The organism is Streptomyces sp. NPDC050743 (assembly GCF_044456925.1).
Classification (GTDB): domain Bacteria; phylum Actinomycetota; class Actinomycetes; order Streptomycetales; family Streptomycetaceae; genus Streptomyces.
In genome coordinates, this window is the sequence record NZ_JBITGJ010000021.1 from 1 (window position 1) to 57,671 (window position 57,671).

A 57,671-nucleotide genomic window follows, 5' to 3' on the forward strand; every position below is an offset into this window, starting at 1 on the left:
TACTCATGTTGCTCTTGCTACTCACTACCTGTGACTGCTTCCTCCGGGACCATCCGTCCCAGTATCAAGCTGTCCGGCCGGCAGGGGGAACCTCAGTGGGCTGCAACGCCTGGGCCTTGACGTCGTTGCGAGAGACGGAGCACCAGCGGTCGGGGTCGGTGGGGTCGTGCGACACGATCGACGTCACTGCGGTGGCCCGTGCCGATTGCGGGTGCTTGCCTGAGCCGATGCCGGCTGCGGCGCGGGCCTTGGAAGCCGGGGCGAGGGCGGGAGACAACTGGGCTTCGGCCGTGGGTGGCGTGGGGGTGACCTGCTGGCTGAGCCTGGTGCCGGTGCTTGCGGCGGTGGAGGTCACCGTCAGGGGCGTGGCGGTTTTCAGCATGCCTGGAGCCGGCGTCGTGTGCTGTGAAGCGGGCTCGGTCTGTGTGAAGCCCTTGCCGGCATTCTTGATCCGGTCGATGCCCGCACGTAGCCCCGGTGCGAGAACAGGGTCGACGGCGAGCCGGCCCAGGCTGGAGACGTCTGTGTTCACCGGGGCGTTGAGCCGGGTGATGCCGCTGCCTGAGGTGTGAGTGTCACCCGTGGGATGCCCGACGAGGAACACGCTGGAGGAGCCGCCTCGTGCCAGGTCGAGGTCACCGAGCTTGCCACTGGCGATGACGGAGGTCTTGCCCTTCGCGCTCCACACCCGGGCGCGGGCGCGCTTGGCGCCGTTGTGTTCGACGAAGGCGACGTCACCGCTGTTGACGGGGTGGATGTCGAACGGGACGCCACCGGCCGTGAGCAGGTCCTTGACCCTGCCCTTGTGGTCGAGGTGAATCAGATGGCGGCTGAGCGCGCCGATCACACCGTCCTTGACGGGTACGGCGCTGGTGACTTCCCCCTTGGTGGCCGACGCGCTCAGCGTTTTGCCGGCGGTGTCGACGGTCATGACACGGGTCCGAGTGGCGGCCGGGTCGTTCATGTCACGGAAGGCGGTGAACGCGGCCGTGTGGGTCTGCGGGTTGCAGGAGGGGTCGAAGTAGGCGAGTGTCCCGGTGAACGGCAGCTTCGTCACGTCACCGGTGCTGGTGTTGATGATCGCCGTGAACGCACCGCCCTGCATCAGGTCCGGTTTGTTCGTGAACGACCGGGGCGCGTACACAGCAGCCACATGGTCGCGGTCCATCACGCACGTGTTGCCGATCCACGAATCCGCCGGCATGCCCGGCTCGGACAAGGCCGCGGCAGTCTTCCACTGGTACGCGTCGGCTTCGTCCGCGACAAGAATCTTGAACGATGTGGCGTCAGCCACGCCAGTGACCACCCGGTCCGTGGATGTCTTCCACCCGTCACCCAGTCTCTTGTCCGGATCGGCCACCCGTCCTGCAGGCGACGGAGCGGGGCTTGTGGCAGGGCTGTGACCGCCTGGAGAGGCAGGGACTGCCGTGGCCGGGACGGCTTGCAGCAGGCCGCCCGTCAGCGCCGTACACGCCGCAAGGACGGCCAAAGATATGGATGATCGTCTTCTGGATCTCAAAGAAGTTCCCCGAATTTCTCGTGTGATGGGATGTCCCGTGCCCTGGTCTGCGGGCACGTTTTGACTGGACCATGGGCGCGCAAGGGCGAATCACAGGGCGGTAGCTTGAGGTCCGCGGGCCGGTCACAGAAACCGCCTTGCCCCGGGCGGGGCAAGGCGGTCGACTCAGGAGGCCGACAACGGGCCCTCTTGCTGGTTGCCGGCCTTGGCGAGAACGGTGCCCGGGTTGTGGATCACTCTGAGGTGCTGACGTTGGCGACGCGTACCTCGGAGGGTGTGCCATCGGCCGAGGGACGTGGCTTCTCGAACGGTGTGCTGATCGTTCCCTGCACGGACACGCCGGGCCCGATACGCCTGGTCACGGTCTGGGTGGTCCCGTTCTCGAAGTCGAACACCACCGTGTAAGTGACCGCGTGCCCCTCGTCGTTGTGGATTGCGTAGTCGGCGCTGAACACCTGCTTGCCGTGCTCGTACCGGACGCCGGAGTCCGTGATCTTCACCGACTCCGGCGAGCCGGTGTCCGGTTGGGTGCCGGCATTCATGCGGTGCGCGAGCCAGGCTGCTGCCCCGAAGACGACGGCGGCAGCCACGATCCAGCCAACGACAGTTCTCCTGGCCACCACCATGTCTCCTCTGATATCTGACGGCAGGACGGCTCAGCGTGCCGTGCTGACGCTTGCCAGGACGGCACGTGCTTTCTTGAGCAGCCGGGCATCGCGGGTCTTCGCAGCGTCCAGCTGCTGTTTGTGCGACGTGATCTGCTTGTTCTGGTAGGCGGTTTCCGCCGTGTACCAGGTGGACACCAGCCCGGTGGTGCTCTTGCAGGCGACGTCGTCGGTGGCCATCGATACTTCTGCCTTCTCAGGCTGAATCCCGGTCCTGCCGGGCTGGGCGAACCGGCCCTCGGCGTCGTCCAGGCTCTTCACCTGGTGTCCGTGGTCTGCCATGCAGGAGGACCAGGACGCGACGGCGCGTTGTACCACGGGCTGGGAGCGGGTGGCCTTGAGGGACTGCCCGGCGAGGTCTCCGGCAGTGTCGGTGGGAAACAGCACGCCCACCTTCTGGTTGGCCTCGGGGATGCAGGTCTCGTTCATCGCCTCGTCCCAGCCTTCGGCCGAGGACTCCTGGTCTTCGCGCGCGAGTTCAGCATCCTGGTCCGCCTGGCTCGGCCCGCCGGTGTCCTGGGCCACCGCGAACCCGTGGGCTGCGGCCTTCGCGGGGTCGGTGATGCCGTAGCGGCGTTCCATGTTCATCTCGTTGTAGGAGGCCGCCGGCTGCGTGCCCATCAGTTTGGGCGTGTAGGAGAACCCGAGTCGTTTCATGCACGCGGACTTGACGACGTCCTTGGCGTTCTCGATGTCCACCATGTCGGGATAGCCGAGCATGTACTTCTCCAGCGGAAGCCGCATGCCTTTGGCCAGTCCGGAGGCCACGTCCTGCTTGGGCCAGCTGGCGCGGACCTTCGCATCCGGCAGGTGCATCGCCACCGTCTTGATCTTCTGCTGGCTTCCAGCACTCTTGTCGGTGGCCGAGTTGGCGCCGCAGGCCGCCGTGAGGGCGAGGACCGCGCCGGTGACGGCGAGCACGAGGGGTCGGGTCTGTCGCATCAGGCATACCTCTTGTGAGAACCGTTGTGGTTCTTGATACCGGAGCCCAGGTTTCGGGCGTAGCCGTCGGCCTTGGGATACCACTGGGTCTCCCCGCTGTAGCCGTCCTCGGAATACACCGAGTACGCGGCATAGGGGTCCTGGTTCCACGCGGACGCGGCATTGCTTTCCACGCCCTGCCCGTCGCCGTCCCCCTTGTAGTGACCGCACGGGTAAGGCATCCCGCCGTACGCGTCGGAGGGAAAGTCCTCGAAGACGAACCGGACGACGATCGCGCCCCCGTTCACTGTGTAACCGAACTCACTGGAGCGATCACGGCGGGTCGCGAAGCAGGCGCTGTCCGACTGAGTCGTGGTCTCCGACCGCGAGTTGAAGTGGATCCGGAAACAGTGGTTCGGATGGCTCCTGTCACTGGACGTGCAGTCGTTGTGCACGTATGAGGTCCCGGCGTAGGCGGGCACTGCGGTGAGAAGGCCGGCAGCCAGGGCTGCGGCGGTGGCAGCCGTAGCGGCGGCGGATTTGGTGAAACGCAAAGAGCTTCCCCCTGCTGGAGCGAACGCATCGGGGAGGCGGATCAGTACATAGACGCGCCCCCGACGCGCAGCGACAAGCCGACGGGCGGATGTTTGGTCTGGTCCATTCGCCCACGGCCCGGCCACTCTCGCGCAGCATGTTCATGCCGGTCAAGGGACGAGAACAGGAGCTATGTCGGCCCGGTGTGAAAGCAACTCCGGCAGCGACAGCCATCCGGAATGCGTTGATCAAGTGCGCAACCCAGGAGGTATCTGTGTGACTCCTGTGAAGCGGAGGGGGGTTCGAGGGGACCGCTGGTGCTGCCAGGGGTGGCCGGATTCAGCCCTTCCTCCCCAATATCCGAGCGAAGCGAGAGACAGGAGTCAGGCTGTGGGCGTCGAGGCCGAGTACGACCCGGCACCCGCCTGCCAAGCACAGGTGTGCATGGGGGACGGAAGGTGGGGGGCGAGGTACGGGATCCACAACCTCCAGACGCGGAAGCGCTGCTCGTTCGCCCCCGGATCGGCGAGCAGGACGGCCAGGAGGCTCGCGAGTACGGTGAGATTGCGCCAGTGGCGGGGCTGCCTCTCCGGGCTTGATTCATCCGTTCTTTCCCGCTGCCTTACCCGGCATGGCCTCTGCCGGCTCGACCGCAGCCTCACCCGATGCTCTCCACCCGCGCGGCGCATGTTCCCTCCCTGGCTCACTCATGCCAAAGACGCGCGACCACCCAGATTGGCTACACGGCTCATCTGCTGCGTCTCCGTCCGCACCCGGCTGCCAGTACGCCCGCCGGCCGATCGGACCGCAGGCGCAGTTCCATGGCGGACCAGGGCCCATCGTCGGCGGTCATCGGCTCTGCCTCCGTCCCCTTCCACAAGAAGCTCGCCTTGGCCTACAAGCCGGGATCGAATCGCCTCAGAGCCGCTCGGATGCCACGGATCTTAGAAATGCCTGATGACCTGTCGGGTAAGCCAGCTTCTACTCAGCATCAGGGTCGTACGGTTCCTCGCGCGTGCGCCTGGTCGGCGGCTTCACGACAGCTCACTGGCGCAGAAATGCGCAGGTGAGAAGGCTAGTCACAGTAACGCGCGATTTTCCTCAAGGTCTTCGAGTCGAAGACATGCCGGTGTACAGTGAAGACCGCCCTTGACCTGCACAAAGCAGGCAGGGAGCCGTCTTCCAGGAGTCCAAAGTGCTGCGTACTCTGTTCAAGTCCAAGATCCACCGCGCCACCGTCACCCAGGCCGACCTGCACTACGTGGGATCGGTGACCATCGACGCCGATCTGCTCGACGCCGCGGACCTGCTGCCGGGCGAGCTCGTGCACATCGTCGACATCACCAACGGCGCCCGGCTGGAGACGTACGTCATCGAGGGCGAGCGCGGGTCCGGGGTGATCGGGATCAACGGGGCGGCCGCCCATCTCGTGCATCCCGGAGACCTGGTGATCATCATCAGCTACGCCCAGGTCACCGATGCCGAGGCGCGGGAGCTGAAGCCGCGGGTCGTGCATGTCGACGCGGGCAACCGGATCGTCTCGCTCGGCGCCGACCCGTCCGAGCCGGTGCCCGGCTCGGACCAGCGGCGCAGCCCGCAGGCAGTCAGGGCCTGACCGCGGCTCCGGGCGGGCCGCCGCTCGTCCTGTCGGGTGAGTGGCCGCTCGGGGGTCGGGTAGGTGGGGGAGTAGTCCAGAGGCGACGTTCAGCGACTGCCCGGAGGACGCCATGACGAATCCGCTTTTCGGCCCGGTCCCCCCGGGGCCGACACCGGGTCCGGGTCCCACCACACCGGACCCCTACCCGAGCCCCGTCCCCCCGCCCGAGCCGGGCCCCCAGCCGACACCCCCGCCGGGCCCCGAGCCCACACCTCCCCCACCGGGCCCGCAGCCCACACCACCCCCACCAGGACCGGACCCGACTCCGCCTCCGGCGCCGCCGGCCCCCGGCCCCCCGGAACCCTCACCGTCCCCCATCCCGCCGGGCCCGGAGCCGGTACCGAACCCCGAGCCCGGTCCGCCACTGACGTGAAGAACCCTGCGCGCAGCGCCGGTTCTTCAGGGGCGGGGCCGCATCGATGTGCGGCTCCGCCGCGCGGGCGCGTCCAGCCACGACGCACCCGCACCCGGCGGCCGCGAGTTCCCCGAAGCCTCTTAGGCGGACACCTCCGACCGATCCCCACCCCACAACGTGTGGAACGAACCCTCCCGGTCCACCCGCCGGTACGTGTGCGCCCCGAAGAAGTCCCGCTGCCCCTGGGTCAAAGCCGCCGGCAGGCGCCGCGCCCGCAGCGCGTCGTAGTACGCCAGCGCCGCCGCGAACCCCGGCGTCGGAACACCCTGCCGCGTCGCGGCGATCAGCACCTCACGCCAGTCGTCCTGGGCGTCGGCGATCTCGCGCGCGAACGTCTCGTCCGACAGCAGGCTCGGCAGATCGGCGCGGGCGTCGTACGCGGCGCGGATCCGGTCCAGGAACGCGGCCCGGATGATGCAGCCGCCCCGCCAGATCGAGGCCACCGCTCCCAGGTCGATGTCCCAGCCGTACTCCTCGCTGCCCGCGGCGATCTCGTGGAAGCCCTGCGTGTACGACACGATCTTGGACGCGTACAGCGCCTGCTCCACCCGGTCCGCGAAGGCGGCCGCCTCCTCCTTGCCCAGCGGCACCGCCTGCGGGCCGGCCAGCCCCTGCGAGGCCTCGCGGAGCTTCGCGTGACCCGACAGCGAGCGCGCGAAGACGGCCTCGGCGATGCCGGAAACCGGCACGCCCAGGTCCAGCGCGATCTGGACGGTCCAGCGGCCGGTGCCCTTCTGCTCGGCCTGGTCCACCACCACGTCCACGAACGGCTTGCCCGTCGCCCCGTCCACGTGCGACAGCACCTCCGCCGTGATCTCGATCAGGTACGAGTCGAGACGGCCGGTGTTCCACGTGCGGAAGATCTCCGCGATCTCGGCGGGGGAGTACCCGGCGACATCGCGCAGCAGCTGGTACGCCTCGCCGATCAGCTGCATGTCGGCGTACTCGATGCCGTTGTGGACCATCTTCACGAAGTGCCCGGCGCCGTCGGGGCCGCAGTGCGTCACGCAGGGCGCGCCGTCCTTCGCCTTCGCGGAGATCTTCTCCAGCATCGGGCCCAGCGACGCGTACGACTCCACCGAGCCGCCCGGCATGATGCTCGGCCCGTGCAGCGCGCCCTCCTCACCGCCGGAGATGCCCGTGCCGACGAAGTGGATGCCGCGCTCGCGCAGCTCCCGCTCCCGGCGCCGGGTGTCCGCGAAGTGCGCGTTGCCGCCGTCGATGATCATGTCGCCGGGTTCGAGGAGCGGCGCGAACTCCTGGATCACGGCGTCCGTCGGCTCGCCCGCCTTCACCATGATCATCAGGCGGCGCGGGCGCTCCAGCGCCGCCACGAACTCCTCGGCGGTCTCGGCCCCGATGAAGTCACCCTCGTCCCCGAACTCCTCCACCAGCGCCTTCATTCGCGACGACGTGCGGTTGTGCACCGCGACCGTGTAGCCGTTGCGGGCGAAGTTCCGGGCGAGGTTGCGGCCCATGACCGCGAGGCCCGTGACACCGATCTGCGCTGAAGTGCTCATGCCGCCTGCTCCCTAGCTGCCTCGTGACTACGGCTCCGTCAGTACGGGTCCTCGCCCATCCTTACGTGCCGCCAGGGCGAGCGCACATCCGACCCGCCATGCCTTTGTACGCGCGCACGGCGCCCTCGACCTCAGTCTCCGGCGATCCGGGTCAAGCAGGAGCCGTTCCCGGCCACTTGGGCGGTGCGCGAGGCCGGTTTTCCGTCTTGTCATGGCCTGTTCGCGGCGCTTACTTTTGCCCCCTCCTGACGCATGCCGAGGGGAATTCGGACATGGCCGTACGCGGCCGGCATCGCCGGTACCAGCCGAACAGGATCAACCGCGCCTCACTCACCGTCACGGCGGGCGGCGCCGGCCTCGCGATCCCGCTGGTCGCCGCCGGCACGGCCGACGCGGTCGACGCCTCCACCTGGAACAAGGTCGCCGCCTGCGAGTCCAGCGGAAACTGGAGCATCAACACGGGCAACGGCTACTACGGCGGGCTGCAGTTCACCCGGTCCACCTGGGAGGCGTACGGCGGCACCCGGTACGCCCCGCGCGCCGACCTCGCGACCCGGGACGAGCAGATCGCCGTCGCCGAGAAGGTCCTCGACGGACAAGGCCCGGGCGCCTGGCCGGTGTGCTCGGTGCGGGCCGGGCTGACACGGGGTGACGCCGACCCCGGAGCGCACACGGACAGCGCCGCGACCCGGCCCGTGCACGCCGCGCAGAAGAGCTCCGTACGGGACGTACGGCCGCAGACCACCCCGCAGTCGCGCGCGGGCCGGGCCGAGATGTACACGGTGGTGCACGGCGACACCCTCTCCGGGATCGCCGATGAGCACCACGTCCGCGGCGGCTGGCACGCGCTCTACGCCGGCAACCGCCGGACGATCGGAGCCGATCCCGACCTGATCCTGCCGGGCCAGCGGCTCAGCCTGCGCGGCACGGCCGCCACCGGCACCAAGCCCGCGAAGGAGAAGGAGGGTTCGCAGCACAGGGCCGCACCGCATCGGACCAAGAGCCCCAAGAGCACCGGCCGTACGCTCGTCCCTCCGGTCGACGCGCCCATCGGCACCGGCTACCGCGTGGCGGGCTCGCACTGGTCGAAGGGCTACCACACCGGCATCGACTTCCTCGTGCCGACCGGCACCTCCGTCAAGGCCGCAGAGGCCGGGCAGGTGGTGGCCGCGGGCTGGGGCGGCTCGTACGGCTACCAGGTGGTGATCCGGCACGCCGACGGCCACTACACCCAGTACGGCCACCTGTCGGCCATCGCGGTGCGGATCGGGCAGAACGTGACCACGGGCCAGCGCATCGGCCGTTCCGGGGCCACCGGGAACGTCACCGGCCCGCACCTGCACTTCGAGGTGCGGACCGGACCCGGCTTCGGTTCGGACATCGACCCGCTCGCCTATCTGCGGGCCGGCGGCGTCAGGATCTGACGCACGTACCCCGCCCGTCCAGGACCGGCAGCGGTACCCCGACGCCCGCGGGCAGCGTGAGGTACGACGCGGGGAGCGAGCGCAGGTCCGGCGGTTCGCCGCCGGCGCCGGCCCCGCAGGCGCCCGGATCCGGAAGGACGCCGCCGCCCGGACCCGGAACCAGGCCCCCGCCCGGGCCCGGCACGAGCACGTTCCGCAGCACCGGCGCGGCGGACCTGCCGTCGGTCTCGGGAAGCCCGGCCCGCCCCGGCTCGGCCCCGGTGCCCCAGCGCTGCTGGGGCACGCCGCGGAACGCTTCCACGGCCGGGACCGGTTCGGGGCCGCCGTCCGGCAGGGCCGGCGTGCCGGCGCGCCCGATCCGCCCGGTCGTCAGCATGATCAGGCCGCCCGCCGCCACCACCCCGCAGCTCATGGCGAGAGCGGCGCCGGTGGCACCGTAGCGGAACGTCTCGCCGAACATCAGGATGCCGACGGCGGCCGCCAGCACCGGATTGACCACGGTGAGCGTGGCCAGCGGCGCGGCGAGCCCGCCGCCCCGGTAGGAGGCCTGGGACAGCAGGACGCCGGCGACCGCGAACAGGGCGATCACCGCGAGGGAGGACAGGTCGTCCAGGTCGATGCCGTGCGTCCAGTCGACGGCGACGGTCTTGGTGAACACCGACGACATGCCGAACGCCGTGCCGGAGGCGGTGGCGAGCAGCACACTGCGCACCGCCGGGTGCCGGTGCGCGGCCCGGCCCGCGCACATCAGCGCCACGACCGCGCCGCCGGTGACCAGTGCCACCGCCACCCGCTGGGCCGGGTCGAGGGAGTGGCCGTCGGAGGAACCGACCAGGGCCAGCAGACCGGCCAGACCGGCGGTGGTCATGACCGCGCCGCGCCAGGCGGTCGCCCCGGCCCCGCGGCCGACGCACAGCGCCGCCAGAGGCAGGGCGAAGACGATGGTCAGCGCGCCGAGCGGCTGGACCAGGCTGAGCGGCCCGTAGGCCAGCGCCACGACGTGCAGGACACCGCCGAGGCCGTTGAGGGCCAGCGACCCCCACCAGCCGGGCCGGCGCAGCGGCAGGTACGCGCTGCCGGGCGAGGACACCGCCACCTGCTCCTGCACGATCGCGCCGGCCGCGTAGGCGAGGGCGGACGCGAACGACAGGAGCACGGACAGCGCGAGGGCGCTCATCTGCGTCTCCTCTGGGGGCGGCGGGGGCTCTGGGCCCGGCGCGACGTACGGTCGGCTTGCATGGCCAACACTCTGCCCGGCCGTGCTCTTCCCGTCGTCGTCCCTGAGCACGCAATGGCTCCTACTGCCGATGGAGTACACCAGCCGCGCGATCATCCTCGCGGCGGGTGACGGGAGGCGGAGACCCCGTACGGGACCGGTGAACTCACCTGGTAGGTGTACTCGTCGTGGACCTCGACCCCGCTCTCGCCGCCCTCCGCCCGCTCGGCGGCTTCTTCGTCCTGCGTACGGTCCCGGGCCCGGCCGGCGCCACCGGCGGACCGGGTCCCGGGCCGCTGCCGACCCTCGCCGAGACCTACGAACGGGTGACGTCGGACGCGTTGGCGGTGCGGGTGGCCGTGGTCGCGGACCGGCTCCGCACCCGCGAGCCACGCGTGGCCGCCTCCATCGCCCAACAGGGCCTGGCCGCCCGGCTCTGGTCGGTCGCCCTCGGCTGTGCCGTCCGGTACGGCCGGCTGCCCGACCTCGATCCGCGACTGCTGCGCTGGGACCCGCTGGCCGCCGCCCCCGACGACCTGTACCTGACCGAACTGCGCCCGCTGCCCGGCGACGCCGCCGGCCTGGCCGCCGCCGTGCTGCACGGACACCTCGAACCCCTGGCGGAGGCCCTGAGCGCCGGCCACGGCAGCGCGCCCGGACTGCTGTGGGGCAACGCGGGCTCCGCGCTCGCCGGGGCGGCCCGCGAACTGGACCGCTGGGCCCACGCGCACGGCCGTACCGAGCCGGCCGACCGGGCCCGCGCCCTGACGGACGAACTCCTCGCCCACCCCCTGCTCCGCACCACCGGCACCCGCACCGGCACCGCCTTCCGCCGCCGCAGCTGCTGCCTGTACTACCGCGTGCCCGGCGGCGGAGTCTGCGGCGACTGCTGCTTCACCCGGCCGCCGCGCTCTTCCCCAGGAGCCGCTTCTGGGTGACCATGAAGGGAACCTGCCGCCGATGCCAGGGGGTTGTCCGGTGCGAGTGGGACTGCTGACCCGGGAGTACCCCCCGGACGTGTACGGCGGCGCCGGTGTCCATGTCGAGTTCCTCGCCCGGGAGTTGACCTCCCTGGTGGACCTGGAGGTGCACTGCTGGGGCGAGGGCCGCTCAGTCGGCGTCGTACGCCACCGCCCCTGGTCCGCGCTCGACGGCGCCAACGACGCGCTGCGCACCTTCTCCGTGGACCTGTCCATCGCCGCCGCCCTCGAAGGCCGCGAACTCGTCCACTCCCACACCTGGTACGCAAACCTCGCCGGCCACTTCGCCAAGCTCCTGCACGGCGTCCCACACGTGGTCACCGCCCACTCGCTGGAGCCGCTGCGGCCCTGGAAGGCCGAGCAACTGGGCGGCGGATACGCGCTCTCGGGCTGGGCCGAACGCACCGCGATCGAGGCCGCCGACGCCGTGATCGCCGTGTCCGGCGCCATGCGCGAGGACATCCTCGCCTGCTACCCGGCGCTCGATCCGGCCACCGTGCACATCGTGCACAACGGCATCGACACCCACCTCTACCGGCCCGACCACGGCACCGACGCCCTCAGCCGGCACGGCATCGACCCCGCCCGCCCGTACGTCCTGTTCGTCGGCCGGATCACCCGCCAGAAGGGCGTGCCCCATCTGCTGCGCGCCGTACGGGACATCGACCCGGGCGTCCAGGTCGTGCTGTGCGCGGGCGCCCCCGACACCCCGGAGATCGACCGGGAGTTCCGGGAGCTGTTCGAGGAGCTGAGCCGGGTCCGCGCGGGCGTGTTCTGGATCCCGCAGATGCTGCCGCGCCCCGAGGTGATCCAACTCCTCACCCGCGCGGCCGTGTTCGTCTGCCCCTCGGTGTACGAACCCCTCGGCATCGTCAACCTGGAGGCGATGGCCTGCGGCACCCCGGTCGTGGCCTCCCGGGTCGGCGGGATCCCCGAGGTCGTGGACGACGGCCGCACGGGCCTCCTGGTCGACGTGGACGACGAGTTCGAGGCGGGCCTCACCCGGGCGCTGGACACCGTGCTCGGCGATCCGGAGGCGGCCCGGCGGCTGGGGGAGGCCGGACGGGAGCGCGCGGTGGGGGAGTTCGGCTGGGACGCGGTGGCCCGGCGCACGGCCGCGCTGTACGAGAAGATCCTCAAGCAGGCTTAGCCACGCCTGCTCGGGGCAGCCATGGTTCAACCAGGGTGAGGGGAGCGGCCATGCGTCGTGGAGGGCCTTCCGTACTCGGCATCGTACTGGCGGGCGGCGAGGGAAAGCGTCTGATGCCGCTGACCGCCGACCGCGCCAAACCAGCCGTCACCTTCGGCGGCACCTACCGCCTCGTCGACTTCGTCCTGTCCAACCTCGTCAACGCCGACGTACTGCGGATCTGCGTGCTGACCCAGTACAAGTCGCACTCGCTGGACCGGCACATCACCACCACCTGGCGGATGTCCAGCCTGCTGGGCAACTACGTCACACCCGTCCCGGCCCAGCAGCGCCTCGGCCCGCGCTGGTACCTGGGCAGCGCCGACGCGATCCTGCAGTCGCTGAACCTGATCCACGACGAACAGCCCGAGTACGTGGCCGTGTTCGGCGCAGACCACGTGTACCGCATGGATCCGCGGCAGATGCTCGCCCAGCACATCGAGGGCGGCGCCGGGGTGACGGTGGCCGGCATCCGGGTGCCGCGCGCGGAGTCCTCGTCCTTCGGGGTGATCACGCCGGGGCGGGACGGCCAGGTCGTCGAGCGCTTCCTGGAGAAGCCCGCCGATCCGCCGGGCCTGCGGGACGACCCGGAGACCGTCTTCGCCTCGATGGGCAACTACATCTTCACCACCAAGGCGCTGATCGAGGCGCTGCACCGGGACGCGGAGGACGAGCAGTCGGTGCACGACATGGGCGGCTCGATCCTGCCCCAGCTCACCGCGCGCGGCGAGGCCCAGCTGTACGACTTCGCCGAGAACCACGTGCCCGGCGAGACCACCCGCGACCAGGGCTACTGGCGGGACGTGGGCACCCTGGACGCCTACTACGAGGCGCACATGGACCTCATCGCCGAGCGGCCCGCGTTCAACCTCTACAACCGCCAGTGGCCCATCTACACGCACTCGGGCCAGCTCTCCCCGGCCCGCTTCAACGCGGGCGGCATCGCGGGGGAGTCCATCATCAGCGCGGGCTGCCTGATCCGCGGTCAGGTCACCCGGTCCGTCCTCTCCCCGGGCGTACGGGTCGACCCGGGCGCGGTGGTCCAGGGCTCGGTGCTGCACGACAACGTGCGCATCGGCCGGGGCGCGGTGGTGCGCGGCGCCGTCCTGGACAAGAACGTCGAGGTCCCGCCCGGCGCGACCATCGGCGTCAACCCGGAGCGGGACGCGGAGCTGTACACCGTGTCCAAGGGCGGGGTGATCGCCCTGGGCAAGGGGCAGCGGGTGCCCTAAGAGCCATCACGTAGTGCGGGCCGGGGCCTGCTGACCCGCGAGGGGTGCTTCGTTTACTGGATGTCGATCTTGAGGTTGTGGAGTGCGGCGACGCCAGCGACGGCGTGGTTGACCGCCTCACCCCGACGCCTGCATTGGCGGAGGATCTGGTGGTCTTTGAGCCGGGCGATGGTGTGTTCTGCGACGGCCCGGCGTTTGCGGAACCAGCGGTAGGTGCGGTCTTTGATGAGGCGACCGTCGAGGCCTCGGCGTGGCGTGCGAATGCGGTCGCAGCCTCGGTAGCCGCCGTCACCGGACAGGCGGGGATGGTCGGGGAGTGTTTTCGCGAGGGTTTTGCGGAAGACGACGATGTCGTTGCGGTTGCCCGGCCGGGCTTCCGCGGCGGCGACGACCCGCCTGTCGCGGGCACGGCAGACGATCCGTACGTTCACGCTGCGCCGGTAGTTCTTGCTCTTCGCTGTCCGCCTTTGGTCATGGACGGGGATCAGGGTGCCGTCGACGACCCACAGCTCCCGCCGGTCAGCAGGTGGTGGTCCGAGGAGCTCGGCGAGCGGTGCGGCGAGCCGAGTCATGACCCGGTGGGCGGCTGCGTGGGAGACGTCGAAGAGGGAGCCGAGCTGCTGCATGGTGAGGTTGGTCCGATAGGCCAGAGCCATCAACGGGACGTGGTCGGCGAACGGCAGTGACCAGGGCCGGCCCCTGCGGGTGTCGGGTGCGAGTTCCCACAGCTGCCTGACGAGGTGCTGCATTTGCGGCCCGGTCAAACCGGTCCAGGCGCGTAGGTCGTCGGAGGTGCGGTGGGCGAGACGCAGGCGTATGAAGGCCATCGTAGAGACGGAAGTCCTGTCGTGGCGCGGGGCGTTGTCAGTGGGGTCTTGTAGCTTTGGCGTTGGTTGCCGCGCTGGTCGAAATGCGGACAGGTGACAGCGTCCGACATGAGGCAAAGAAGAAGGTGGAGCATCGGTGACCACGGAACTGCGTGACACCGCGGCCTCCTCCTCCGATGCTGCTCCTGCTCGCCGATACCGGGGAAAGAACAAGGGGAAGCGCTGGACGCGAGGCGCTGACATCGAGCTTGCGGTGATCCGTCTGCCGCTCGATGTCCACGACCCCGGCACCCGGCACCGGACCGAGGGTCTGTTCTCGGCGATGTGGTCCGTCAAACGCGCACTGCAGCGTGACGCGCGGGACGCCGTCGACGCGTACTGGGCTGGCGATGTCCGCCGCGAGACGGACGCGAAAGCCTGGCGGCTGGAGCTGGGTCTGTCCCGGGAAGGGATGGAACGCCGCGCGTACCGGCACATGGAAAACTCGAGGCACCTCGCTCATCACGTCACCGAAGCACTGGTGATGCACCAGGCAGACGAGGTCTTCGAGAGTTCCGTGAGCCGGCATCTGTTCCCGGACTCTTCGGGCCGTCGGCACGGCCGGCCCCGCGTGGGCCGGTGGTGGGACTACACCCGCATCCCAGGCCGCGCCCGCTCCCACACCACTGTCCGCAAGTGGGAAACATTCCGGCTGCACGGCACACTCGCCGGGCACCTGGACGCCTACCGGAACCGCAGCCTCGACCATACGGTCACTACCCCGGAGCTGGCTGCCGCGCTTCCTGCAGGGATCGGGGTCCTCGAGCAGGCACGGCACCTGCCTGCTCCTATGCCCCCTACAGGACGCGTTCAGACGGGCGAGGTGACGGCGAGGAACACGCCGAAGACGCGGGCCGCGACGTGGTGGGACTACGCCGGACCTCTGGCCGTCGTGTTCACCGGCGGCGCCGATTCACGTCGTGGTGACCTGGTCCTGCCCGTCCGCCTGCCCTCGGGTTCGGGCCGCTGGCCGCGCCTGGTGCACTTCCTGACCAATCCCGATACCTGGCACAAGATCGACCTCGTGCGCCGCCGCGATACCTCAGCGCCGGGCGGGTGGGCGTACGAAGCCCACCTGATGGTCCTGACCGGCGGCTACGCGTCCCCCGCCACGAAAGCCCGGCGCGCGGCGGCGGCCGCACTCGAGCGGGTCGGTGGCATCGACGGCAACGTCTCCAACCTCTCGATCGTTTCTTTCCCAAACACCTTCGACCCCGCCGACGGCGATGTAGAGGCAACTCGAATAGAGCCCAGCGACGCGGAGCTTGCCGCGCTGGCGAAAGCCCGCCGCAAGTGCCGCGGCCGAAAGCGTGCCCTCGACCGCTCCCGCCGAGCGTCCAACTCCGGCCAGTACCGGCCGTCGAAACGCCAACAAGCCCGGGCCGAACGGCGCCAGGCCGCGGGCCTGCCCGCACGGACCGTCGAAACGCCCGGCTGGGCGAGGGCAGCGAACAAGGGCGGGGTGCCCAAGCAGGCCTACCGCCGGGACAGCCTGTCGGCCGGCTATCGGCTCAACCGGGCTCGGCTCGCCGAAGCCGCCGCCACCGCCGCCGCCGCGGCCAAAGACCACCGCGCCAGGCGGATAGCCGAGGAGATCATCACAGGCCACGGCGCGAACCTCGTCGTCGAGGACTGCGACATCCGCACCTGGTACCGCAGGTGGGGCAAAGCACTGCAGGCCACCACGCCCGGACGGCTCATAACTGCCATCGGACGGGAGTGTGAGAAGACCGGCGGGCGGATGCTCCGGGCCTCCACCTTCACCACCAAACTGTCCCAGAGGTGCTTCTGCGGCGAGAAGGTCGTGAAAACCCTCGCCGACCGCATCCATATCTGCACCGCCTGCGGGCTGACCGGCGACAGGGACAAGGTCTCCGGCGCCCTCTGCGCCCACGTCCACCTCACCGACCCCGACAATCCCAGCACCGCACGCCTGGACACCGTCCAGGCGCGGCATACACAGATTCTGTTCCATGAAGGGCTGCAAGAAGCCCTGTCGAGTCAACCGCAGCGCGGTGCCCGCCCCACCCGGGGCCGCACCCACGCGGCAGCCCACAAGCCGGATGCTTCCGGCCGCGGGCCTCTGCTCGACAAAACACCACCATCCAGTACCGGACTTACCCCGAATGAGACCCGACCCGCGAACAAGCGGCACAAGGCCCACGTCGGAACAGCCAGCTGCACGGAGCCGACACGCCGCCCAGGCACGCCGGCCCCGTACAGGCACCGGGTGGGCATCACCTCATTACGTGATGGCTCTTAGGGATAGGGTCCGCGGCATGCGATGCGTCATATGCGGTTCCGACCGGCTGAGTCCGGTCGGTGAGCTCTCCTCGGGGGAGAGGCGGTTCGAGCGGCTGCGGCTGAGGTTCCGCCGGCCGGGATTGCTCAAGCCCCGGCCGGAGTTCGAGGCCTCCCTCGGGCGTGCCTGCCGCGACTGCGGAGCCCTGTTCCCCTTCCTCACGGAGTACGACCGGCGGGAACTGGACGCGGTGGCCGAGGACCTGATCGAGGTCGAGGACGCCGTCCCCGCACCACACCCCTGGGACCCGCCCGGCAGCCCGGGTTAGGGCCGGGCGCGTGTCAGACGCTCCCGCGCGTGTTCCGGCCCGCCACCCGCGCCGACCTGACCGCCTTCTCGCTCTGCTCGCCGACGAGGAGAAGGTCGTTGACCCGGCGGCCATCGCGGTGCCGGAGGCCTACGAGCGCGCCTTCGCGGCGATCGAGCAGGACCCGTGGAACGAGATGCCGGTCCTCGTCGAGGTCGGGACCGGCACGGTGATGGGCTGTCCGCAGGCGACGTACGTCCCGGGGCTCGGCCAGGGCGGTGCCGAGCGGGTGCTGATAGAGGCGGTGCGGATCCGCGCGGACCGGCGGGGCGGCGGGCTCGGCCGGAGGCTGATGGAGCGGGCCGTGGCACGGCCACGCCGCGAGGCTGCGTGCTCGTTCAGCTCACCGGCGACAAGGCCCGCGCGGACACGCACCGCTTCTGCGCCGTGCTGGGCCTCGCCCGCAGCGGCGAGGGCTTCAGGCTGACGGAGCTCTGACGCCCCGTCACCATGCGGGCCCTGCCGGGCGCGACGCGTTCGGCCCGATCGTCGTATCTTGCCCGGATCTGAGTCGTTCGACCTTCAGGATTCAGACATCGATGTCGAACCTGCGGAGGTCATGCGACATGAGAGGGACCCGGCGCACGCGGCTGTGCCTGGCCGGGGTGATGGCAGCGTCCGCGCTGATCGCCACCCCCGCCGCACGGGCCGCCGAGCGGACCGACGGCCACCTCACCGATCTGGTCAACCCGTTCATCGGGACCCAGGACGAGGGCAACACCTTCCCCGGCGCGGCCGTGCCCTTCGGCATGGTGCAGCTCTCCCCGGACACCGGGCACAACACCGGCTACGACTACACGCAGAAGCGTATCCGCGGTTTCTCCCTGGTCCATCTCTCGGGCGTCGGCTGCCGCATCGGCGGCGATCTGCCCCTGCTGCCCACCACCGGCGACGTCACGCAGACGGACTACGCCCGGTACGCGGCCGGCTTCTCGCACCAGGACGAGACGGCGAGCCCCGGCTACTACCGGGTCGGCCTCTCCTCCGGCGTCCGCGCCGAGCTGACCGCGACCGAGCGCACCGGCGTGCAGCGCTACACCTTCCCCGCCACCGCCAAGGCCAACGTCCTGCTGAACGCGGCCCAGTCCCTGCACAAGGGGGTCTCCAGCAGCGTCGAGATCCTCGACGACCACACCGTGCGCACCGAGATCACCGGGCACGGCTTCTGCCGGGACACCGGCCCCTACACGGTCTACACGATCACCCGGTTCAGCCGGCCCTTCACCGCGTACGGCACCTGGGACGGCGCGACGCTCACCCCGGGCTCCCGCAGCGGGCCCGGCGGCGCCTACGTCCGCTTCGACACCACCAAGGACCGTACGGTCGAGGCGACCACGGCCCTGTCGTACGTCGACGCGCGCGGCGCGGCCGGGAACCTGGCCGCCGAGGGCGGCCGGTCCTTCGACGCCGTGCGCGAGCGGGCCCGCGAGGCGTGGGAGAGGCGGCTCGGCGCCGTCCGCGTACAGGGCGGCAGCCGTACGCTGCGCCGGGCCTTCTACTCCTCGCTGTACCGGTCCTTCCTCGCGCCGAACGTCGGCAGCGACACCGACGGCCGCTACTTCGGCTGGGACCGCCGGGTCCACCGCGCCGAGGGCTTCAGGTACTACCAGAACTGGTCGCTGTGGGACACCTACCGCACCCAGGCCCAGCTCCTCGCGCTCCTCGCGCCGCGCGAGGCCCGGGACATGGCCCGCTCGGTCGTCGCGGTCGACGAGGACGGCGGCTGGCTGCCCAAGTGGGGGTACGGCCCGGTCGAGACGAACATCATGAGCGGCGACCCCGTCACCCCGTTCCTGACCACGGCCTACCACGCGGGGCTGCTCAAGGGCTTCGAGGAGCGGGTCTACCGCGCGCTGAAGAAGAACGCCGACGGCGTCCCCCCGGCCGACTACCCGGGCATCGGCCGGGAGGCCAACGCCGAGTACCTCGCGCACGGCTTCGCCCCGTACGACAAGGACCGGCCGTACGCCAAGATGGGCGACTCCGACTACCACCACGGGGCCTCCGTCACGCTGGAGTACGCCCTCGCCGACGCCATGCTGGCCCAGATGGCGCGCGGCCTCGGCCACGACGCCGATGCCGCCCGCTACGCGGCACGGGCGCAGAACTACCGGCACATCTTCGACCCCGCGACCGGCTTCTTCCGCGCCCGCGACGCCTCCGGTGCCTTCACCGGCTCGGCCGACCCGGCGCGCGGCACCGGCTTCCACGAGGGCACCGCCTGGCAGTACCAGTGGCTCGTGCCGCAGGACGTGCCCGGCATGGTGCGGCTCATCGGCGGCGAGGCCGCGGCCAACGACCGGCTGGACTCCTTCTTCGCCTACGACCGACTGCTGGCCGACCCCGCGAGGACGGCGCGCGAGGTGTGGGTGCACGGCGACGCGTACGCGTACTACAACGCCGACAAGTACAACCCGATGAACGAGCCCGACCTCATCGCCCCCTACACCTACCTGGCCACCGGCCAGCCGTGGAAGACCACCGACGTGGTGCACGCCGCCCTGACCCTCTTCACCGACGGGCCCACCGGCATCACCGGCAACGACGACCTGGGCACGATGTCCGCCTGGAACGTGCTGTCGTCCATCGGGCTGTTCCCGATCCAGCCCGGCTACGACACCTGGGGCCTGTCCACGCCGGTCTTCGACCGTGTCGACCTCACCCTGGACCGCCGGTACTGGCCGAGCGGCCGGCTGGCGATCGCCGCGCCGGGCACCTCGGCCACCGACCGGTACATCCAGACCGTCCGCACCGACGGAACACCGCACGCGCGGACCTATCTGACGACGGGTGCGCTGCGCTCCCTGCGCTCGCTCGCGTTCACGATCGGCCCGCGCCCGTCCGGGTGGGGTACGTCACCCGGGGCGGCGCAGCCCGTCCTGAGGTGATGCACATATCCCTAGGTCCCGCCCCTGTTGCAGCGGCGGGACTTAATCTTCTGTTAACTGAGCGTAGCTTGATCGTACTTGACCGTAATCGGTTGACAGAGGTTGACTGCGCGTGACTGTCAGATCCACCCGTCGTCGACGCGTGAGGCAAGCCCTTGACTTCCGACCTGCTCGCTCCACTCGACCTGGCGTTCTGGAACATCGAGTCCGACCGGCATCCGATGCACCTCGGCGCGCTCGGCGTCTTCGGCGCGCACTCACCCACGGCCGGTGCCCATGCCGCCGACCTGCTCGCCGCCCGCGCCGCCGCCGTACCGGGGCTGCGCCTGCGCATCCGCGACGTGTGGCAGCCGCTCGCCTTTGGCGGCGCCACCCGGGAACCCGACCCGGACTTCGACCCGCTGAACCACGTACGGCTGCACGCCCCGACCGCCGACTTCCACGCGGCCGCCGGCCGGCTCATGGAGCGGCCGCTGGAGCGCGGCCGGCCGCCGTGGGAGGCGCATGTGCTGCCCGGCGAGGACGGGATGTCCTTCGCCGTGCTGTTCAAGTTCCACCACGCCCTCGCCGACGGGCTGCGCGCGCTGAAGCTGGCCGCCGGCGTCCTGGACCCGGTGGACATGCCCGTGCGGGCGCCCCGCGCCATCGAGCCGCCGCGCGGGCTGCTGCCGGACATGCGCAAGCTGCCGGGGCTCGTCCCGGAACTGGTCAAGGGCGCGCTGTCCGACGTGGGCCGGGCCCTGGACATCGGCGCCTCCCTCGCCCGGTCCACCCTCGGCATGCGGCCCACCTCCGCACTCACCTCCGCCCCGAGCGGCACCCGCCGTACCGCCGGGGTGGTCTTCGACATCGACGACGTGCACCGCGTGCGCAAGTCCGTCGGCGGAACCGTCAACGACGTGCTGATCGCCGTCGTCGCCGGGGCCCTGCGCAGCTGGCTGGACGAGCGCGGCGACGGCAGCACGGGGGTGGCGCCCCGCGCGCTCATCCCCGTCTCCCGCCGCCGTCCGCGCACCGCGCACCCACAGGGCAACCGGCTCTCCGGCTATCTGATACGGCTCCCGGTGTACGAGCCGGACCCGCTCGGCCGGCTGGACGCGGTGCGCACCGCGATGGTCCGCAACAAGGACGCGGGGCCGAACCGGGGTGCCGGTGCCGTGGCGCTGCTCGCCGACCACGTCCCGGCCCTCGGGCACCGGCTCGGCGGTCCGCTCGTCGGGCAGGCGGCCCGGCTGTGGTTCGACATCCTGGTCACCAGCGTGCCGCTGCCGGGGCTGGGGCTGCGGCTGGGTGGCCACGAGCTGAAGGAGGTGTATCCGCTGGCGCCGCTCGCGCCGGGGCAGTCGCTGGCGGTGGCCATCTCCACGTATCGCGGCCGCGTGCACTACGGGCTGGTCGCCGATGCGCAGGCCGTGCCGGACCTGGACCGGTTCGCCCACGCGGTGTCGGTCGAGGTGTCGACGCTGCTGGCGGCCTGCGACGCCTGACCACCCCGGCCGGCCTCCGGCCGGGCCAAGGGAACGCACCCGCACCACCCGTGCGGCTTCGGCTGCCGGGTGGTGCGGGTGGTCCCGGCGGGGCGGGTTCGCTGTCGGTGGGTGGGGGTAGTGGGGCCGGGGTGGGCCGGCCTTTGGCCGGGGCGGGGTTGCCATCCGCACGGTCCGTGCGGGTTTCGTTGTTGGGTGCGGGTGGCCCCGTGGGGGTGGGTTCGCTGTCGGCGGGTGCGGGGTTGTGGGGGTGGGGTGGGCCGGTCTTTGGCCGCGGGTGCCGTACGGCCCGTGCAGTCTTCGTTGTCGGGTGCGGGTCGTCCCCGTGGGGCCGATTCTCCGTCGGCGGGTGCGGGGGTGTGGGGGTGGGGTGGGCGGGGGTTCCGATCCGCGCGGCCCGTGAGGGTTTCGTTGCCGGGTGTAGGTGGTCCCGGTGGGGCGGTACGGCCTTCGGCCAGCACCGGGGGTTCCGATCCGAACTTCCCGTGCGGCGTTGGTCGCGAGGTGCGGTGGTCCCCGTGGGGCCCGGTTCTCCGTCGGTGGGTGCGGGGGCGTGGGGGTGCGGTGGGGTGGTCGTCGGCCGGGGCGGGGTCGTGTTCCGCCGAGTGGTGTAGGCGGGCAGCCTTCGCGGCTTCGCAGGTGACGGCAGTGATCGGCCTGGCAGCCGGGCGCCGGGCGAGCCCGTGCCGCCCGACCGGCTCGCACAGCGACGCGGACGGTTCGGCCGCGGAGGTGGTGCGCAGGCCATCCGGAACGGCGTGGTCCGGATGGCTGCACCACTCGGCGGGACACCGTCCGGGGCGGGGGTCCGATCCGCGGCCCGTGCGGGTGGTGCCGGTGGGGCGGATTCGCCGTCCTTGGCCGCGGCCGACCGGGTTCGGGGGGCCGGTGCCGTCGCGTCGTCGCTTCGGTGCTGGTCCGGGTGGGTTTGGCGGGGAGCCGGTTGCTCCGTAAAATTCCCCGTTCGAAAGCGGGCGCGAGTCGGAGCGCTGCGCGGGTGATCAGGGAAGCGGCAGCGCGATGACGGTGACAGAGGACGGTTCCATGGCTTCCATGGCCACGGAGGAAGTGGTCTACGGCCCCGGTATCGACCCGGAGCGGCTGGCCGTCTGCCTCAGCGTGCTGGAGGAACTCGACCAGCTCGAGGTCGACCACCCGGACGCGATCAAGGTCCGCCGGGCCACCTCGCAGATCTACCGTACGGTCAAGCAGCGCCGCCGGCAGGAACGCCGCGCCGCCAAGACCGCACACGACCGCGCCGTCACCGAGGCCACCGCCACCGGCTCCGCCGAGCGCATCGACGACGAGACCGAGGGCATCCTGCCCTCGTCCAAGGTCGACGCGGGCAAGATCGCGGGCATACTCCAGCGCCCCCGCTCCTGCTACATCTGCAAGAGCCGCTACGTCGAGGTCGACTACTTCTACCACCAGCTCTGCCAGAAGTGCGCCGCCGAGAACCGCGCCAAGCGGGACGCCCGCGCCGACCTCACCGGCAAGCGCGCCCTGCTCACCGGCGGCCGCGCCAAGATCGGCATGTACATCGCGCTGCGACTGCTGCGCGACGGTGCGCACACGACCATCACCACGCGCTTCCCCAAGGACGCCATCCGCAGGTTCAAGGCGATGGAGGACTCGGCGGACTGGATCCACCGGCTGGAGGTCGTCGGCATCGATCTGCGCGACCCCGCGCAGGCCGTCGCCCTGGCCGAGCAGGTCGCCGAGGCCGGTCCGCTCGACATCCTGATCAACAACGCGACGCAGACCGTGCGCCGCCTGCCCTCCGCCTACGCGGCCCTGGTCGAGGGCGAGAGCGCCCCGCTGCCCGCCGGTGAACTCCCCGCCCACCACGTCATCGGCGCCTTCAACTCCGGCGCCGTCGACGGCATCGCCGCGCTGCCCGTCGGCACCAGCGGCCTGGACGCCCAGAGGGTCGCCGACCTCGCCCTGGTCGCGGGCCACGCCAGCGTCGCCCGGCACCTCGACGGCACCGCCATCGACGCCGGCGGCCTCGTCCCCGACGTCGTCGACACCAACACCTGGGTGCAGACCATCGACCAGATCTCGCCGGTCGAGCTGCTCGAGACCCAGCTGTGCAACTACACGTCGCCGTTCATCCTGATCAGCGCCCTGCGCCCGGCCATGGCCGACGCGGCGAAGAAGGCGGCGAGCGGACGCGCGTACGTCGTCAACGTTTCGGCGATGGAAGGCGTCTTCAGCCGCGGCTACAAGGGCGCCGGGCATCCGAACACCAACGCCGCGAAGGCGGCCATGAACATGGTGACGCGGACCAGCGCCGAGGAGATGTTCCAGACGGACGGCATCCTGATGACCTCCGTCGACACCGGCTGGATCACCGACGAGCGCCCGCACTACGACAAGCTGCGCCTCGCCGAGGCCGGCTTCCACGCGCCCCTCGACCTGGTCGACGGCGCCGCGCGCGTCTACGACCCGGTCGTGCGCGGCGAGGCGGGCGAGGACCTGTACGGCGTCTTCCTGAAGGACTACGCGCCCGGCAAGTGGTGACCGGTGCCGAATCCGGTGGCCGGCGCGACCGTCCCTGCCCTAGGGTGACGGTCGTGCCGGAGTGCCCGGTGCGCAGGTGACGCGTTCTTCATGGTTGTGATCCAGCAGCAGGCCCCAGCGGGACTGCGGGCCCTTCGGGGCCGACGCGTAGCCGTCCCGATCTCGGGCACGCCGCGCAGGCGTTTGTGACGGCCGGCGGTTCGACGGGCCGTCAGCCGTGCGGGTGTCAGTCGACGGCACCGAGCCGGGAATTGCGGGCCGCCACCAGCTCCAGTACCGTGCGCCAGTCCTCCAGGACGCCCGCGTCGAACCCCGCCGTACGGCTCTCCTCGTCCGCCTGGCGCAGCCGCAGCACATCGTCGTCGGCCGGGCCCGCGTCCCCGCGCACCAGCCGGAACACCCGTTCCCCGAGCAGGGAGCGCACCGCCTCGGCCGCGCTGAGCGCCCGGCCCGTCTCCTCGCCCGGGCACAGCACCGGCCCGATGCCGTGCACCAGCCCCGCCACCTGGAGCTCCTTGTCGGCGGGGCGGCGGCGGCGCAGCAGCGCGGCGGTTCTCAGCGCGTGCTGGTGCCGGCCTGCGTACAGCAGATCCATCAGCTCCTCGACGCTGCGCAGCTCCATGCGTCAGTCCTTCCGCGAGACAGCCGTTGCCCACTCATCAGCAGATCATGACCAGCTTGCGCCCCGGCCAACGGCACTTGAACTGCGCCACATGTAGGCCGAGTGGGTGAATCGCGCGACGGTCGGGTGATGCGACCGTCGGCAAATAGCCCCATATTGGAGATGTTCAGGTGCGAAACGACTTCTGATAGTTACACCTTGTTTGCACTCCCGATCGAGCGCGAGCCCGCTCATTTGGGTAACCTGGAGGGGACGGACAACGAGACCGGGTCCCACCCAGACCCACACGTCCGCATCGGCGCCACCGCGTCCGAACCGGCTTTCCATCCAGACCCGAGCGGGCGCCGAGTGCCGGCGCGCAGGCCGTCCGGCAGGCGCCCAAGGGTGACCGACACATAAGGAGTGCGCGGTGACACCGGAGAAGACGAATCGCGACCAGCGCCCCAAGGAACGCACGGAGCGCACGGGCCGGCAGTCGGGAGAGCTCGGCAGCCTCGACGTGTGGGCCCGGTCCGCCCCGATCCGCCTGGCGGGCTACGAGGACGACCTCGCCGAGCCACACATCCTGCCCAGCGTGGACTGACCCCCGGGTCGGACCCCTTTCGCGATCGCCGCACGCATGGGCGTGACCCGACGGACTCATGCCCATGCTGATCGAAGGAGCCGCGGCCGACGACCGGCCGCGGATCCGGCCTGTCCGGCACCGGAACGTCGCCGCCGCCGAAACCCACGCCTGGGATCCGGAGACCTCCGAGAACGCGAGCGGGACCTCGGTCGGCTCGGCCTACTCCACCGGTGCCGTCCGCCGCCACGGACGCAGCGTCTCCAGTTCCTCCGCCAGCTCCAGCAGGACGGACTCCGAGCCCGGGCGGCCCACGAGCTGTACGGCGCAGGGGGCGCCCGAGGCAAGGGTGCCGAACGGGACCGACATCGCGGGCCAGCCGGTCAGGTTCCAGGGCGGGGTGAACGGGGAGTACGCGGTGTTGGCCAGCACGTTGCGCAGCCAGCCGCGTTCGTGCCACGGGCCGGCCTGGGGGGAGCGGCGGGCCAGGGCCGGGGTGAGCAGGACGTCGTGCTCGGTGAAGAAGGGGGTCAGCCGGGCGCGCAGGCGCTCGCGGCCGTCCCCGGTGCGCACCGACTGGACGAAGCGCCGTCCGACGGCGGCGTGCACCCGGGTCCGCCGGGCCAGCCGTGCCCGGTCCAGGCCCTCGGCGTCCACCGCGGTCCCGGCCGTCCAGTGCTGCAACGCGGTGACGCCCAGCGAGAGGGGATACGGCGGCTCGGCCCGCCGCACGCGGTGCCCGGCCCGCGCGAGCGCCCCGGCCGCCTCCCGGACCGCGGTCGTATACGATCCGCTCACGCTCACCCCCGCGAGCGGGCTGCGCACGGCCGCGGCGATCCGCCGGCGCGGGGCCTCCTGCGCGCCGGGCAGATCGGCGCCCGCCAGCACGCCCAGCATCAGCCGCAGGTCCTCGACCGTCGTCGCGAGCGGGCCGTTCTCCGCCATGCCGAACCAGTCGCCGTTGCCGATCCCCGCCGGCACCACCCCGTGCCCCGGTTTCAGCGTGACCAGGCCGCAGTTCGCGGCCGGGATGCGCAGCGAGCCCATGCCGTCGTTGCCGAGCGCGATCGGCACCAGGCCCGCGGCCACCGCCGCCGCGCTGCCGCCGGAGGAGCCGCCCGCCGTGCGGGAGGTGTCCCACGGATTGCGGGCGGTGCCGAACACGCCCTCCGTGGTGCCGAAGACGCACAGCTCCGGCACGTTCGTCAGGCCCACGACCACCGCGCCGGCCGCCCGCAGCCGGGCCACCGTGACGTGATCCTCGGCGGCCGGGGTGTCGGGGGTGGCGGCGGAGCCGTCCCGGTGGGACTCGCCGCGCACCGCCAGGTTGTCCTTCACGGCCACGGGCACGCCCGCGAGCGGCAGTTCGGCCAGATCGGTGCGGGAGGCCACCTCGTCGGCCTCGGCGAGCGCCGCCTCGGCCCGCACCTTCCGGAACGCCCCGATCCGGCCGTCGAGCCGCTCGATCCGCGCGAGGTGCTCGGCCGCCACCTCCCGGGGCGTCACCCGCTTCTCGCGCACGGCGGCGGCAATCTCGGCGGCACTCCGCCCGGCCCAGTCACCCACGGGCACTCCTCGCTCAGTCCTCGGCTACTCGCTGGTACGCATCACGGCGCAGGGAGAACTGTGCCCGGTCGGGCGCGGCACGTCGAGAGGTCGGTCCTCACAGGGGACGGACGCTGATCGACCACGGCCCGTCCGCGCGGGCGTAGAGCACACAGGGCCCGGGCAGCGGCACCTCCCCCTGCCAGGGGCCCACGTGGTTGGCCAGTTCGTCGAGGAAGCGGGTGCCGTCGGGGGAGAACGTGTCCACGAGGAAGTAGCCGCCGTCGTCGCTGCCGGCATCCCCCTCGTACCGCAGGACGGCCGTGGCGGGGCCTCCGGTGTGGTGGAGCACGTCGGCGGCGGGACGGTGGTCCTCGGCCGTGAGCGCGGGGGCCGCGGCGAGCGGCGCCGTCTCGGCGGTCCAGGGGCCGTCCGCCTGGACGCGCAACGCGCGAGCCCGGGCGTCGGGGCCGCCGACGAGGAAACGGCCGGCGAACGGACCATCGGTGTACACGAGTTGGCTGAGGGAGTGCAGCCGGTCGTCCAGCGCGTCCACCACGAAGTGGCCGGGCGCCTGATGGGTGAGCGTGAGGACGACCGGCTCGGGCTGCGCGGGCAGGCGTACCACCTGGGTGCCGTGGCCTGCCGTGCGGTGCAGGACGGGGGTGAGCGAGGCGAGCGCGGGCTGGGTGAACGGCGCCGGCGGCTCGGGGGACTTGGAGACACCGGTGTGCCCGTGCTCGTTCCCGCGGCGCCACTTCATCGTGATCCCCCCTCGGTCCGGTGCGCGGATGCGTCGTCATCGTAGGCGGAGGCGAGCCTCCAAAGGTCCTGGTCTCACGGCGCGCCGGCCGCCGCGGCCGTGCTGCCCCGCCCGGTCAGCCGTGGTACCGGCACCCCCACCGAGCGGGCCGGGTTCCCGTCCAGCAGGGCGAGCAGCTCGCGCGCGGCCGTCCGGCCGAACTCCGCGCTGTCCCGGGAGAGCGCGGACAGCCGGGGGGTGACCATGCGGCACAGCGCCGAGTCCTCCCAGGAGACCACCGACACGTCCTGCGGGACACGGAAGCCCAGTTCGGCGGTGGCGGCCAGGCCGGCCACGGCCATCACGTCGTTGTCGTAGATGAGCGCCGTCGGGACGGGCGGATCGCCGAGGACGCGGCGGGTGACGGCGGCGCCCTGGGCGTCGGAGCAGTCGGTGGTGACCGAGCGGACCTCGGTGAGCCCGCGCCGCTCCGCCTCCGCGCGCAGCGTGGCGATACGGCGCTGGGTGTGGGCCAGTTCGGGGAGTCCGGCGATGTGCACGATCCGGCGATGGCCGAGCGCCGTCAGCTCGTCCACCACGGAGGCCATCGCGCCCGCGTCGTCCGCCCAGACCGTGGACAGGCCGGGGTGCCGTACGTCGGGTGCGCCGCCGATCACCACGGCGGGCAGCCCGAGTTCGTCCAGCAGTCCGGGGCGCGGGTCGTCGGCGCGCGGGTCGGCCACCAGGACGCCGTCGACGCGGTGCTCCGCCCACCAGCGCCGGTACACCGCGCACTCCTCGGTCACGTCCTCCGCGACCTGGAAGAGCAGGCCCAAGTGCCGCTCGGCCAGCACCTCCTGGATGCCCGAGACGAGCTGGAGGAAGAAGGAGTCGACTCCCAGGGTGTGCGCGGGGCGGGCCAGGACGAAACCGACCGTGGCCGCGCCCTCGCCGGACAGGGCGCGGGCGGCCGTGCTGGGGCGCCAGCCGAGCTGCTCGGCGACCCGGTGGACCCGCGCCCGGGTCGCCTGGGAGACACCTGGGCGGCCGTTGAGCGCGAAGGAGACGGCGCTCTCGGAGACTCCGGCCCGCCGGGCGATGTCCTTCATCGTGGGCCGACGGGCGGGGGACCGTTTGGTCGCCACGCTTCTCCCCCTTCCTGACAGTGCTCGCTAATGCGCTTGAGTGTCAAGACCCTAAAGCGCATTAGCAATTGATCGCAAGGTCTCGGCCAAATGCGCCTGACCTGCACTAATGAACGGGAGATTTCTTTAGTTGGGTGGAATGCATTGACTTTCTTCGAACGGCGCGGGCAAGGTCTCTGGCGCCACCCGACCGCCCGACACAGCAAGGGAGCCGTGTCACCGTGCCCATACCTCGCAGAGTCCTCGCCGCCGCTGCCGTCGCCCTCGTCCTGCCGCTGAGCGCCTGCGGCTCGGGCGGCGACGCCGGCGGCTCGACCGACGCCTCCGGAAAGGTCGAGGGCGACATCACCTTCCAGACCTGGAACCTGCGCGCGAACTTCAAGCCGTACTTCGAGGGCCTCATAGCCGACTTCGAGAAGAAGTACCCCGGCACGCACGTGAAGTGGATCGACCAGCCCGCCGAGGGCTACGCCGACAAGCTCAGCGCCGACGCCGGCGGCGGCACCCTGCCCGACGTCGTCAACGTCTCCCCGGACCTGGTGGCCCCGCTCGCCAAGGTGGGTCTCGCGCTCGACCTCGACAAGGCCGCCGGCAAGTACAGGCCCGAGTACCTGGACGGGGCCTGGGCCAGCCACCAGGTGCCGGGCATGAGCGGCATGTACGCCTTCCCCTGGTACCTGAACACCGGACCGCTCTTCTACAACAAGGCCCTGTTCACCAAGGCCGGGCTGAACCTCGACCAGCCGCCGAAGACGTACGACGAACTCTTCGCCGACGCCCTGCAGATGGCGAAGAAGAGCGGCGGCAGGGTCGCCACTCTCGCCAACGTGCCCACCATCGAGGACTTCGGTCGCTACGGCGTCTCCCTGATGAACAAGCAGGGCACCCAGTTCACCTTCAACGACGCCAAGGGAGTCGAACTGCTCACGAAGTACAAGGGGTTGTACGACGCCAAGGCCCTTGACCCGCAGGCCCTGACCGCCACTCCGGAGTCCTCCGGCAAGAAGTTCCTCACCGGCGCCGTCGCCATGAACCCCGGCAGCGCCCTCGACCTCGGCAACTTCAAGAAGAATGCGCCGAGCCTGTACAAGAACATCGGCATCACCGACCAGATCACCAGCACCGGGCACGTCAACATGTACGTGATGGGCGTGATGGTCAACTCTCGCACCAAGCACACCCCGGCCGCCGTCGCCTTCGCCCACTTCGTCACCGACGCGCGGAACCAGATGTCCTTCGCCAAGAAGGTCGCCATCTTCCCCAGCACCGCCGGCTCCCTGAACGACCCGTACTTCACCAAGGAGGACGGCACCGACGAGACCCGGGTGCGCATCGCCGCCGCCAAGTCCTTGAAGGGCGCGGTCAATTACACGCCCGTGCTGTTCAGCGACCAGATGAAGACCGCGCTGCGCAACGAGGTGGCCAAGGCGCTCCAGGGCAAGGAGAGCCCCAAGCAGGCTCTTGACAACGCTGTCAACGCCGCCGACCGGCTGCTCCAGCAGGGCTGAGGGCCATGGCGACCCCGGTCCGCGTCAGGCGCCAACTTCCTTCCAGCCCCTGGTTGTTCGCCGCACCGGGGCTGCTCGTCACCGGCGCCTTCGTGCTCTACCCGTTCGTCTCCACCCTGGTGAACTCCTTCACCGACCGCCGGACCCTGCTGCCGGGCCACTTCGTGGGCCTCGCCAACTTCCGCGAGCTGCTGCACGACGACATGTTCTGGACCGGTCTGCGCAACAGCACCCTGTACATCGTCGGGGTCGTGCCCGCCCTGGTCGTCCTGCCGCTGCTGCTCGCGCTGCTCGTGCAGAAGAACATCCCCGGCATCACCTTCTTCCGCTCCGCCTTCTACACCCCGGTCGTCGCCTCGATCGTGGTGGTCGGGCTGATCTGGGTGTGGCTGCTGGACGAACGCGGACTCGTCAACTCGCTGCTGGAGACGATCGGGATCGGCCGGGTCGGCTTCCTCAGCGACCAGTGGCTGCTCCTGCTGAGCGCGATGGCCGTCACGGTGTGGAAGGGCCTCGGCTACTACATGATCATCTATCTTGCGGCGCTGGCCAACGTGCCGCGCGAACTGCACGAGGCCGCCGCCGTCGACGGCGCGGGCCCGGTGCGCCGCTTCCTCTCGGTCACCGTGCCCGCCGTGCGCTCCACCATGGTGCTGGTCGCCGCGCTCTCCTCGGTCGCCGCCTTCAAGGTGTTCTCCGAGGTGTACCTGATGGCCGGCCCGAGCGGCGGCCCGGCCGGCGAGGACACCACCCTCGTCATGCTCGTCCAGCGCACCGGCACCGGCCTGACCGGCCGCGTCGGCTACGCCTCCGCGCTCTCGGTCGTCGTGTTCGTCGTCACCGTCGCGCTCATGCTGCTGGTGCTGCGCGTCGACCGGAGGGAGGAGTCGTGAGCGTCCTGGAGAAGGTACGGCCCGAGCCGCCGCTCACCGTACGCAAGGAACCGCGGGTCACCGACGAACACGGCCGTCGTGTCCGCGTCGGCGAGCTTCTCTGGCGCTACCTGCTGCTGCTCGCCGTCCTCGCGCTGACCGTCGGGCCGTTCCTCTGGCAGCTGTCCACCTCCCTGAAGGGCCCCACCGAGGACATCTACGGCTCGCCGCCCAGCTTCCTGCCCGCCCATCCGACCCTGCACAACTACACGCGGGTCGCCGACACCATCCCCGTCTGGGACTACGCCCTGAACTCCCTGAAGGTCGCCACCGCCAACGTCGTCACCAACTGCGTCGGCTCCGCGCTCGCCGGGTACGCCCTTGCCCGGCTCCGCTTTCGCGGCCGGCGCGTGACCACCCTGGTGTTCGTGCTGGCGATGCTCGTCCCCGTCGAGGGCATCGTCATCGCCCAGTTCACCACCATGCGCGAACTCGGCCTGAACAACACGCTCATCGGGGTCGTGCTGCCCGGCGCGATCGGCGCGATGAACGTGCTGCTGATGCGCAACGCCTTCCGCAACCTTCCGTACGAGATCGAGGAGGCGGCCTACGTCGACGGCGCCAACGCCTGGCAGCGGTTCCTGCGCGTCGCCCTGCCCTCGGTGAAGGGAACGCTCGCCGTCGTGGCGATCTTCGCCTTCATGGGCGCCTGGGACGACTTCCTGTGGCCGCTGATCGTGCTCAGCGACCCGTCCAAGTTCACCCTCACCATCGGCCTCAACTACCTGCACGGCACCTTCGCCAACGACGAACGCCTCGTCGCCGCCGGCACCGTGATCGCCGTGGCCCCGCTCATCGCCCTGTTCGCCTGCCTCCAGCGGTACTTCTTCCGCGGGGTCGGCGAGGGCGCCGTCAAGGGCTGAACCCCCGTACGTTACAAGGACAATCCATGCACCCTGCCGTGCGCTTCGGCGTCAACTACACCCCGAGCGTCGGGTGGTTCCACCACTGGCTCGACTTCGACCTGGACTCCGTGCGCGCCGACCTCGACGCGATCGCCGCGCTCGGCCTCGACCACGTCCGGGTCTTCCCGCTGTGGCCCTACTTCCAGCCCAACCGGACCCTGATCCGCCCGCGCGCCGTCGAGCAGCTCGTGGCCCTCGCCGACGCCGCCGCCGAACGCGGACTGGACGTCAACGTCGACGGACTGCAGGGGCACTTGAGCAGCTTCGACTTCCTGCCCGCGTGGACGCGCACCTGGCACCGGCGCAACCTCTTCACCGACCCGGACGTGGTCGAGGGCCAGGCCGCCTATCTGCGCACCCTCGCCGCCGCCCTCGCCGACCGCCCCAACTTCCTCGGCATGACCGTCGGCAACGAGGTCAACCAGTTCGCCGCCGGCCCGCATCCCGACCCCGACCGCATCACGGCGGATCAGGCCGAACGGTGGCTGGTGCGGATGCTGGACGCCTGCGCCGACGGCGCCCCGGACCGGCTCCATCTGCACGCCTCCTACGACGCCGCCTGGTACCAGGACGACCAGCCCTTCACCCCCGGCCACTCCGCCCGGCTCGGCGACGCGACCGCCGTGCACTCCTGGGTGTTCAACGGCACCGCCCAGCGCCACGGCCGTACCTCCGTGCCTGCCGAACACCACGCCGCCTACCTGGTGGAGCTGAGCAAGGCCTGGGCCGGGGAGCCGCACCGGCCCGTCTGGCTCCAGGAGGTCGGCGCGCCCGCCCCGCTCGTTCCCGCCGAGCACGCCGCCGCCTTCGCGGAGGCGACCATCGGCAACGTCCTGGACTGTCCCGACCTGTGGGGCGTCACCTGGTGGTGCTCCTACGACGTCTCGCGCGACCTCGCCGACTTCCCCGAACTCGAATACGGACTCGGCCTGTTCACCAACGACCGCGAGCCCAAGGACATCGCCCGCGTGCTGGCCGAGGCGGCCCACCGGCCGCACCCGGCCCCCGCCCCCCGCACCACGGCCCTCGTCGTGCCCGACGATCCAGGCCGCCGCTCCCGCTGTGCCCCCGGCGGAGCCGTCTTCGACGCCTTCTTCCGGCTCGTCGCCGACGGCGCCCGCCCCACCACCGTCCTCGACACCCGCGCGGACGACAAGGACCACCTCGCCGCGCGGGGCATCACCGAGGTCGTCACTCCCGATCAGGTACTCCCCACCCCACACGGAGGCACCCGCTCGTGAACCCCAGCAGACGTACCGTCCTGATCGCCGGCGCCGCCGCCGGCCTGTTCCCGCTGCCCGCCTTCGCGGCCGCCCGCCCGAAAGCCGCCGCGACCCCGCCGTACGCCTCCTACTGGTACCCGGACTCGCTCCCCGCCGGCAGCCCGGGCCCCGGCATCACCTGGCGCAGCCTGAAGAGCTGGCGCGCGGCCGACGACCCCGACCTCGCCTTCAACGCCGCGTCGGTGCCGCTCGCCGCCCGCTTCACCCCGACCCCGGCGAACACCACGGCCCGCTCCGGCGAGGCCCGCATCCAGGCCCTGGTCTCCTTCGGGCCGACGTCCGCCAACCCCTCCCAGGGCTCGGCCACCGCCGACTACTACGCCCTCACCCACTGGGCCTATCTGGACGAGCTGGTCTTCTGGGGCGGCTCGGCGGGCGAGGGCCTGATCCTCGCGCCCAACGCGCCGATCGTGGACGCGGCCCACCGGCACGGCGTCCCGGTGCTCGGGAACATCTTCCTGCCGCCGGTGGCGTACGGAGGCCTGCTGCAGTGGACCCGGGACCTCGTGCGGAAGGACGCCTCCGGGCACTATCCGCTCGCCGCGCAACTCGTCGCGGTCGCGGCGGCCCACGGCTTCGACGGCTGGTTCGTGAACGCCGAGACGGGCGGCGGGAACAGCGCGCTGGGCCAGGCCATGCTCGGGTTCGTCAATGAGCTGAAGGCGCTCGGGGCGGCGCGCGGACAGCGGGTGACCTGGTACGACGCGATGACCGTGAACGGCACGGTCAGCTGGCAGGGCGCGCTGAACAGCCAGAACCAGGCCTTCTTCCAGGCCGCCGACGACATGTTCGTGGACTTCCGGTGGAGCGCGGCCACGCTCGCCTCCTCGGGGACGAAGGCGGAACAACTCCGGCGCGACCGCTACGCGTTGTGGGCCGGAGTCGACGTCGAGTCGAACGGGTCCGGTACGTCGGTGGACTGGGACGCGATCGTGCCGTCCGGTGAGCCGCACGTCACCTCGATCGGCTTCTACCGGCCGGAGTGGACCCGCAACCACCTGCCCGCCGACCAGCGCGCTCCGGAGGACTTCCACGCCGCCGACGACCTGTTCTGGACCGGGCGGTCGCTGGACCCGTCCCGGCCGGACGCGAGCGATCCGTGGCGGGCGCCGGCGGTGTCGGTCGCGGACCGCTCGACGGTGACCTCGCTGCCGTTCGCGACCGTGTTCAACACGGGGCACGGGCCGCGCTGGTACGAGGACGGGGCCGTCACCTCGGACGCCGCCTGGAACCACCTCGGGCTCCAGGACCGGCTGCCGGCGCGGCGGTGGGTGGTGCGCACGGCGGGGGAGCGGCCGGCGGTCTCCTTCGACTTCGCCGATGCCTGGCGGGGCGGGAGCAGTGTGCTGGTGGACGGTGAACTCGATCAACCGGTCGTGGTGGACCTGTACGCGACCCGGCTGCCGGTCGGCGTGAACACGGTTGTCGAGCTGACGTACCGGACCGACGCGGGCGCTGTGAACGTCGAGCTCGCGGTGGCGACGGCCGAGCCGAGGGAGGCCGGGGCGGCACCCCCGTACGCGTATCTGCCTGTGAACTCGATCAACAGGGGCAGCCCTGTGAAGTCGATCAACGGCTGGCAGACCGTGACACTTCCGCTCACCGCGCTGACCGGCACCGGCACCGGCACCATCCACGCCCTCGGCGTCCGGCTCACCGCCGCCGACGGCCCGGTGCGCTGGCGCCTCGGCGGCCTCGCCGTCCGGGACACCGTCACCGCCCCCGCGGCCCCCACGGGCGCCCGCGTCACCGCCGCGACCGGTGGCGACCTCCGGCTCGCGTGGAACGCCGCCCCCGGCGCCGTCCGCCACTACGAGCTCCACCGCCTCCTTTCCGACGGCACCCGCCGCTTCCTCGGCGGCACCTGCCAGCGCGCCTACTTCCTCACCGGCCTGCGACCCGAACAGGGAGAGGCCGCCGCACGATTCGAACTGCGTGCCGTGGGGGAGCTCTACAACGCCTCGACCCCCGTCGCCGTCACCCACCCCTGGTAACCACCGCCATCACCCGGAACCCGCAGGGAGCACCCCGCATGCATGACGACCGCACTCTGGTGGAAGCCCGCCTCAGGCGGGTCCTCGACGAACGCATCCGCCCCGCCGTGTACCCCGAGTCCGTGCCGCTGCAGGTCGCGGTGTGGCACGCGCCCGGCGAGCCCGTGCCGGTCGAGGAGGGACTCGCCGCCGAGCCGGAGCCGATCGAGGTCGGCGCCCGCTGGGGTGCTCCCTGGGGCACCAGCTGGTTCCGGGTGACCGGGACCGTGCCCGAGGCGTGGGCCGGGAGGACCGTCGAGGCCCTGCTCGACCTGGGCTTCGACGAGAACATGCCCGGCTTCCAGTGCGAGGGCCTGGTCTACCGGCCCGACGGCACCCCGGTGAAGGGCCTCAACCCCCGCAACCAGTGGGTGCGGATCGGTGCCCCGGTGGCGGGCGGCGAGGAGGTGGTCCTGCACATCGAGGCCGCCTCCAACCCGGTCATCCTCGACTACCACCCCTTCCGGCCCACGCGGCTCGGCGACAAGGACACCGCCGGACGCGAGCCGCAGTACACGCTCACCCGCATGGACCTCGCCGTCTTCGACGAGCCGGTGGGGCAGCTGGTCATGGACCTGGAGGTGCTCGGGGAGCTGATGGCCGAGCTGCCCGTGGACTCCGCGCGCCGGCACGACGTCCTGCGCGCCGTGGAGCGGGCCCTGGACGCCGTCGACCTCCAGGACGTGAACGGCACGGCCGACCGGGCCCGCGCCGAGCTCACCGGTGTGCTGGCGGCCCCGGCCGTACCGTCCGCGCACCGGATCAGCGCCGTCGGGCACGCGCACATCGACTCGGCCTGGCTGTGGCCGCTCAGGGAGACGGTCCGCAAGGTGGCCCGTACGGCCTCCAACATGACCGCGCTGATCGAGGACGAGCCGGAGTTCGTCTTCGCCATGTCCCAGGCACAGCAGTGGGCCTGGGTGAAGGAGCACCGGCCCGAGGTGTGGGCGCGGGTGAAGAAGGCCGTGGCGGAGGGGCGGTTCGTGCCCGCCGGCGGGATGTGGGTCGAGTCCGACACCAACATGCCCGGCTCGGAGGCGATGGCCCGGCAGTTCGTGCACGGCAAGCGGTTCTTCCTCGACGAGTTCGGCATCGAGAACGAGGAGGCCTGGCTGCCCGACACCTTCGGCTTCGCCGCCGGACTCCCGCAGATCATCAGGGCCGCCGGGTCCAAGTGGCTGCTGACCCAGAAGATCTCGTGGTCGCAGACGAACACGTTCCCGCACCACACCTTCCGGTGGGAGGGCATCGACGGCACCCGGATCTTCACCCACTTCCCGCCCGTCGACACCTACAACTGCTCCATGAAGGGCGCCGAGATCGCCCACGCGGCACGGAACTTCAAGGACAAGGGCCGGGCCCGGCACTCCCTCGCGCCCACCGGCTGGGGCGACGGAGGCGGCGGCACCACCCGCGAGATGGTCGCCAAGGCGGCCCGGCTGCGCGACCTCGAAGGCTCGGCCACCGTCGTCTGGGAGACACCCCGCGCCTTCTTCGAGAAGGCCGAGGCGGAGTACCCCGAACCACCGGTCTGGGTCGGTGAGTTGTACCTCGAACTGCACCGGGCCACCCTCACCAGCCAGGCGAAGACCAAGCAGGGCAACCGGCGCAGCGAACACCTGCTGCGGGAGGCCGAGCTGTGGGCGGCCACCGCGGCCGTGCGCACCGGATTCCGCTACCCCTACGAGGAGCTGGACCGGATCTGGAAGACGGTCCTGCTGCACCAGTTCCACGACATCCTGCCCGGCTCGTCCATCGCCTGGGTGCACCGGGAGGCACGGGCGACGTACGAGCGGATCGCCGGGGAGCTGGAGGGGATCACCGGTGCGGCGCAGCGCGCCCTGGCGGGGGAGGGGGCCCGGCACCTGGTCTTCAACGCGGCCCCGCACAGCCGTCACGGTGTTCCCGCCGGAGGTGCCGGGGCGCCGGCCCTGCCGCAGGGGACGCAGGTGTCCCCCCGCGCCGCGGGCGGTCACGTCCTGGGCAACGGGCTGCTCCGCATCGAGATCGACGCCCACGGCCTCGTCGTCTCCGCGTACGACCTCGGCGCCGACCGCGAGACCATCGCCCCCGGCCGGGCCGCCAACCTGCTCCAACTCCACCCGGACTTCCCGAACATGTGGGACGCCTGGGACGTCGACTCCTTCTACCGCAACACCGTCACCGACCTCACCGACGCGGAGTCGGTGGAGGCCGGCGAGGACGGCGCGTCGGTGCGGATCGTACGGAGCTTCGGCGCCTCCCGGGTCACCCAGGTGCTGACGCTGCCGCCCGGGGAGCGGAGGCTGCTCATCGACACCGAGGTCGACTGGCACGAGACGGAGAAGTTCCTCAAGCTGGCCTTCCCCCTCGACCTGCACGCCGAACGGTACGCGTCCGAGACCCAGTTCGGGCACGTCTTCCGCCCCACGCACACCAACACCTCCTGGGAGGCCGCCAAGTTCGAGGCGTGCAACCACCGCTTCGTGCACCTGGAGGAGCCCGGCTGGGGCGTCGCGGTCGTCAACGACTCGACGTACGGCCACGACGTGACCCGCACGGTGCGCACCGACGGCGACCGCGGTACGACGACCACGGTGCGCGTCTCCCTCCTGCGTGCCCCGCGCTTCCCCGACCCCGAGACCGACCAAGGCGTCCACCGCTTCCGGCACGCTCTCGTCCCGGGCGCCTCGATCGCCGACGCGGTCCGCGAGGGCTGGCGGGTCAACCTGCCCGAACGGCACGTCACCGGCGCCCATGTGGTCGCCCCGCTGGTCACCGTCGACGACGACGCCGTCGTGATCACGGCCGTGAAACTCGCCGACGACGGCAGCGGGGACGTGGTGGTCCGCTTCCACGAGGCCCACGGCGGCCGGGCCCGGGCCACCCTCACGGCCGGCTTCGAGGTCGCGGACGTCACGGCGACGGACCTGCTGGAACGGCCGACCGGCGACGCCGAGCCGCCGCAGCGCGACGGCGACCGGATCACCGTACGCCTGCGGCCCTTCGAGCTGGTGACGCTCAGGCTGCGCCGCGCCTGACGGGGACGCGCACGGGCACCGCGTCGGCCTCTTCAGGGCCGGTCCCCTGATCTCGGCGAGGTGCGCCAGGTCGGTCGAGGACATGGCGCACAGCACGGCGAAGTCGCTCGCGGTGCCCACCGACCGGAGCGTGAACCGGCGGTGCCGCACGCCCGTGGGGCCATGTCGTGGCAGGCGACGTCGGTGCCTGGCAGCAGCCAGGGGCTGCCCGCGAAGCCCGCCAGGTCGGCCGTCGCGCCCGGCACCAGGCCGCGCGCGGCGGCCCCGGTCGGGTGGAGCACCACGGGTCCCGCCGTGGCGGCGACGAGCGCTGTCGACCGGCGGATGCGCCGGTCCACGGCACGGTGGAGCCGGGGCGTCCACCATCGGCGAACCAGTGCTCCACCTGGGTCGCGAGGCCGGGAAAGCGGGGGGTGTCGGCTCCGCGCGCGTCTGACGATCAGCCCGGCAGTCTGGCAGGCCCGCTGCCGTCCTGCCCGCCGAGTTGTGCCCGCAGCCACTCCTCCACCTCGCCGACGTGGGCCGCCGCCGCCGCCCGTGCCGCCTCCGGGTCGCGGGCGGCGAGGGCGCGGTGGATGGCGGCGTGTTCGCGGCGGGTGCGGGCGAAGGCGCCTTCCTCCTGGTAGCCGCGCCAGACGCGGGCGCGGAAGGTGCGGGAGGACAGGCCCTCCAGGATGGCGGCCATGGTCTCGTTGCCGGCGGCCGCGGCGATCTCGCGGTGGAAGGCGAGGTCGTGGGCGAGGATCTCCTCGGGGTCGTCGGTGGCGTTCATCGCCGCCAAGTGCTTCTCGACGGCGGCGAGTTGGCTGTCGGTGATGCGCGCGGCGGCCAGCGCGGTCGCCGTCGACTCCAGGATCCGGCGGACTTCGAGGAGTTCCACCAGGCGCGGGCCCCGGGACAGGTCCGCGACCACCCCGAAGGTCTCCAGCAGGTCGCCGGCCTCCAGTGCGGTGACGTAGATCCCGGAGCCGTGCCGGGCCTCCAGGACGCCCATCACGGTCAGGGCGCGGATCGCCTCCCGCATCGAGCTGCGGGAGATGCCCAGCCGGGCCGCCAGGTCCCGCTCGGTGGGCAGCCGCTGGCCGGGCTCCAGCCGGCCCTCGGCGATCATCGCCTTGATCTCCTCGATGGCGCGCTGCGTCACCGTGCCCTTCTGCGGCACCTCTTCCTCGTCCACGCCGCTCCTCCTTCCCCCCGGTGCGCCGCAGTCTAACCAGCCAAGTGGTCCGACCACTACGCCCTGAATCCTCGAATTTTCCCTGCACGAGGGTATTGACTCGGCTGATTGGTCTGATAAATATGCGGCGTCTGCTCGAACACCCTCGACGAGGAGCCGCGAGATGCCCGCCAGCACTGTCAGGAAGCGCAGCAGGTCCCGGATCATCGGCGCGGTGGCTCTGGCCGCCGGTGCCTCGCTCATGCTCGCCGCCTGCGGCAGCACCAAGGACACCGCCGGCGCGGGCAGCGGCGGCACCGGCAAGGTCGGCGTGATCCTGCCGCTGCTGACCTCGCCGTTCTGGCAGTCGTACAACGACTACGTGCCCAAGATGGCCAAGTCCGAGGGCGTCGAGGTGCTGAAGACGGTCAACTCCAACAGCGACCCGTCGCAGCAGATCACCGACATCGACAACGAACTCACCCAGGGCGTCAAGGGGTTGGTCGTCGCGCCGCTGGACAGCGCCGCCATCCAGGCCGGACTCGACCAGGCCGAGCGCAAGGGCGTGCCGGTGGTCGCCGTGGACGTCGCGCCCGACAAGGGCAAGGTCGCCATGGTGGTGCGCGCCGACAACGTGGCCTACGGCGAGAAGGCCTGCGACTACCTCGGACAGCACGTCAGCAGCGGCAAGGTCGTACAGATCATGGGCGACCTCGCCTCGGTCAACGGCCGCGACCGCTCCGAGGCCTTCCGGTCCTGCGTGAAGAAGAAGTACCCGAAGCTCAAGGTGCTGGAGATCCCCGCCAAGTGGGAGTCCGACACCGCCGCCGCCAAGCTGGACACACTCCTCAACGCCAACCCGGACATCAAGGGCATCTACCTGCAGGCGGGCGGCGTCTACCTGGCGCCCACCCTGCAGACCCTGAAGTCCAAGGGCATGCTGAAGCCGACCGGGCAGAAGGGCCACATCGCGATCGTCTCCAACGACGGCATCCCCCAGGAGTACGACGCCATCCGCAAGGGCCAGATCGACGCCACGGTCTCCCAGCCGGCCGACGCCTACGCCAAGTACGGCCTGTACTACATCAAGGCGGCGATGGCGGGGAAGACGTTCAAGCCCGGGCCCACCGACCACGGCTCTGTGATCGTCAGGCTGCCCAGCGGGATCCTGGAGGACCAGCTGCCCGCACCGCTGGTCACCAAGGCCAACGTCGACGACCCCAAGCTGTGGGGCAACACGGTCAAATGAGCACACCGCTTGTGGAAGCCGAGGGCATCGTCAAACGGTACGGCCCCACCGTCGCCCTCGCCGACGGCCGGCTCACCGTCCTGCCCGGCGAGTCCCACGCGCTGGTCGGCCGCAACGGCGCCGGCAAGTCCACCCTCGTCAACGTCCTCACCGGCCTGCAGGCCCCGGACGCGGGCACGGTCCGCTTCGACGGCCAGCCGGCTCCCCCGCTCGCCGACCGGGACGCCTGGCGCCGCAGGGTCGCCTGCGTCTACCAGAAGCCCACGGTCGTCCCGGAGCTGACGGTCGCGGAGAACCTGTTCCTCAACCGGCAGCCGACCGGCCGCGGCGTCATCAGCTGGCGCCGGCTGCGCCGGCAGGCCGCCGAACTCCTCGACACCTGGGACGTGCGCGTCGATCCCGAGGCGCGCACGGCCGACCTCAGGGTGGAGGACCGGCAGATGGTGGAGATCGCGAGGGCGCTGAGCTTCGGCGCCCGGTTCATCGTGCTGGACGAGCCCACCGCCCAGCTCGACAACCGGGAGATCGAGCGGCTGTTCACCCGCATGCGCTCCCTGCAGGACTCCGGCGTCACCTTCCTGTTCATCTCGCACCACCTCCAGGAGGTGTACGAGGTGTGCCAGACGGTCACCGTGCTGCGCGACGCCCGCTGGATCACCACCGCCCCCGTCGCCGACCTGCCGAAGGCGGCGCTGGTGGAGGCCATGGCGGGGGAGTCGGTCGCCGAACAGGCCGCACGGGGCAGGGCGGCGGACGACGGCGCCCCCGTCCTGCTGGAGGCACACGGGCTCACCTCACCGGCGTACGAGGAGGTCGATCTCACCGTCCGCCGCGGTGAGGTCGTCGGACTCGCCGGCTCCAGCGGCAGCGGCAAGACCGAGCTCGCCGAGTCCTTCGCCGGACTGCACACCCCGACCGGCGGCACCGCCGAAGTGGACGGCGAACGGCTGCCGTTCGGGGACGTACGGGCCGCCCTGCGGGCCGGGGTCGGCTGTGTGCCGCGCGACCGGCACGAGCAGGGACTGGTGTCCGGCATGAGCATCGGCGACAACGCCACGCTGAGCGTGCTGGAGCGGCTGGGCCGGGCCGGATTCGTCGCCCCGGACGCACGGCGCCGCTTCGCCGCCGAGCTGATCGACCGCCTCGACATCCATGCCGAGGGCCCCGACCAGCCGGTGTCCGACCTGTCCGGCGGCAACGCCCAGAAGGTGGTGATGGCCCGCGCCCTCGCCTCCGACCCGCGCCTGCTGGTGCTGATCAACCCCACCGCCGGCGTCGACGTGAAGTCCAAGGAGTCACTGCTGGCCCGCATGGACAGCGCCCGCGAGGACGGCACCGCCGTCCTCGTCGTCTCCGACGAACTCGACGACCTGCGCCGCTGCGACCGCGTCCTCGTCCTCTTCCACGGCCGTGTCGTCGCCGAGCACCCGGCCGGCTGGCGCGACCACGAGCTGATCGCCTCCATCGAAGGAGTTGACCACGATGGCTGACACCCGGGCCGCCCCGCCGCTCGCACCCCCGAAGTCCCCGGACGCCCGGTCGGCCAGGACCGTCCTGCTCCGCCGCGCCCGCGAACTCGCCCTCGTTCCCGCCCTGTTGCTGCTCATGGTGCTGGGCGCGGTGGTCAACGACTCGTTCCTGACCGAGCGGAACCTCATCTCGATCCTCGGCGCCTCCGCCGCGCTCGCCATGGTCGTGCTCGCCGAGTCCCTTGTGCTGATCACCGGCAAGTTCGACCTCTCCCTGGAGTCGGTGGTCGGCATCGCGCCGGCCGTCGGCGCCCTGCTGGTGCTGCCCACGGGCCAGTCCGGCTGGGGCACCGGCTTCCCGGCCGGACTCGCCCTGCTCGCGATCCCGGTGGTCGGCGCGGTCATCGGCGCCTTCAACGGCGTCCTCGTCGTGAAGTTCCGGCTCAACGCGTTCATCGTGACGCTCGCGATGCTCATCGTGCTGCGCGGTCTGCTGGTCGGCGCCACCAAGGGCAAGACGCTGTTCGGCATGCCCGACAGCTTCTACTCCCTGGCCACCACCACCTTCCTCAACGTGCCGCTGTCGGTGTGGCTCGCCGCCCTCGCCTTCGCCGTCGCCGGGTTCGTGCTGAAGTACCACCGCACCGGTCGCGCCCTGTACGCGATCGGCGGCAACGCCGACGCCGCCCGCGCGGCCGGAGTCCGGGTGGACCGGGTCATGCTCGGGGTGTACGTCGTCGCGGGCGTGCTCGCCTCGCTCGGCGGGCTGCTGCAGACCGGGTACGTCGGCGCGATCAGCGCCAACCAGGGCCAGAACATGATCTTCACGGTGTTCGCGGCCGCGGTGATCGGCGGCATCAGCCTGGACGGCGGCAAGGGCACCATGTTCGGCGCCCTGACCGGTGTCCTGCTCCTCGGCGTCGTGCAGAACCTGCTCACCCTCGCCCAGGTCCCGTCGTTCTGGATCCAGGCCATCTACGGCGGGATCATCCTCGTCGCCCTCGTGATCGCGCGCGTCACGACGGGCCGCGCCCAGGACTGACCCAGCCGTCAAGTGCCCGACGACCGAAAGGACTTCAGTGTCCCAGGCACCCGCCCGCGTCATCGCGGTCGACACCCACGACATCCGTTTCCCCACCTCGCGCGAGCTGGACGGCTCCGACGCGATGAACCCGGACCCCGACTACTCGGCGGCCTACGTCGTGCTGCGCACCGACGCCGCCGACGGGCACGAGGGCCACGGGTTCGTCTTCACCATCGGGCGGGGCAACGACGTCCAGGTCGCCGCGATCGACGCGCTGCGGGACCATGTGCTCGGCCGCGACGTGGCCGAGCTGTGCGCCGACCCCGGCTCGCTCTTCCGGGACCTGATCGGCGACAGCCAGCTGCGCTGGCTCGGCCCCGAGAAGGGCGTGATGCACATGGCGGTCGGGGCCGTCGTCAACGCCGTCTGGGACCTCGCCGCCCGCCGCGCCGGAAAGCCGCTGTGGCAGCTCCTCGCCGACGCGGAACCCGAGTGGCTGGTCGGGCAGATCGACTTCCGGTACATCGCGGACGCGCTCACCCCCGCCGAGGCCCTCGGCCTGCTGAGGCGGGGGAGGGAGGGAGCGGGGGAGCGCCGGGTACGGCTGCTGGAGCGCGGCTACCCCGCCTACACCACCTCCCCGGGCTGGCTCGGCTACGACGACGACAAGCTCGGCCGGCTCGCCGCGCAGGCCGTCGCCGACGGCTTCACACAGATCAAGCTGAAGGTCGGCGCCGACCTCGACGACGACATCCGGCGCTGCCGGGTCGCCCGCGCGGTCGTCGGACCGGATATCCGGCTCGCCGTCGACGCCAACCAGCGCTGGAACGTGGACGAGGCTATCCGCTGGACCAAGGCCCTCGCCGAGTTCGACCCGTACTGGATCGAGGAGCCCACGAGCCCCGACGACGTCCTCGGCCATGCCACGATCCGCCGCGCGGTCGCCCCGGTGAAGGTCGCCACCGGCGAACACGTGCACAACCGGATCATGTTCAAGCAGCTCCTCCAGGCGGGCGCCCTCGACATCGTCCAGATCGACGCGGCCCGCGTCGCCGGCGTCAACGAGAACCTCGCCATCCTGCTGCTCGCCGCCAAGTTCGGCGTGCCCGTCTGCCCGCACGCGGGCGGCGTCGGCCTGTGCGAACTCGTCCAGCACCTGTCGATGTTCGACTACCTGGCCGTCTCGGGCACCACCGAGGACCGGGTCATCGAGTACGTCGACCACCTCCACGAGCACTTCGTCACGCCCGTCGTCATCCACGACGGCCACTACGCCGCACCCACCGCGCCCGGCTTCTCCGCCGCCCTGCGCCCCGAGTCGATCGCGCGGTACACCTTCCCCGGCGGCACCTACTGGGCCGCCGACCCCGAGACCCAGAAGGGACATGCCGCATGAGCGACTTCGAGGGCCTGAAGGCCCTGGTCACCGGTGGCGCCTCCGGCATCGGCCGGGCCACCGCCGATCTGCTCGCCGCCCGAGGTGCACGGGTCGCCGTCCTCGACCGGGACCCGGCGGACGCCGACAAGCCGCTCCTCGCCTACCGCGCCGACGTGACCGACGACGCCTCCGTCCGCCTGGCCGTCGAGCGGGCGGCCGAGGACCTCGGCGGGCTGGACGTCCTGGTCAACAACGCCGGGATCGGCGCCCAGGGCACGGTCGAGGACAACGACGACGCCGAGTGGCAACGCGTCTTCGACGTCAACGTCCTCGGCATGGTCCGCACCGCCCGCGCCGCCCTGCCGCACCTGCGCCGCTCGGACCACGCCGCGATCGTCAACACCTGCTCCATCGCGGCCACCGCCGGACTGCCCCAGCGCGCCCTGTACAGCGCCACCAAGGGCGCCGTGTACTCCCTGACCCTCGCCATGGCCGCCGACCACGTCCGCGAGGGCATCCGCGTCAACTGCGTCAACCCCGGTACGGCGGACACCCCGTGGATCGGACGGCTGCTCGACGCGGCCCCCGACCCGGCCGCCGAACGCGCCGCCCTTCAGGCCCGCCAGCCCACCGGCCGGCTGGTCTCCGCCGTCGAAGTCGCCGGTGCCATCGCCTACCTGGCCAGTCCGCTGTCCGGCGCCACCACCGGCACCGCCCTCGCCGTCGACGGCGGCATGCAGGGCCTCAGGCTGCGGCCGGTGGGCCGGTGACGCGACTCGGCCGCAGCCAAGTCGAGGTCACCCCGCTCGGCTTCGGCGCGGCGACACTCGGCAACCTCTACCGCCCGGTGGACGAGGAGCAGGCGCGGGAGGCCGTACGGGCCGCCTGGCAGCGCGGCATCCGGTACTTCGACACCGCCCCGCACTACGGGCTCGGGCTGTCCGAACGCCGGCTCGGCGCGGCCCTGCGCGCGTACGACCGCGCCCGCTTCACCGTCTCCACCAAGGTCGGCCGCCGCCTGGAACCCGCCGCCGGCACGGGCGACGACCTGGCGCACGGCTTCGCCGTACCCGACACCCACCGCCGGGTGTGGGACTTCAGCGCCGACGGCGTCCGCCGCACCCTGGAGGCGAGCCTGGACCGTCTCGGCCTGGACCGCGTCGACATCGTGTACCTGCACGACCCCGACGACCACGCCGAGCAGGCCTTCCGTGAGGGCTACCCGGCCCTGGAGAAGCTGCGCGCCGAGGGCGTCGTCGGCGCGATCGGTGCCGGCATGAACCAGACCGCGATGCTCACCCGGTTCGTCCGCGACACCGACGTGGACGTGGTCCTGTGCGCGGGCCGCTACACCCTGCTCGACCAGAGCGCCGGCGCCGAACTGCTGCCCACGGCTGCCGAGCACGGAGTGTCGGTGGTCCTCGGCGGCGTCTTCAACTCGGGTCTGCTGGCGGACCCGACGCCCGAATCGACGTACGACTACAGCCGTGTCCCCCCGGAGTTGCTGGATCGGGTCCTGCGCGTGAAGGCGGTCGCCGAGCGGCACGGCACCACCCTGCGTGCCGCCGCGCTGGCCTTCGCCTCCGCCCACCCGGCCGTCGCCAGTGTCCTGCCCGGACCCCGCTCCGCGCCCGAAGTCCACGACTGCGCCGACCAGTTCGCCTCCACCGTCCCGGCGCAGTTCTGGCGGGAACTGCGGGAGTCCGGCCTGCTGCCCCGAGAGGAGGGCCGGTCATGAGAGTCGCCCTGCACACCAAGGTCCGCGCCGACAGGATCGCCGAGTACGAGGCGGCCCATCGCGAGGTCCCGGAGGAACTGACCCGCGCCATCCGTGCCGCCGGTGTCACCTCTTGGACCATCTGGCGCAGCGGCACCGACCTGTTCCATCTGCTGGAGTGCGCCGACTACGCCCGCCTGCTCGCCGAACTGGAACAGCTGCCGGTCAACGTGGCCTGGCAGGCCCGCATGGCCGAACTGCTCGACGTCGTGCACGACTACTCCAGCGAGGGCGCGGACGCCGGGCTGCCCGTCGTCTGGGAGCTGCCATGAGCGCCGGCGCCCACCACCACGTCCGGGAGCTGCCGTGACCGTCGACGCCCACCACCACGTCTGGGACCTGTCCGTCCGCGACCAGGACTGGATCAAGGGGCCCGAACTTGAGCCCCTGCGCCGGACCTTCGGCCTCGCCGACCTGGAGCCGGAGGCCCGCGCGGCCGGAGTGGACCGCACGGTCCTCGTCCAGACGGTCACCGTCGCCGAGGAGACGCCCGAGTTCCTCGCGCTCGCGGCCGGACACGACCTCGTCGCCGGGGTCGTGGGCTGGACCGACCTCACCCGCCCCGACATCGCCGACGAACTGTCCCGGCTGCGCGAACTCCCCGGGGGCTCCTTCCTGAAGGGCATCCGGCACCAGGTCCAGGGCGAGCCGGACCCGCGGTGGCTGCTGCGCAAGGACGTACAGCGCGGCCTCGCGGCCGTGGCGACCGCGGGGCTCGCGTACGACCTGGTCGTGCTGCCCCACCAGCTCCCGGCCTGCGCGGAGGCCGCCGCACTGCTGCCGCAACTGCCGTTCGTCCTCGACCACTTGGGCAAGCCGCCGATCGCCACGGGAGAATGCGACCCCTGGGCGTCCGCCCTGCGCGCACTCGCCGCCCTTCCCAACACCGTCGCCAAACTATCCGGCCTGGTCACCGAGGCCGACCACGCCTCCTGGACGACGGCCGGCCTACGGCCGTACACGGACACGGCACTGGAGGCCTTCGGCCCCGACCGGCTGATGTTCGGCTCCGACTGGCCGGTGTGCACACTGGCCGCCACCTACACCGAAGTGCTCACCGCCATGACCGAGCTGACCGCGGACCTCGGCGACGCGGACCGCCATGCCCTCTTCGAGGGCACCGCCACGGCCGTCTACGGTCTGTGACCCACGGCGTGGGCGACGGCCGCCCCGGCGACCCGTACCACACAATTGCCGACATGACCGATGATCAGCACCGCTCGCCCGCCGCTCCGTTGCTGCGCGCCCCCGAGGAGGGTGAACACATCGACGTCGCCGGCGTCGCGCACTTCTTCCGGCTCACCGGCGAGCACACCGGCGGGCGCTTCGCCTTCGAGGAGTTCAGCCTCGCCCCCGGCACCATCGGCGCCAGGCCACACGTGCACGATGCACACGACGAGTACTTCTACCTACTCGAAGGCGAGTTGACGCTCCACACCGGCGAGGGCGAGGTGACGGCCGGCCCCGGTCACCTGCTCGCCGCCACCCGCGGCACCCCGCACGGTTTCCGCAATGCCGGCCCGGTCCCGGCACGCGCACTGTGCCTGTTCACCCCGGCCGGGTACGAAAACTACTTCCGCGACGTGCACGCCGCCGTGAGCGCCGGGGCCGAGGCCACCGAGGAACTGCTGGCCGAGTTCCGCGGCCGCTACCGGACCCGGTCGTACCCGGCTCCCCCGGAGAACCGAAAGGAGCCGTAGGCCGAGCCCTCGGGCCGACCCCCCGGGGCCGGAGCCTGCCGTCGGAGGGCCCGGCCGCTCACGACCGCCCGGCCACCTCCGCCAGCCGTGTCGGTGGCAGGTACTCCCGGACGTACGTCCGCTCCCAGCACGCCCCGCTGTCCCGCAGCTCCCGCCAGGTGGTGTAGCGGTAACGGAAGAGGCGGGCGCGGACATACCGGGGCGGGGTGCCCGGCGGGAAGGGGGAGCGGCGCAGCAGACGCAGGGTGTCGCGGTCGTTCTCCAGCAGGCGTTCCACCAGACCCCCGAACCATTCACCCGCATAGCCCGGGGACAGCGCCGCGAACCACATCAGCCAGTCCAGGCGCAGATGGTAGGGGGCGAACTGGCGGGGCCAGTGCCGGGTGTCGCCCGGTTTGCCGCGGAACTCGTACTCCCGCCAGTCCGAGTCCTCGCGCGGTACGTCGTCCAGCGTGCCCTCGACCACCACCTCGTAGCGGATCCGGCTCACGCTGCCGAACGCGCCGTAGGTGTTCACCAGGTGCAGCGGGTCGAAGGAGCGGTTCATGACCTGCCGGCGGGAGATCATGTTGACCACCGGGCGGTAGCTCAGGAAGAGCAGCAGCGCGGCGACCGCGAGCACCAGGACCTCGTACCACAGCGGCGCCGCCGGCACCACGGGCGCGGACGCGGGGATCCGCAGCGCGGACAGGGCCAGCACGATGGTGATCCAGTTCAGCCAGGAGAAGTTGCCGGACAGCACCAGCCACAGCTGGGTGACGATCATCAGGGCGGCGGCGGCCGAGGCGATCGGCTGCGGGGTGCACAGCAGCACCGGTACGACCAGTTGGGTGACATGGTTGGCGGCCACCTCCACCCGGTGCAGCGGCTTCGGCAGATGGTGGAAGAACCAGCTCAGCGGGCCCGGCATCGGCTGTGTCTCGTGGTGGTAGTCGAGACAGGTCAGCTTCCGCCAGCAGGCGTCGCCGCGCATCTTGATCAGCCCGGCGCCGAACTCGACCCGGAACAGGATCCAGCGCAGCAGGAACAGCACGACGATCGGCGGCGCCACCTCGTCGTTGCCGAGGAACGCGGCCAGGAAGCCCGTCTCCAGCAGCAGCGACTCCCAGCCGAACGCGTACCACGTCTGGCCCACGTTCACGATCGACAGATACAGCGCCCAGGGCACCAGCCACAGCAGGATCCCGGCCCACAGCGGCAGCAGGGAGTCCGCGCCGGCGAGCAGCGCCGCCGACACCGCGGCACCGGCCCAGGCGCACCCCGCGAAGAAGCGGTCGGAGTAGTGCAGATGGAACACGCTCGGCGCCCGTTTGAAGGGGATCCGCGCCACGAACCGGGGGATCGGCAGCATGCCGCGCTCGCCCAGCAGCGCCCGGAACTGCAGGGCCGCCGTCAGGAAAGCCACCAGGTATACGGCGGCCAGAGCCCGCTGGAAGACCAGCCGGGTCAGCCAGTAGTCGGGAGCGGTGAACCAGTTCACGGCTGTGCGCGCCCTTCGTCGCGGCTGGACCGCCGGTGTCGCCTTCATCATGTCCTGCGCCCGAGTTGCCAGCCAATCGGGCGCGATGCAAACAATGGGGGGAATTCACCCACAGTGATGCGGAGTGTACGGTGCGGATATCCACCGGATCCATCGTCATGGCCTGCGCTCTCTCGGTGGCGCTCCTCGTCGCCGGCTGCGCCCGCCTCGGCGTCAAGGAGGCCCGGATGGGCGAGGAGGTCTATCTCCTGCCCGCCGCGGTGCAAGGGCCTAACCCTTTCACCGGTTCCACGGTCACCGCGCCGACGGTGTCCGGCACCGGGAGCGCCGCCCCGACCGCGTCGCCGCTTGCCGGTGCGGTCGAGCCCACGGCCGCCGGACCGCCCGTCGCCGGATCCTCCCCGCCGGCACTGGCCGCCGGGCTGGTCGCCGTACCCCCGCGCCCCATGCGCGTCCTGTCCGGCGCGACGCCCGGCCTCTACGGCGGTACCGCCCGCGTCGCCGGCTGTGACGTCGAACGGCAGATCGGGTATCTGACGGCGGACCGGGCCAAGGGTGACGCCTTCGCCCGCGCGTCCGGTGTCTCCGCGAGCGGCGTTCCCGGCTATCTGCGCGGCCTGGCCCCGGTGACGCTGCGCGCCGACACCCGGGTCACCGACCACGGCTACCGCGGCGGGCAGGCGGTCGATTACCAGGCCGTCCTCCAGGCCGGCACCGCGGTCCTCGTCGACGACCGCGGGCTGCCCCGGGTGCGCTGCGCCTGCGGCAACCCTCTGGGGTCGCCCGCGCCGACCGCCGGCTTCAGCGCCCGTGGCAGCGCATGGTCCGGCTACCGTCCGGGCCGGGTGATCGCGGTGACACCCGCGCCCCGGGCGGTCGCCAGCATCACGATCGTCAACGCCGAGACACGCACCTGGATCGAGCGCCGCATCGGCGACGACGTACGCCACGACCGGGTCGTCCCCGCGCCCGACTGGGCCACCGCCCCGCCCGACGGCGACCCCGACCCCGACCCGGTGGACACCGCCTCCCCCGGCACCGCACCGCCGTACACCCTGCCCAGTCCGCAGCGGAGCGGGCCGGGAACGTCCCCTGGGCCGAGCGGCGGACAGTCGTCGGCCGCCCCCCTCACGGCACCGGACACGCCCGCCGGACGGGGCGCCCCGGTCCCCGGTGCGGCCGATCCGAGCCCGTCGTCCCTCGGTCTCGTCCCGGACGCCCCCGGCAGCCAGGACCCGCCCTACGGCTTCGGCCCACCGGACGCAACCGGCCCGCCCGAGCGCGGCGAACCGATGCCGGACGGCCCGCCGGACGGCCGGTCCAGCGGGGTCCCCGACGCGACGGACGGCGGTGTCACCGCGGACCTCTCCGGCGGCTGAGCCGGTTCGGCAGCGGACACGCCCGCCGGACGGGGCGCCCCGGTTCCCGGTACGGCCGATCCGAGCCCGTCGTCCCTCGGTCTCGTCCCGGACGCCCCCGGCAGCCAGGACCCGCTCTACGGCTTCGGCCCACCGGACGGGACCGGCCCGCCCGAGCGCGGCGGACCGATCCCGGAGGGCCCGCCGGACGGCCGGTCCAGTGGGGTCCCCGACGCGGCGGACGGCGGTGTCACCGCGGACCTCTCCGGCGGCTGAGCCGGTTGGGGCGCTCACGGCCGGGAGACGGCCGGAGGAAGAGGTCGAAGAGTCGGATAAGGGCCGCCACCCTCACGGCACCGGACGCGCCCACCGGACGCAACCGGCCCGCCCGAGCGCGGCGGACCGATCCCGGACGGGCCACCGGACGGCCGGTCCAGCGGGGTCCCCGACGCGGCGGACGGCGGTGTCACCGCGGACCTCTCCGGCGGCTGAGCCGGTTCGGCAGCGGGCGCTCACGGCCGGGAGACGGCCGGAGGAAGAGGTCGAAGAATCGGATAAATCCTGGCAAGGTGGGCGCATGGCAGTTCGGGGAGCGAGTGCCGTGTCACTCCCGGAGGACTGGCCCGCCCACCCGGATCCGATCCTGGCGCTCAACCGCATGGGCACCTTCGACTGGGACCTGGACACGGGCCTGTTCCACATGGACGCCCAGGCCCACCAGGTGTTCGACCTGCTGCCCGAGGAGTACGACGGACGCCCCGAGTCCCTTGCCGTCCGGGTGCCGCCGACGGAGTCCGCCCGGCTGGACGCGCTGGTGGCCCGGGCCATCAAGGACGGCAGCGAGAACTACGGGGCCTACTTCCGCATACGCTGCCGCGACGGCACCCCGCGCTGGACCCACACGCAGGGCTACATCCGCCGGGACGACACCGGCCGCCCGAGCCGGGTCGTCGGCATCGTCCGCGACGCCACCGAGGAACTCGCCGAGAGCGGGGCGCGCAGCCTGCGCGCCGCCCAGGACGAGGCGTTCCGCCAGCAGACCAACGTCGCGCAGGCCGTCTCCGCCGCCCTCGCCCACGCCCGCAGCGTCCAGGAGGTCATCGACGCCCTCAAGGACACCCGCGGCATCCGCCACCTCGGTGCGACCAGCCTGGTGATGGGGCTGGTCGAGGCCGGCCGCATCCGGCTGGTCGCGGAGGGACCCGTCGAAGCCTCCGTCCCCGGCACCCAGATCACCCGGATCGACGAGCAGTACCCGATGAGCGAGGCCGTCCGCACGCTCCGCCCGCGGTTCATTGAGTCCCCGGAGGAGTTCGCCGAGCACTATCCGATCCTCTGGCCGCACCTCACCGACCTGCACGTCACCTCGGCCGCCTATCTGCCGCTGATCGCCCAGGCCCGCGCGATCGGCGGGATGGGGCTGCTCTACAGCGACCGGCGCGGCTTCTCCACAGAGGAGCGCGCCGTGCTGGTCGCGCTCGGCAGCAGCATCGCGCAGAGCCTGCAGCGGGCCATGCTCTACGAGCAGGAGAAGGATCTCGCCCGGGGGCTGCAGCAGGCCATGCTGCCGCGCACCATACCCAGTGTCCGCGGCGCCGACATCGCCGTCCGCTACCGCGCCGGCACCGCCGCGGGCGCCCTCGGCCGGGACATCGGCGGCGACTGGTACGACCTGATCCCGCTGCCCGGCGGCCGGGTCGGCGCGGTCATCGGCGACGTCCAGGGCCACGACACCCACGCGGCGGCCGTCATGGGCCAGCTGCGGATCGTGCTGCGCGCCTACGCCGCGGAGGGACACACCCCGGCCGCCGTGATGGCCCGTGCCTCCGTCTTCCTGCACGAACTCGACACCGACCGCTTCGCCACCTGCCTGTACGCCGAGGCCGACCTGTCCACCGGGGTCGTGCAGGCCGTCCGGGCCGGGCACATCGATCTGCTGATCCGGCACGGCGACGGCAGCTGCCGCCGGGTGCCGGTCGAGGGCGGGCTGCCGCTCGGCCTGTCCGCCGAGTTCGGCCGGCTGGAGTACCCCGTGTCCACCCTCGAACTCGACCCCGGCCACACCCTGCTGCTGTGCACCGACGGGCTCGTCGAACAGCCCGGCGCCGACCTCGACGACGGCATACGCCGCCTCCTGTCGCTCGTCGCGGACGGCCCCGAGGACGTGCGGGAGCTCGCCGACCGGCTGATCCAGGTGGCCGAGGAGCGGGGCGGCGACGACGACGTGGCGCTGCTCCTGCTGCGCCGGCGCACCCCGGAGGCCCCGCCCGCCGGCGGCCGGCTCCAGCAGCACGTGGCGCCCGGCGACCCGGAGGCCCTCAGCCAGGCCCGGCACCTGATCCGCGCCGCGGTCCGCTCCTGGGGCCACCGCGACCGGGCCGACGAGATCGAGCTGGTCGCCGACGAGCTGATCACCAACGCGCTGATGCACACCGAGGGTTCCGCGATCGTGACCCTGCGGGCCCTCGACGGCGGCCACCGCAGGCTGCGGATCGACGTCGAGGACTCCTCCAGCGCCCTGCCGCGCCGCCGCGAGGCGGGGGAGGACTGCGTCTCCGGCCGGGGCCTGCTGCTCGTGGAGATGCTCGCCGACGCGTGGGGCGTCGAGGCGCGGGGCGGCGGCAAGGCGGTGTGGTGCGAGTTCCGCCGGGGCGGCTGAAGCGCCGCACCCGGTTCGCCGGTGCCGGATGGCACTCTGGACCCATGCCGGAACTGCCTGAGGTAGAAGCGCTGAAGGACTTCCTCACCGCGCACCTGGTCGGCCGCCGGGTGGCGCGGGTGCTGCCGGTCGCCGTCAGCGTCCTGAAGACGTACGACCCTCCGATCACCGCCTTCGAGGGCGCCGAGGTGACGGCCGTGCACCGGCACGGCAAGTTCCTGGACCTGGCGGCGGACAGCGGGCTGCACCTGGTGACCCACCTGGCGCGGGCGGGCTGGCTGCAGTGGAAGGACCGGCTGCCGTCCGGCCCGCCCAAGCCGGGCAAGGGCCCGCTCGCGCTGCGCGTGGCACTGGACACCGGCGAGGGCTTCGACCTCACCGAGGCCGGCACCCAGAAACGCCTCGCGGTCTACGTGGTCCGTGATCCGCAGCAGGTCGAGGGCATCGCCCGGCTCGGCCCGGACCCGCTGGCCGCCGACTTCGACGAGGACCGCCTCGCCGCCCTGCTCAAGGACGAGAGACGTCAGCTGAAGGGCGCCTTGCGCGACCAGTCCCTGATCGCCGGCGTCGGCAACGCCTACAGCGACGAGATCCTGCACGCCGCGAAAATGTCCCCGTTCAAGCTCGCCGCCTCCCTGACCCCCGAGGAGACCCATCGGCTCTACGCGGCACTCCGCTCGACGCTCACCGAGGCGGTCGACCGCTCCCGGGGCCTGGCCGCCGGACGGCTGAAGGAGGAGAAGAAGAGCGGTCTGCGCGTCCACGGCCGCACCGGCGAGCCCTGCCCGGTGTGCGGCGACACCATCCGCGAGGTCTCCTTCAGCGACTCCGCGCTGCAGTACTGCCCCACCTGCCAGACGGGCGGCAAGCCCCTGGCGGACCGCAGACTGTCCCGGCTGCTGAAATGAGCCCCGACCGCAAGCCGGCGTGACTACGGCGCGTCGACGGACACCAGGCGCTGCCCGTCCGTCGTGCGCACGTCGTAGTGGGCTATCTCGTCGGGGTGCATCGTGGAGGATCCGAGCGCGGTGAAGGTGCCGGTGGCGTGGCCGGGTTCCATCCAGGTGCCGGCGACCTCCTCGGAGCCGTCGCGGCCCACGACGACGAGCCGGCAGGCATGCGGGCCGGTGCCGTCCTTCACCTTCAGGGACAGCCGGCTGCCCGTGTCGCCGTCGGCGGCGGTGACCTCGGCCCACACCCCGGTCTTCGGATCGGCCGCCGCGGTGACGTGCGCCGACGGTTCCGCGTGGCCGGCGAAGGCCGCGATGCCCGGACCGGCCACGGCCAGCACCACCGAGGCGGCCAGGCCGTACAGAAAGCGCCGGCGGCGCGCCCGATGCCGGTGCGCGACCTCGCCGAGCAGCCGGTCCAGCAGCCGGGGACCGGGCTGCGCCATGGGGTGCACAAAGCGCGGCGTGGCCCGGCGGTACAGCATCAACTGCCGTGCGGCGGGACCGAATTCGGTCACCTGTGCCGCGCACTGAGGGCACTCCATGAGGTGGTCCTCGAAGCGGAAGGCCTCCGCCTCGTCCAGCACGCCGAGCGCGTATGCGCCGACGTCGCGATGCCTTTCCAGGGACCTCATGCCGAATCCTCGTGCCGATGGGTGCGGGTGGGGTTACTCCGTGCACCCACCCGTACGCAGCCAACAGCAGAATCACTCAAGCCACCCACAGAATCCCGGACGAGAGATTCGGAGCCGCGCGGCCCGCGGATTGGTCCGATTCCGGAAAACTTCAGAAAGCCCCGGAGGGACGGGTCAGAACAGATGGATCGCGAGGTGCCCGAGGGGCAGCCCGAGCCGCCAGGCCGGGGTCCACACCTTCGGCCCGTCGTCCTCGCCGGCCGGCCCCCCGCCGCCCGGCACCGCGTCCAGGTCCGGCGCGAGCAGCTCGGTCTCCTCCAGCCAGCGCCAGGCGTCGGCGGCGAGGGCCAGGTCGGGCGAGCGGGTGCCGGAACGCTCGGCCCGCTCGGTCAGCTCGGCCATGCGCTCGCGCACCCAGTCCCGCCACGGCTGGTCGTAGGCGGTCAGGGAGAGCCAGTTCTCCAGCTGGGAGATCACCCGGATGCCGGACAGCTCCCCGTCGGTGTCGGACAGGAAGACGGTGAGCGCCAGCGCGTCCCGGCCGGCCCTGAACTCGAAGGAGGTCGGCGGCATCAGGTCGCCGGTGCGCAGCAGTTCGTCGGCGATGTACTCGGCGTACAACCAGGCCATGGGGACGGCCAGTTCACCGCCGTCGGTGCCGTCCGTGCTCTCGTGCCCTCTGTGCTGCATCCCTTCCTGCCCTTCCTCCGGTACGTGCGCGTCGCCCGAGCCTCGTCGGGGTCGCAGCCCCGGCCGTCTGCCCGGAACGCGGATGAGGACAGCCCATTGCCCGAACGGGGGCCACAGCAAGGCGCTTTACCGAGGTTTGACCCGGCCTCCGGTTTCAGTGCAGGTCGGCCGCATAATCCGGAAGGACCCGGCGCAGCGCGCGCAGCGCGTAATACGCGCGGGACTTCACGGTACCGGGTGGAACGCCCAGGGTCTGCGCCGCTTCCGCCACACTGGCCCCGAGGAAATACACGAGTACCAGAACGTCACGGTGTTCCGGCGTGAGTGTCTTCACAGCCTCCCGGACATCGAGCATCGCGGCGGCCCGTTCGGCGTGATCGGCGGTCACCCGCGCGCTCTCCGGGATGTCGGCGCAGGTCTCCGGGGGCCGGGCCTGCCGGGCCCGCCGGGCGTCGATCGCGAGCCGCCGGGCGACGGTCAGCAGCCAGGGCCGTACCGAGTCGAAGTCCTCGGCGTGCAGCGCCTCGGGATGCTGCCAGGCGCGTACCAGGGTCTCCTGGACCAGGTCCTCGGCGCGCTGCCGGTCCCCGTCGCAGAGCCTGAGCAGCAGGGCGAAGAGGGGTCCGCCGTGCTCGCGCTGGAGCGCGGCCAGTTCGTGCTCGGCGGTCGTCGCCCCGTGGGCCCGTGCCGCCGCCTTGTGGATCAGTGAGGTTCCGGCCGTCATGGCCGTATGGCAGCGCAGGGCACGGCCGGGGGACAGGGTGCGCGCACGGCTCTGCGACGGACGGTCGATCGCGTCGGCGAACGGTCGGACGAACGGTCCTGCCACGCCGTCGGGGGTTCATTCGGCGGGCCGCACCTCGGCCAGTGCCGAGCGCGGGTAGGAGTAGCCGAAGTAGATCACGCACCCGATCACGAACCACACCGCGAACCGCACCCAGGTCTGCCACTGCAGGAAGGTGATCAGCCAGATGGAGAACACGCAGCCCAGCGCGGGTACGACCGGCATCCACGGGGTCCGGAAGGTCCGCGGCAGCTCCGGGCGCCGGTAGCGCAGCACGATCACCGCCGCGCACACCACCACGAACGCCAGCAGGATGCCGATGTTGGTCAGCTCGGCGGCCGAGCCGATCGGGACGAACCCGGCAATGGCGGCCGAGGCCACCCCGGCGATCCAGGTCACCCGGGTCGGGACATGCCGCGTCGGGTGGGTCCTGGCGAACCACGGGGGCAGCAGACCGTCACGGGACATCGAGAACCACACCCGGGTCACGCCCAGCATGAACGTGAACATCACGGTGAGGATGCCGATGATCGCGCCCACCGCGATCACGTCCGCGAGCGCGTCCAGGCCCACCGCCTTGAACGCGCTGGAGAAGCCGCTCTCCGGGTCGATGGACTTGTAGTCCTGCATGCCCGTCAGCACCAGGCAGGCCGCCACGTACAGCACCATCGAGATCACCAGCGAGTAGATGATCGCCCTCGGCATGTGCCGCTGGGCGTCCTTGGACTCCTCGGCGGCCGTCGACATGGCGTCGTAGCCGAACACCGCGAAGAACACGGTCGCCGCGCCGGTGACGGCGCCGCCGATGCCGAACGGGAAGAACGGGTGGTAGTTCGCCGAGTCGATGTGGAACACGCCCACTCCGATCACCAGCAGCACCACCAGCACCTTCAGGGCGACGACGAACGTCTCGAAGCGGGCCGCGCTGCGCATGCCCAGGTTCAGCAGCCAGGCGACCAGCAGGCACAGGATCGCCGCGAACAGGTCCACCCGGTGCCCGGCCCCGGTGCCCGGCGCCCCCAGCATCCACTGCGGCAGTTTCGCCCCCATCTCCTGAACCAGGAAGCCGAAGTAGCCCGAGATGCCGATCGCCACCACCGCCACGATCGCGGTGTACTCCAGCAGCAGGTCCCAGCCGATGAACCAGCCCGCGAACTCACCGAGCACCGCATAGCCGTAGGTGTACGCCGATCCCGCCTTCGGGATCAGTCCGGCGAACTCGGCGTACGACAGCGCCGCACAGGCGCTCGCCACACCGGCGATCAGGAACGACACCACCACCGCCGGACCCGCCGTGCCGTTGGCGACCGTGCCCGCCAGGGTGAAGATGCCGGCGCCGATGATGCCGCCCACCCCGATCGCGGTGAGCTGCCACAGTCCGAGCGAGCGGTCGAGCCGGGTGCCCTCGCCGACCTCGGTC

Annotated in this window: 47 protein-coding genes (1 of these 47 running past the window's edge); 30 read left to right on the forward strand and 17 right to left on the reverse strand. The window is 71.7% G+C overall.

All coding sequences use genetic code 11. The features are described from left to right. Positions 1-64 precede the first annotated feature (64 nt). The 4 genes from ACIBJF_RS21220 to ACIBJF_RS21235 form a co-directional block, all read right to left on the reverse strand. A complete protein-coding gene (locus ACIBJF_RS21220; RefSeq protein ID WP_399175649.1) occupies positions 65-1,294 on the reverse strand; it encodes a hypothetical protein in 1,230 nt (409 codons plus the stop codon). A 458-nt stretch (positions 1,295-1,752) separates the two neighbouring features. After that, entirely contained in the window at positions 1,753-2,139 is a 387-nt protein-coding gene (locus tag ACIBJF_RS21225) for a hypothetical protein (protein ID WP_228619509.1), read from the reverse strand. Between the two features lie 36 nt (positions 2,140-2,175). Then, on the reverse strand, positions 2,176-3,126 hold the full coding sequence (locus tag ACIBJF_RS21230) for a hypothetical protein (RefSeq protein ID WP_399175651.1): 951 nt from the start codon (positions 3,124-3,126) through the stop codon (positions 2,176-2,178). Further along, complete coding sequence (locus ACIBJF_RS21235) at positions 3,126-3,413, reverse strand: hypothetical protein (protein WP_399175653.1); 288 nt, start codon at positions 3,411-3,413, stop codon at positions 3,126-3,128. Before ACIBJF_RS21235 ends, ACIBJF_RS21230 begins: the two co-directional genes overlap by 1 nt. A 1,421-nt stretch (positions 3,414-4,834) precedes the next feature. Here ACIBJF_RS21235 and panD point away from each other — a divergent pair. Further along, positions 4,835-5,254, forward strand: coding sequence for an aspartate 1-decarboxylase (gene panD, locus ACIBJF_RS21240; protein WP_399175655.1), 420 nt, complete (start codon positions 4,835-4,837; stop codon positions 5,252-5,254). A 537-nt stretch (positions 5,255-5,791) separates the two neighbouring features. On the opposite strand, the gene gndA is transcribed toward panD, so the two are convergent. Continuing rightward, positions 5,792-7,231 carry an NADP-dependent phosphogluconate dehydrogenase gene (gndA, locus tag ACIBJF_RS21245; protein WP_399175657.1) on the reverse strand — a complete coding sequence of 480 codons (1,440 nt, stop codon included), beginning with the start codon at positions 7,229-7,231 and terminating at the stop codon, positions 5,792-5,794. A gap of 272 nt (positions 7,232-7,503) precedes the next feature. Here gndA and ACIBJF_RS21250 point away from each other — a divergent pair, with 272 nt between their 5' ends. After that, positions 7,504-8,655 (forward strand): transglycosylase family protein, encoded by a 1,152-nt coding sequence (locus ACIBJF_RS21250; protein ID WP_399175659.1) that lies wholly within the window; start codon positions 7,504-7,506, stop codon positions 8,653-8,655. Here ACIBJF_RS21250 and ACIBJF_RS21255 read toward each other — a convergent pair. After that, positions 8,645-9,832 (reverse strand): DMT family transporter, encoded by a 1,188-nt coding sequence (locus ACIBJF_RS21255; protein ID WP_399175661.1) that lies wholly within the window; start codon positions 9,830-9,832, stop codon positions 8,645-8,647. The genes ACIBJF_RS21250 and ACIBJF_RS21255 overlap by 11 nt on opposite strands. Before the next feature lie 227 nt (positions 9,833-10,059). On the opposite strand from ACIBJF_RS21255, the gene ACIBJF_RS21260 reads away from it, so the two are divergent. From ACIBJF_RS21260 to glgC, 3 genes are read left to right on the forward strand one after another with little or no spacing between them, the layout of a single operon-like run. Next, positions 10,060-10,809 carry a (2Fe-2S)-binding protein gene (locus ACIBJF_RS21260; RefSeq protein WP_399175663.1) on the forward strand — a complete coding sequence of 250 codons (750 nt, stop codon included), beginning with the start codon at positions 10,060-10,062 and terminating at the stop codon, positions 10,807-10,809. A 40-nt stretch (positions 10,810-10,849) separates the two neighbouring features. After that, positions 10,850-12,001, forward strand: a complete 1,152-nt coding sequence (gene glgA, locus ACIBJF_RS21265) for a glycogen synthase (RefSeq protein WP_399175666.1) — start codon at positions 10,850-10,852, stop codon at positions 11,999-12,001. A gap of 50 nt (positions 12,002-12,051) precedes the next feature. Continuing rightward, a complete protein-coding gene (glgC, locus tag ACIBJF_RS21270; protein WP_399175667.1) occupies positions 12,052-13,272 on the forward strand; it encodes a glucose-1-phosphate adenylyltransferase in 1,221 nt (406 codons plus the stop codon). A 53-nt stretch (positions 13,273-13,325) separates the two neighbouring features. Here glgC and ACIBJF_RS21275 read toward each other — a convergent pair whose 3' ends face one another. Next, on the reverse strand, positions 13,326-14,099 hold the full coding sequence (locus ACIBJF_RS21275; protein ID WP_399175669.1) for a transposase: 774 nt from the start codon (positions 14,097-14,099) through the stop codon (positions 13,326-13,328). Between the two features lie 136 nt (positions 14,100-14,235). Between ACIBJF_RS21275 and ACIBJF_RS21280 the strand changes: the two genes are divergently transcribed. The 6 genes from ACIBJF_RS21280 (at position 14,236) to ACIBJF_RS21305 (ending at position 23,645) form a co-directional block, all read left to right on the forward strand. After that, entirely contained in the window at positions 14,236-16,401 is a 2,166-nt protein-coding gene (locus ACIBJF_RS21280) for a transposase (RefSeq protein ID WP_399175670.1), read from the forward strand. Positions 16,402-16,417: 16 nt separating this feature from the next. Next, on the forward strand, positions 16,418-16,708 hold the full coding sequence (locus ACIBJF_RS21285) for a hypothetical protein (RefSeq protein WP_399175672.1): 291 nt from the start codon (positions 16,418-16,420) through the stop codon (positions 16,706-16,708). Between the two features lie 10 nt (positions 16,709-16,718). Then, positions 16,719-17,174 carry a GNAT family N-acetyltransferase gene (locus tag ACIBJF_RS21290; RefSeq protein WP_399175674.1) on the forward strand — a complete coding sequence of 152 codons (456 nt, stop codon included), beginning with the start codon at positions 16,719-16,721 and terminating at the stop codon, positions 17,172-17,174. A gap of 139 nt (positions 17,175-17,313) precedes the next feature. Next, positions 17,314-19,635 carry a GH92 family glycosyl hydrolase gene (locus ACIBJF_RS21295; RefSeq protein ID WP_399175675.1) on the forward strand — a complete coding sequence of 774 codons (2,322 nt, stop codon included), beginning with the start codon at positions 17,314-17,316 and terminating at the stop codon, positions 19,633-19,635. Positions 19,636-19,790: 155 nt separating this feature from the next. Then, positions 19,791-21,122 carry a wax ester/triacylglycerol synthase family O-acyltransferase gene (locus tag ACIBJF_RS21300; RefSeq protein WP_399175677.1) on the forward strand — a complete coding sequence of 444 codons (1,332 nt, stop codon included), beginning with the start codon at positions 19,791-19,793 and terminating at the stop codon, positions 21,120-21,122. 1,020 nt (positions 21,123-22,142) lie between these two features. Continuing rightward, positions 22,143-23,645 carry an SDR family NAD(P)-dependent oxidoreductase gene (locus ACIBJF_RS21305; RefSeq protein WP_399175679.1) on the forward strand — a complete coding sequence of 501 codons (1,503 nt, stop codon included), beginning with the start codon at positions 22,143-22,145 and terminating at the stop codon, positions 23,643-23,645. 226 nt (positions 23,646-23,871) lie between these two features. On the opposite strand, the gene ACIBJF_RS21310 is transcribed toward ACIBJF_RS21305, so the two are convergent. Then, positions 23,872-24,267, reverse strand: coding sequence for a hypothetical protein (locus ACIBJF_RS21310; protein WP_399175680.1), 396 nt, complete (start codon positions 24,265-24,267; stop codon positions 23,872-23,874). Positions 24,268-24,676: 409 nt separating this feature from the next. On the opposite strand from ACIBJF_RS21310, the gene ACIBJF_RS21315 reads away from it, so the two are divergent. Then, a complete protein-coding gene (locus ACIBJF_RS21315; RefSeq protein ID WP_351813207.1) occupies positions 24,677-24,850 on the forward strand; it encodes a hypothetical protein in 174 nt (57 codons plus the stop codon). Between the two features lie 201 nt (positions 24,851-25,051). Here ACIBJF_RS21315 and ACIBJF_RS21320 read toward each other — a convergent pair whose 3' ends face one another. From ACIBJF_RS21320 to ACIBJF_RS21330, 3 genes are all read right to left on the reverse strand, one after another. Further along, positions 25,052-26,395 (reverse strand): amidase, encoded by a 1,344-nt coding sequence (locus ACIBJF_RS21320; protein ID WP_399175682.1) that lies wholly within the window; start codon positions 26,393-26,395, stop codon positions 25,052-25,054. Between the two features lie 97 nt (positions 26,396-26,492). After that, positions 26,493-27,137 carry a hypothetical protein gene (locus ACIBJF_RS21325; protein WP_399175684.1) on the reverse strand — a complete coding sequence of 215 codons (645 nt, stop codon included), beginning with the start codon at positions 27,135-27,137 and terminating at the stop codon, positions 26,493-26,495. Between the two features lie 74 nt (positions 27,138-27,211). After that, positions 27,212-28,225, reverse strand: a complete 1,014-nt coding sequence (locus ACIBJF_RS21330; protein ID WP_399175835.1) for a LacI family DNA-binding transcriptional regulator — start codon at positions 28,223-28,225, stop codon at positions 27,212-27,214. 257 nt (positions 28,226-28,482) lie between these two features. On the opposite strand from ACIBJF_RS21330, the gene ACIBJF_RS21335 reads away from it, so the two are divergent. Genes ACIBJF_RS21335 through ACIBJF_RS21360 form a run of 6 tightly spaced genes read left to right on the forward strand, consistent with a single transcriptional unit; the run spans position 28,483 to position 37,942 of the window. Next, a complete protein-coding gene (locus ACIBJF_RS21335; protein ID WP_399175686.1) occupies positions 28,483-29,769 on the forward strand; it encodes an ABC transporter substrate-binding protein in 1,287 nt (428 codons plus the stop codon). A gap of 5 nt (positions 29,770-29,774) precedes the next feature. Further along, positions 29,775-30,662, forward strand: coding sequence for a carbohydrate ABC transporter permease (locus ACIBJF_RS21340; protein ID WP_399175688.1), 888 nt, complete (start codon positions 29,775-29,777; stop codon positions 30,660-30,662). Continuing rightward, on the forward strand, positions 30,659-31,564 hold the full coding sequence (locus ACIBJF_RS21345; RefSeq protein ID WP_399175690.1) for a carbohydrate ABC transporter permease: 906 nt from the start codon (positions 30,659-30,661) through the stop codon (positions 31,562-31,564). Before ACIBJF_RS21340 ends, ACIBJF_RS21345 begins: the two co-directional genes overlap by 4 nt. 26 nt (positions 31,565-31,590) lie before the next feature. Beyond that, positions 31,591-32,847, forward strand: coding sequence for a glycosyl hydrolase (locus tag ACIBJF_RS21350; RefSeq protein WP_399175692.1), 1,257 nt, complete (start codon positions 31,591-31,593; stop codon positions 32,845-32,847). Beyond that, positions 32,844-34,883, forward strand: a complete 2,040-nt coding sequence (locus tag ACIBJF_RS21355; protein ID WP_399175694.1) for an endo-beta-N-acetylglucosaminidase — start codon at positions 32,844-32,846, stop codon at positions 34,881-34,883. Before ACIBJF_RS21350 ends, ACIBJF_RS21355 begins: the two co-directional genes overlap by 4 nt. Positions 34,884-34,921: 38 nt before the next feature. Continuing rightward, positions 34,922-37,942: an alpha-mannosidase gene (locus ACIBJF_RS21360; RefSeq protein ID WP_399175696.1), complete on the forward strand. Its 3,021-nt coding sequence runs from the start codon at positions 34,922-34,924 to the stop codon at positions 37,940-37,942. Between the two features lie 439 nt (positions 37,943-38,381). Here ACIBJF_RS21360 and ACIBJF_RS21365 read toward each other — a convergent pair whose 3' ends face one another. Continuing rightward, positions 38,382-39,119 carry a FadR/GntR family transcriptional regulator gene (locus ACIBJF_RS21365; RefSeq protein ID WP_399175697.1) on the reverse strand — a complete coding sequence of 246 codons (738 nt, stop codon included), beginning with the start codon at positions 39,117-39,119 and terminating at the stop codon, positions 38,382-38,384. Between the two features lie 163 nt (positions 39,120-39,282). On the opposite strand from ACIBJF_RS21365, the gene ACIBJF_RS21370 reads away from it, so the two are divergent. From ACIBJF_RS21370 to ACIBJF_RS21410, 9 genes are read left to right on the forward strand one after another with little or no spacing between them, the layout of a single operon-like run. Next, a complete protein-coding gene (locus ACIBJF_RS21370) occupies positions 39,283-40,347 on the forward strand; it encodes a sugar ABC transporter substrate-binding protein (RefSeq protein WP_399175699.1) in 1,065 nt (354 codons plus the stop codon). Then, positions 40,344-41,837 carry a sugar ABC transporter ATP-binding protein gene (locus ACIBJF_RS21375; protein WP_399175701.1) on the forward strand — a complete coding sequence of 498 codons (1,494 nt, stop codon included), beginning with the start codon at positions 40,344-40,346 and terminating at the stop codon, positions 41,835-41,837. The genes ACIBJF_RS21370 and ACIBJF_RS21375 overlap by 4 nt, the downstream gene beginning before the upstream one ends. After that, a complete protein-coding gene (locus ACIBJF_RS21380) occupies positions 41,830-42,858 on the forward strand; it encodes an ABC transporter permease (protein WP_399175702.1) in 1,029 nt (342 codons plus the stop codon). The genes ACIBJF_RS21375 and ACIBJF_RS21380 overlap by 8 nt, the downstream gene beginning before the upstream one ends. A gap of 37 nt (positions 42,859-42,895) precedes the next feature. Then, on the forward strand, positions 42,896-44,236 hold the full coding sequence (locus tag ACIBJF_RS21385) for an L-fuconate dehydratase (RefSeq protein WP_399175704.1): 1,341 nt from the start codon (positions 42,896-42,898) through the stop codon (positions 44,234-44,236). Then, the gene (locus tag ACIBJF_RS21390) at positions 44,233-44,988 is read left to right on the forward strand and encodes an SDR family NAD(P)-dependent oxidoreductase (protein WP_399175706.1); all 756 of its coding nucleotides are present in this window, start codon (positions 44,233-44,235) and stop codon (positions 44,986-44,988) included. The genes ACIBJF_RS21385 and ACIBJF_RS21390 overlap by 4 nt, the downstream gene beginning before the upstream one ends. Next, on the forward strand, positions 44,985-45,956 hold the full coding sequence (locus tag ACIBJF_RS21395; protein WP_399175708.1) for an aldo/keto reductase: 972 nt from the start codon (positions 44,985-44,987) through the stop codon (positions 45,954-45,956). The genes ACIBJF_RS21390 and ACIBJF_RS21395 overlap by 4 nt, the downstream gene beginning before the upstream one ends. Beyond that, entirely contained in the window at positions 45,953-46,267 is a 315-nt protein-coding gene (locus ACIBJF_RS21400; RefSeq protein ID WP_356307055.1) for an L-rhamnose mutarotase, read from the forward strand. The genes ACIBJF_RS21395 and ACIBJF_RS21400 overlap by 4 nt, the downstream gene beginning before the upstream one ends. 34 nt (positions 46,268-46,301) lie before the next feature. Then, a complete protein-coding gene (locus ACIBJF_RS21405; RefSeq protein WP_399175710.1) occupies positions 46,302-47,141 on the forward strand; it encodes an amidohydrolase family protein in 840 nt (279 codons plus the stop codon). A gap of 53 nt (positions 47,142-47,194) precedes the next feature. Continuing rightward, positions 47,195-47,695 carry a cupin domain-containing protein gene (locus ACIBJF_RS21410; protein WP_399175712.1) on the forward strand — a complete coding sequence of 167 codons (501 nt, stop codon included), beginning with the start codon at positions 47,195-47,197 and terminating at the stop codon, positions 47,693-47,695. 58 nt (positions 47,696-47,753) lie between these two features. Here the strand turns inward: ACIBJF_RS21410 and ACIBJF_RS21415 are convergent, their stop codons facing one another. Beyond that, complete coding sequence (locus ACIBJF_RS21415; RefSeq protein ID WP_399175714.1) at positions 47,754-49,175, reverse strand: lipase maturation factor family protein; 1,422 nt, start codon at positions 49,173-49,175, stop codon at positions 47,754-47,756. 131 nt (positions 49,176-49,306) lie between these two features. Here ACIBJF_RS21415 and ACIBJF_RS21420 point away from each other — a divergent pair, with 131 nt between their 5' ends. The 3 genes from ACIBJF_RS21420 to ACIBJF_RS21430 all read left to right on the forward strand — a co-directional run bounded on the left by ACIBJF_RS21420 (position 49,307) and on the right by ACIBJF_RS21430 (position 54,100). Next, on the forward strand, positions 49,307-50,554 hold the full coding sequence (locus tag ACIBJF_RS21420) for a DUF6777 domain-containing protein (RefSeq protein ID WP_399175716.1): 1,248 nt from the start codon (positions 49,307-49,309) through the stop codon (positions 50,552-50,554). A 556-nt stretch (positions 50,555-51,110) separates the two neighbouring features. Next, positions 51,111-53,192 (forward strand): SpoIIE family protein phosphatase, encoded by a 2,082-nt coding sequence (locus ACIBJF_RS21425; RefSeq protein ID WP_399175717.1) that lies wholly within the window; start codon positions 51,111-51,113, stop codon positions 53,190-53,192. Positions 53,193-53,236: 44 nt separating this feature from the next. After that, complete coding sequence (locus ACIBJF_RS21430; RefSeq protein WP_399175719.1) at positions 53,237-54,100, forward strand: Fpg/Nei family DNA glycosylase; 864 nt, start codon at positions 53,237-53,239, stop codon at positions 54,098-54,100. 23 nt (positions 54,101-54,123) lie between these two features. On the opposite strand, the gene ACIBJF_RS21435 is transcribed toward ACIBJF_RS21430, so the two are convergent. The 4 genes from ACIBJF_RS21435 to ACIBJF_RS21450 form a co-directional block, all read right to left on the reverse strand. Further along, a complete protein-coding gene (locus ACIBJF_RS21435; RefSeq protein WP_399175720.1) occupies positions 54,124-54,777 on the reverse strand; it encodes a zf-HC2 domain-containing protein in 654 nt (217 codons plus the stop codon). A 174-nt stretch (positions 54,778-54,951) separates the two neighbouring features. Next, entirely contained in the window at positions 54,952-55,467 is a 516-nt protein-coding gene (locus ACIBJF_RS21440) for a hypothetical protein (RefSeq protein WP_365324578.1), read from the reverse strand. A gap of 154 nt (positions 55,468-55,621) precedes the next feature. Then, a complete protein-coding gene (locus tag ACIBJF_RS21445) occupies positions 55,622-56,191 on the reverse strand; it encodes a sigma-70 family RNA polymerase sigma factor (RefSeq protein WP_399175721.1) in 570 nt (189 codons plus the stop codon). A gap of 117 nt (positions 56,192-56,308) precedes the next feature. After that, a protein-coding gene (locus tag ACIBJF_RS21450; protein WP_399175723.1) for an amino acid permease crosses the window boundary here: on the reverse strand, positions 56,309-57,671 show its 3' portion. Its footprint extends 62 nt past the window's final position; only the last 1,363 of its 1,425 coding nucleotides appear in the window; the start codon falls outside the window, past its right edge — the gene reads right to left on this strand; the stop codon is at positions 56,309-56,311.

Bases quoted from the DNA above. Each gene is read 5' to 3' on its own strand.
- ACIBJF_RS21230 (WP_399175651.1), bottom strand. From the start codon at position 3,126: ATGCGACAGACCCGACCCCTCGTGCTCGCCGTCACCGGCGCGGTCCTC.
- gndA (WP_399175657.1), bottom strand. From the start codon at position 7,231: ATGAGCACTTCAGCGCAGATCGGTGTCACGGGCCTCGCGGTCATGGGC.
- ACIBJF_RS21250 (WP_399175659.1), top strand. From the start codon at position 7,504: ATGGCCGTACGCGGCCGGCATCGCCGGTACCAGCCGAACAGGATCAAC.
- ACIBJF_RS21255 (WP_399175661.1), bottom strand. From the start codon at position 9,832: ATGAGCGCCCTCGCGCTGTCCGTGCTCCTGTCGTTCGCGTCCGCCCTC.
- glgC (WP_399175667.1), top strand. From the start codon at position 12,052: ATGCGTCGTGGAGGGCCTTCCGTACTCGGCATCGTACTGGCGGGCGGC.
- ACIBJF_RS21275 (WP_399175669.1), bottom strand. From the start codon at position 14,099: ATGGCCTTCATACGCCTGCGTCTCGCCCACCGCACCTCCGACGACCTA.
- ACIBJF_RS21285 (WP_399175672.1), top strand. From the start codon at position 16,418: ATGCGATGCGTCATATGCGGTTCCGACCGGCTGAGTCCGGTCGGTGAG.
- ACIBJF_RS21295 (WP_399175675.1), top strand. From the start codon at position 17,314: ATGAGAGGGACCCGGCGCACGCGGCTGTGCCTGGCCGGGGTGATGGCA.
- ACIBJF_RS21305 (WP_399175679.1), top strand. From the start codon at position 22,143: ATGACGGTGACAGAGGACGGTTCCATGGCTTCCATGGCCACGGAGGAA.
- ACIBJF_RS21310 (WP_399175680.1), bottom strand. From the start codon at position 24,267: ATGGAGCTGCGCAGCGTCGAGGAGCTGATGGATCTGCTGTACGCAGGC.
- ACIBJF_RS21325 (WP_399175684.1), bottom strand. From the start codon at position 27,137: ATGAAGTGGCGCCGCGGGAACGAGCACGGGCACACCGGTGTCTCCAAG.
- ACIBJF_RS21330 (WP_399175835.1), bottom strand. From the start codon at position 28,225: ATGAAGGACATCGCCCGGCGGGCCGGAGTCTCCGAGAGCGCCGTCTCC.
- ACIBJF_RS21340 (WP_399175688.1), top strand. From the start codon at position 29,775: ATGGCGACCCCGGTCCGCGTCAGGCGCCAACTTCCTTCCAGCCCCTGG.
- ACIBJF_RS21350 (WP_399175692.1), top strand. From the start codon at position 31,591: ATGCACCCTGCCGTGCGCTTCGGCGTCAACTACACCCCGAGCGTCGGG.
- ACIBJF_RS21360 (WP_399175696.1), top strand. From the start codon at position 34,922: ATGCATGACGACCGCACTCTGGTGGAAGCCCGCCTCAGGCGGGTCCTC.
- ACIBJF_RS21370 (WP_399175699.1), top strand. From the start codon at position 39,283: ATGCCCGCCAGCACTGTCAGGAAGCGCAGCAGGTCCCGGATCATCGGC.
- ACIBJF_RS21375 (WP_399175701.1), top strand. From the start codon at position 40,344: ATGAGCACACCGCTTGTGGAAGCCGAGGGCATCGTCAAACGGTACGGC.
- ACIBJF_RS21380 (WP_399175702.1), top strand. From the start codon at position 41,830: ATGGCTGACACCCGGGCCGCCCCGCCGCTCGCACCCCCGAAGTCCCCG.
- ACIBJF_RS21390 (WP_399175706.1), top strand. From the start codon at position 44,233: ATGAGCGACTTCGAGGGCCTGAAGGCCCTGGTCACCGGTGGCGCCTCC.
- ACIBJF_RS21400 (WP_356307055.1), top strand. From the start codon at position 45,953: ATGAGAGTCGCCCTGCACACCAAGGTCCGCGCCGACAGGATCGCCGAG.
- ACIBJF_RS21410 (WP_399175712.1), top strand. From the start codon at position 47,195: ATGACCGATGATCAGCACCGCTCGCCCGCCGCTCCGTTGCTGCGCGCC.
- ACIBJF_RS21425 (WP_399175717.1), top strand. From the start codon at position 51,111: ATGGCAGTTCGGGGAGCGAGTGCCGTGTCACTCCCGGAGGACTGGCCC.
- ACIBJF_RS21430 (WP_399175719.1), top strand. From the start codon at position 53,237: ATGCCGGAACTGCCTGAGGTAGAAGCGCTGAAGGACTTCCTCACCGCG.
- ACIBJF_RS21435 (WP_399175720.1), bottom strand. From the start codon at position 54,777: ATGAGGTCCCTGGAAAGGCATCGCGACGTCGGCGCATACGCGCTCGGC.
- ACIBJF_RS21440 (WP_365324578.1), bottom strand. From the start codon at position 55,467: ATGCAGCACAGAGGGCACGAGAGCACGGACGGCACCGACGGCGGTGAA.
- ACIBJF_RS21445 (WP_399175721.1), bottom strand. From the start codon at position 56,191: ATGACGGCCGGAACCTCACTGATCCACAAGGCGGCGGCACGGGCCCAC.